Origin of the sequence: uncultured Hyphomicrobium sp., from assembly GCF_902826555.1 — a bacterium.
Lineage (GTDB): Bacteria > Pseudomonadota > Alphaproteobacteria > Rhizobiales > Hyphomicrobiaceae > Hyphomicrobium_C.
On the sequence record NZ_CADEFI010000015.1, the window covers coordinates 1 to 40576 of the forward strand.

Consider the following 40576-nt stretch of genomic DNA (forward strand, 5'->3'; position numbering starts at 1 on the left):
TGACCGACCCGGCGCCCGCCACCTCGTTCGCGCATTTGGACGCGACGACCGTGCTTTCGCGCGCGATCGCGGAAAAGGGCATCTATCCGGCCGTCGATCCGCTCGACTCGACGTCGCGCATGCTGGATCCCCGCATCGTCGGCGAGGAGCACTATGGCGTTGCGCGTCGCGTGCAGTCGATCCTGCAGCGCTACAAGGCACTGCAGGACATCATCGCAATTCTCGGCATGGACGAGCTCTCGGAAGAGGACAAGCTCACGGTCGCCCGCGCGCGCAAGATCGAGCGCTTCATGTCGCAGCCGTTCACGGTCGCCGAAGTGTTCACGGGCTCGCCGGGCAAGCTGGTCTCGCTCGCCGATACGATCAAAGGCTTCAAGGGTCTTTGCGACGGCGACTACGATCACCTGCCGGAGCCGGCCTTCTACATGGTGGGCTCGATCGACGAGGCCATCGCCAAGGCGGAGAAGCTCGCCGAAGCTGCGTAACACCGGCGTAGGTCGAACTAGACACCGATGTCATGAGGTCTTTCCGGCAAAGCCGGGGGGCCCGGGAGATAAGATGGCAGGGACATTCGGCTCGTGCTGCACTGAGCTTACCGACGCCATGAGCGGCGAGGAGTTCGAGCCGCTCATCACGGTCGGCGACGACGGGGTGCTCTACATGTCGGTCGGGCTCGTCGAGCTCGAGGACGAGGAGCCGGGGATGGTCGATCATCCGGTCTTCTTCTGCCCGTTCTGCGGCAAGGGCCTGCAGACGCCGGAAGAGGTTCGCGAGAAGACCGGCGACGACGACGAAGACGAGGGTAACGCGTAGCGATCCGCGGAAGCGGACTCACGCAGGGCCGATGGTCCAGGATCGAGGATAGGAAGCCGATGGCTCAGACGTTCACATTCGAGCTGGTCAGCCCGGAAAAGGTCGTTCTCTCGGGTGAGGCGGAGCAGGTGCTGCTGCCGGGCTCCGAGGGTGACATGACGGTTCTTCCGGGGCATGCGCCGTTGATCTCGACGCTGCGGCCCGGCGTGGTCGATGTGGTGCTCGGAGGCGCCAAGTCGCGCGTGTTCGTGCGTCAGGCGTTCGCGCAGGTGGATCCGGAGCGCGTCACGGTTCTCGCCGAGAAGGCCTACGACGTTGCGGAACTGACGGGCGCGACGCTTGCGGCCGAGCTTTCCAAGGCGGAAGGGGACCTTGCCGCTGCGAAGGACGACGAGGCGCGCCGCGTCGCGCATCAGGCAATCGACTCGCTGTCGCGTCTCAAAGCGTAACGATTTCGCCGCCATTCTGAAAAATGAAAAGCGCCCGGCTTGCGGGCGCTTTTTTGTTTCGGATCTTCCGATCGGCGCTTCAGCGCTATTTCTGCTCGGCCATGTCGAGCTTGCGGCCCATGCGGCGCAGCAGCTGGCCGACGTTGGCGATCAGGTTGTGCTCGATGGCGAAGTAGATGCGCTCGCCCTTGAACTTCTTTTTGATGGGATCCCACGGAAACAGGAGCGCGACGTCGAACTCGATGGGCTGGCCGGTCGACGGGAGCCCGAGCAGGTCGCCATTGTGTACGCCGTTGAAGTGGGCTTCCTCGACGACGCCCTGCGGTCCGATGAAGACGTTGGTGACGGAGAAGCAATTCTCGGGAAAGCCGTTGAGGAATCCTTCGTAGAACTTGGCCGCGCCTTCGTGGCCGTGCCAGACCTTGCCGTTGTTCAGCATCGTGTAGACGCAGTCCTCGGTCAGGGTCGCGAGCAGGCCCGGAATGTCGCCGCGATGCTCGGCGGCGATGTGGTCCAACCAAAGTTCCTTGATGCGGTTGTACTCCTCCATATCGAACGGCTGGCCGGACTGGTAGTCGGCGCCGTCGTTGAACGGGGGAAGCGTTCTCGTCAGGGTATGGGTGGACATTCAGGGAACTCTGCTACTGGCGGGTTGCCCGCAACTCATTTCAGCTTTGGGCGAGATAAGCAAATCTCTCTACGACCGTTTGGTAAATCGGCCGCTTGAAGGGAACGATCAGGTCGGGCAGCTCGCTCATGTCGCGCCAACGCCAGCGGTCGAACTCGGCCTTGCCGCTGCGCGGCTGGATGTCGATCTCGCTATCATCCCCCCAAAAACGCATGGCGAACCAACGCTGACGCTGGCCGCGGTACTTGCCCTTGAGGGCCACTCCCAAGAGGGGTTCCGGGAGGTCGTATGTCAGCCACTGGGCGATTTCGGCAATGACCTCGGCGCTGCTGATGCCGGTCTCCTCGCGCAGCTCGCGATAGGCGGCCTCGATCGGCTCCTCGCCTTTCGAAATGCCGCCCTGGGGCATCTGCCAAACGTGAGCGGACTTATCTCCTGTCCATTTGGCGAGCCGGCGGCCGGTCCAAACCCGGCCGTCCTTGTTCAGCAGCATGATGCCGACGCAGGGTCGATAGGGGAGGTCGCGGGGTGTTGTGCTCGTGCTCAGTATTCTGTCGGCCATGGTGTGCGAAATAATCCGTCTTCGTGGTTGGTTAGGCAAGCCTGCAGTTCAGCCGGCCGAATCACCCCAATCTTGCGCAGAAAAATAACGGCTTTTTGTCGTGCCGTCTGTATCGTGAGGAATATGCCCTGGTGCTGGCTGTGCGGTCACGCCTGCCTGAGCAGCGGCTGGAAGACGCGCAGGATCTCCAGGTAAACGTCACGCTTGAACGGCACGATATGGGCGGCCAGCTCGTCGGCGGCACACCAGCGCCACGTAATGAATTCGGCGTTGGGCGTACCGGGCTCGCCGAGATCGATCTCGGCCTCGTCGCCAAGAAAGCGGACAGCGAACCATTTCTGGCGTTGGCCGCGGTAGCGGCCGCCCCAGGCTTTGCCAATCAGGTGGGGCGGCAGGTCATAGGTCAGCCAATCCGGCGTTTCTCCAATGACTTCAACGGTTTTCATGGCCGTCTCCTCCTGCAGCTCGCGCAGGGCGGCGGTGCGGGGGTCCTCGTGCGGGTCGATGCCACCCTGGGGCATCTGCCACCAGGTGCCGCGTCCCTCGGCATCGCCGGGAGCATCGGCGCGCTGGCCAACCCAGATCTGCCGCGAGGCGTTCAGGACCATGATTCCGACGCAGGGCCGGTAAGGAAGGGCGGTGCCGTCCATGGGCGCAATGACCTCGTCTGGGGTGCGTAGGGGTGCATAAAACGACGATGGGCGCCGATCAGCGCCCATCGCAAGCCATTCTATATGTGTCGGTTCGGAGCGCGTCCTTAATTGGGGACGGTGCTCTTCTCCTGGGTCGAGGGTGCATTGGGCGCCGGCGGCTCGGTCGGCTGCTTCGCCAACGTCTCGCCGGTTGCCTCGCCGCGCAGGAACTTCAGCGCGTACTGCAGCTGGGTGTCCTTCTCGGGCTCTTTCGGCACATAGGCGGACGAACCCGATTCCTCTTTCGGCTCCTCTTTCGACTCGGCGCCGTCGGCCGGCTGCTCGCCTTCCTTGGTGGCGGGTGTCGCGGCTTCCGGCTTTTCGCCCTCGCCTCTCAGGTGGCCGCGCAAGCTCGCCTCTCCGCGGGGCTTCTCGGGCGTCTTGCCCTTCAGCTCCTCGGGAAGCTCCTGCTCGACAACGATATCGGGATCGATGCCTTTGGCCTGGATCGAGCGGTTGGACGGCGTGTAGTAGCGCGCCGTCGTCAGGCGGATGGCGCCGTTGGCTCCGAGCGGGATGATGGTCTGCACGGATCCTTTGCCGAAGGACCGCGTGCCGATGATGGTCGCGCGCTTGTGGTCCTTGAGGGCGCCGGCAACGATTTCGGAGGCGGACGCGGATCCGCCGTTGATCAGAACGACGATCGGCTTGCCCTCAGCGGTGTCGCCGGGCCGGGCCTGGGCGCGCTGCGTCTCCTCGTTGTTGCGGCCCTTGGTCAGCACGATCGCGCCGCGCTCCAGGAAGTCGTCGGAGACGGCGATCGCCTGATCGAGCAGGCCACCCGGGTTGTTGCGCAGATCGATAATGATGCCCTTGAGCTTCGGTCCGATTTCTTTCTTGAGCGCGTCCATCGCCTTCACGAGATTGGCGTGGGTCTGCTCGTTGAAAGTCGTGACCTTGAGGTAGGCGATGTCGCCTTCCGTGCGGGCCTTGACGGCGTTGATGCGAATGAAATCGCGGACGATCTTGACGTCGAACGGCTCGTCCTTGCCCTTGCGAACGATGGTGAGCGTGATCGGCGTATTGACGGGGCCGCGCATCTTCTCGACGGCCTGCTCCAGGGTGAGGCCGGAGATCTGATCATTGTCGAGATGGGTGATGAGGTCGTTGGCCTGAATGCCAGCTTTGGAAGCCGGAGTGTCGTCGATGGGGGAGACGACCTTGACGACGCCGTTCTCCATCGTCACCTCGATGCCGAGGCCGCCGAACTCGCCGCGCGTCTGCACCTGCATGTCGCGATAGTTCTTGGGGCTCATGTAGGAGGAGTGGGGATCGAGCGCCGCGAGCATGCCGTTGATCGCACTTTCGATCAGCATGGTGTCATCGGGCTTTTCGACATAGTCGGAACGAACACGCTCGAACACGTCGCCGAAGAGATCGAGCTGTCGATAGAGCTCGGAGTTCGGGGAATTGGCCGAGTACGTCTGCGTGACGTTCAGCACCGTCGTCGCGCCGGCGAGACCTGTCATCGTCAGAAATGTCCAGAACACGAAGTCGGTCTTGCGCATCATTCCTGTACCTTCTCATGAGGAGAGACCCACCAAGGATCGGAGTTTATGGGCTCTCCGTCCTTGCGGAATTCAATGTAGAGCACGGGCGCGCTGGGTTGCGGCTGCTGGCCCAAGCCCGTTCTTCCGGTCGCAAGCTGTGCCGTGCGTGGCGCACCACTCATGGTTCCAATCGGCTCGGCGGCCAATACGAACTGCCCTGGCCCGACGTCCATTTGCGACAGTCCGGCAATCAAAACATGATACCCGCCGCCGGCGTTGATGATCAAGAGTTGCCCGTAGCTGCGGAACTCTCCGGCGTAGACAACCCATCCGTCGCAGGGCGCGGTGACCCGGGCGCCGAAGCGGGTTTCGAGCACAATGCCCTTCGATGTGCCTCCATATTGGGTTTTATCGCCAAAACCCAAGGCCTTTCGACCGCGGGCTGGCATGGGAAGCTTACCCTTGGCGAGCTGGAACGGTACGGCGGGCGTAATGCGGTCCGGTTTTCCGGGGCTTAGCGCTGCGGCCGACGGCGCCAGCTCGACGACGGACGGGGGCGTCTGTGACGTGCCGCCGGCGGCGGGAGGCGTGAGCATCGCCACCTCCTCCTCGTGGCGAGGTGCCGCCTCGACCGGTGTCGTATCGATGGCCGTCTCGCGGGCAACGGCTCCAACCGCCGGCCCCGTGGTTGCCCCGGGTTCCGCCGCCGCGGACGGGAGAACGGCGACGACTTCCTCACCCTTGGCAGGCTTCTGCTCGTCGCTCAACGCCGGCGGCGCGGTCACCTGACGGCTCAGCTTGGAGATGAGGTCGCTCAGGTCGGTGACGTTCTTGGCGATTTCGGCTGTTGCCTCGCGAACCTGCTTCAGCTCCGCCTGGCGCTCCGCGAGCGTTTGCTTCTTGGTTTCGAGCAAGCTTGCGAGGCGTGTCTGCGTGGTGGTCAAGCGCTCGCGCTCGGCCCGCAGGTTGTTGCTTTCCTCGCGGATGCTCGTCATCACCGCGACCAGCTTGTTGAGCTTGACCGTGAGTTCCTTTGCTTGGTCGCGCAGCCCCGGGAAGGCGATGCCCAGCAGCATGGCGCTGCGGACCATCTGCAGCGCGTCCTCACGACGCGTAATGATGACCGGCGGCGGGTTGCGGCCCATGCGTTGAAGGGCGGCGAGGATGCCGGAGATCTTGCTGTTTTCCTTGGCGAGAGAGGCGCGGAGACCCTGCTCCTCTTTCTCGAAGGCCGCCAATCGGTCTTCGATGGCGGTCATCTGCTCTTCGCTCTTCTGCACCAAGGCGGCGGTATCGAGCAGGCGCTCATTCAACTCGCGGCGCTCGTCGACGATGCTGGACATGTCCTTCTGGAGCTCGCGTCCGCGCGACTCCTTGGCGACCAGCTCGCTCTTCTCGGTCTCGAGCTTCTTCTCGGCTTCCTCGGTTGTTTTAGGCGCCTGCGCGCGTGCCGTCATGACGGGGAGAGCTGCGCACACGGCAAGCACACTCGCCGCCGCCAAAAGGCGTGCGCGATGTCTTTTCACTGCTGCCGATGCAATGGTCCGGTTCACACCCTCGCCCATCTGGCCCGACCGACTAATCCTGGCGCTCTTTAGAGCACGATCGCACCATATCCAACCGATAGATCCATTCGATTTGGCGCAACACTCCCATAAGACCGACGATCCACCATTTCGGGCCGATCGGGCCCGAGGCGATCCTGTCTCCGCACAGCCTGACGACGGATCGCGTGTCCCGGCGCAACCCTCCGGGTACCACGCTCCGATAAGTGGTTAGAATTAGGGCATGAAGGTTTACCAAAGGTGGCGGGGCCAGATGCCGCGCCCGCTATGGTCGCCGATCCGTGTCGTTTATGGCATTCGGCGCGCCGAGATCGTATATCAAGGCCAGCGATCGCCAAATCGTCGAGGCCCATTCAAAAATGGAAACGCTGTTTTACTATCTGTCGACGGGCGCCATGTACGCCGTCGTTCTCGTGCTCCTCGCCGGTCTCTGGGTGATGATGCGCGGCACGAGCCCGAACCTCAGCCAGAAGCTGATGCGCTGGCGCGTGGGGCTGCAGTTCGTGGCCGTCGTCCTGCTCGTTGCCTACGCGTACGTGCAGCACCTCTGAGGGCGAGAACCTCCGCCCACCTGAAAACCGGTTTCCACTTTTCCGGAAGCACTTTAGTGTGTGCCCAAATCGGGGGCACGCAACGCGATGGTCAGGCTCAACAAGATCTACACCAGGACTGGCGACGCCGGGACGACGGGTCTCGGCTCGGGCGAACGCGTGCGCAAAGACGATCTCAGAATCGCGGCCTACGGCACCGTCGACGAGACGAATGCCACCATCGGCGTGGTGCGGATCCATCTCGCCGGTCATCAGGGCCTCGACCAGAAGCTCGGCCGTATCCAGAACGATCTGTTCGACCTGGGCGCCGATCTGTGCGTGCCCGACCGTGGCAAGAAGCCGGAGTTCGAGCCGCTGCGCATGTCCGACGATCAGGTGGCGCGGATCGAGGCTGAAATCGACGAAATGAATGCCGAGCTCAAGCCTTTGAAGTCTTTTGTTCTTCCGGGTGGATCCCCGGCTTCGGCGGCGCTGCATGTGGCGCGGACCGTATGCCGGCGGGCGGAGCGGGAGATGGTGGCGCTGGCCGCTCTGGAGGACGAGCCGGTCAGCGCGCAGGCGCTCAAGTATATCAATCGGCTATCGGATTTTCTCTTTGTTGCCGGGCGCTACGTGAACGACCGAGGCAAAAGCGATGTGCTCTGGGTACCAGGGCAGAACCGCTAGAGCGCGGTCGAGTTTGGAATCGGGCCGTGCTCTAGGGCGTTGAAGAGACCAACGATTTACGCTTCGGGGCCGGCAGGGCCGAAGCTGTCATGGTCTGAGGCCGGATCGGCCAGAGGTGGGGGCGTTTACGATGTTTGTTCCGCTGCACGACGAGAACCCTCTGAAATCGATCCGTTTTCAGTGGGTGACTATTGGCATCATCATCGCCAACATCATCGTCTACTTTTTCGAGACGGCGCGACTCGACGAAGTGGCGATCGCTGGATTTGCGATCGTTCCCAAAGAGCTTTTCGACACCAGCCTGCTGCCCATTCCCACCGAGGCGGTCGGTCCGGCGGTGCCTGAGCGACTGACGCTGCTCACCTACATGTTCTTCCACGGCGACATTCTTCATCTTGCAGGCAACATGTTGTTTTTGTGGGTTTTTGGCGACAACGTCGAAGACGCCATGGGGCACATCAGGTATCTTTTCTTCTATCTCGCGTGCGGCGTGCTGGGCGGTCTTTTGCATGCTTGGATCGACCCCGCTTCGGAAATTCCTCTGATCGGCGCCAGCGGGGCTGTCGCGGGCGTGATCGCGGCCTATCTTGTGCTCCATCCCAGGGTCCGGGTGTGGGTGCTGGCGCTGAAGGCGATCCCGCTCAGAATCTCGGCTGCCTTCGCGCTCGGCCTCTGGATCCTGATGCAGGTCGTGATGGTCCTCATTCCGCAGGTCGGACCGGTGGCCTGGTGGGCCCATATCGGGGGGCTGATCGCGGGAGCGGTGCTGGTCGTGTTTCTGCGCCGGCCGGGCGTGCCGCTGTTCGACAAGGGTCTGGGCGCGGGGGCATGATAACGGCGGATAGCCCTCTGTTGGCCGCATTGACTTAGCCCGAGACGGCTCGTAGTTTCCTTTTCTCGCACTTGCGAAGAGCCCGGAACGTCATAGGCCGAGGCGTTGGCTCAAGTGCCAGTAAACGGAGACCGGCGGCACGGTGGAGCCGCAATTCCAGTCTCCCGCGGGCAGATCTCGGGACGAAACAAAACCAGGACAGCAATGACAAGAACAAGGCAGTGCGCCGGGGAGCGCCGCGCATCATGAAGGTACTCGTCGCGGTGAAGCGCGTCGTCGATTATGCGGTCAAGATCCGCGTCAAATCGGATGGGTCAGGGATCGAGCTGGCCAACGTCAAAATGTCCATGAACCCCTTCGACGAAATTGCGGTCGAAGAGGCGGTGCGACTGAAAGAAAAAGGGACCGCGACCGAAGTCGTCGTTGTCTCCATCGGAACGGCGAAGTCGCAGGAGACGCTGCGCACTGCGCTCGCCATCGGCGCCGACCGGGCGATCCTCGTCGAGACAGCGGACGATACGGCGGTCGAGCCGCTGGCGGTTGCCAAGCTGCTGCGCGCGGTGGTCGAGGCGGAAAAGCCGGAGCTCGTCGTGCTCGGCAAGCAGGCGATCGACGACGACAGCAATCAGACGGGCCAGATGCTCGCTGCGTTGCTCGGCTGGCCCCAGGGCACGTTCGCTTCGAAGGTTGCTCCCGAAGCCGGAGCCATCGCGGTCACGCGCGAAGTCGACGGCGGTCTCGAGACCGTGAAGCTCAACTTGCCTGCCATCGTCACGACGGACTTGCGCCTGAACGAGCCGCGCTATCCGTCGCTGCCCAATATCATGAAGGCCAAGAAGAAGCCGCTCGACGTCAAGAAGCCGGCCGACCTCGGCGTCGATGTGGCGCCGCGTCTCAAAGTGCTCAAGACGGCCGAGCCGCCGGTGCGCAAAGGCGGTGTGAAAGTTGCCGACGTGGCGGAGCTCGTGCGCCGTCTCAAGACAGAGGCGGGGGTGATCTAGATGGCTGTTCTTCTCATCGCAGAGCATTCGAATTCCGCTCTCGGCAGCGCGACGGCAAAGGCCCTGACGGCTGCCATCGCCATCAACCCGGATGTGCACGTTCTCATCGCCGGTCACGCCAGTGCGCCGGCTGCGGAGGCCGCTTCGAAGCTGGCCGGCGTCAGGAAAGTGCTGGTTGCGGACGCGCCGCATCTCTCCGACGGACTGGCCGAGGAGGTTGCGGCGACGGTCGTTTCGCTCGCGGGCGGCTACGACACCATCGTCGCTCCGGCGACGGCGGCCGGAAAGAACGTGTTGCCGCGCGTGGCGGCGCTGCTCGACGTGATGCAGATCTCGGATATCACGAAAGTGATTTCGCCGGACACGTTCGAGCGTCCCATCTATGCGGGTAACGCGATCCAGACCGTGCAGTCGCCCGAAGCCAAACGCGTCATCACGGTGCGCACGGCGGCGTTTGCGGCTCAGGGCGAGGGTGGTCCGGCGCCGATCGAAAGCGTCACGGCCGCACCCGCGGTGGGGCTGTCGTCCTTTGTCGGCGCAGAGCTGACGAAGTCGGATCGTCCGGAGCTCACGGCTGCCAAGATCGTGATCTCGGGCGGGCGCGGCATGGGTAACGGCGAGAACTTCAAGAAATACATCGAGCCGATTGCGGAGCGTCTCGGTGCCGCCATGGGCGCCTCGCGCGCGGCTGTCGATGCCGGGTTCGTGCCCAACGACCTGCAGGTCGGCCAGACCGGCAAGGTGGTCGCTCCCGAGCTTTATGTCGCCGTGGGCATCTCGGGTGCGATCCAACATCTCGCGGGCATGAAGGATTCGAAGGTCATCGTCGCGATCAACAAGGATGCCGAGGCGCCGATTTTCCAAGTCGCCGACTACGGCCTTGTTGCAGATCTCTTCCAAGCGCTGCCGGAACTCGACGCGGAACTCGGCAAGGCCGGAAATTGAGGGCACAGATGCCGGGACAACAAGGACGCTCACCATGGATGTTGCTGTGAAAGCCGAAAGCAAGGCAAAGCCGGATGCCAGGCCGGTTCCGGACATCAAGCTGATCGGCGTCATCGGGGCCGGTCAGATGGGAAGCGGCATCGCGCACGTGATCGCGCTCGGCAAGTACGACGTGCTGATCAACGACGTGCGCAAGGAGGCCGTCGACAAGGCGCTGGCGACGATCGAGAAGAACATGGGGCGGCAGGTTGCCAAGGGCCTCGTCAAGGAGGCCGATGTGAAGTCGGCGCTCTCGCGCATCAAGTTCGCGCCCAACCTCGATGCCTTCAGCACTTGCGATATGGTGATCGAGGCGGCGACCGAGGACGAGTCGATCAAGCGCAAGATTTTCCAGGAGCTTTGTCCCAAGCTCAAGCCGTCGGCGTTGCTCGCCACCAACACGTCGTCGCTTTCGATCACGCGCCTCGCCTCGACCACGGATCGTCCCGAGCACTTCATCGGCATGCACTTCATGAATCCGGTGCCGCTGATGGAGCTCGTGGAGCTGATCCGCGGCATCGCCACCGAGGACGAGGTGTTCGGGGTCGCGAAGGTCTTTGTCGAGAGCCTTGGAAAGACGACGGCCGTCTCCGAGGATTTTCCGGCGTTCATCGTCAACCGCATCCTACTGCCGATGATCAACGAAGCCGTATATACGCTCTATGAGGGCGTCGGCACGGTGGAGGGCATCGACAAGGCCATGCGGCTTGGCGCGCATCATCCGATGGGTCCGCTCGAGCTTGCGGATTTCATCGGCCTCGATACCTGTCTCGCCGTCATGCAGGTGCTTTACGAGGGGCTTTCGGATTCGAAGTATCGCCCGTGCCCGCTCCTGGTGAAGTATGTCGAAGCGGGCTGGCTCGGCCGCAAGACGAACCGCGGCTTCTATGACTATCGGGGCGAGAAGCCGGTTCCGACGCGTTAGCGCCGTGCCGGGCTTTTGCAGAACGGCGCATAGAGCCGTCGGCCTCAAGATATGAGCCGGGCAAACAAAGTCGCACTCGTCACGGGGGCCGGCAGCGGCATCGGTCGCGCCGTTGCGGTGGCGCTCTTCGAGGCCGGCTTCGACGTGGTGCTGGCGGGGCGGCGGCAGGCGCCGCTCGACGAGACGGCGGCACGTTGCAGAACGCGTCCGGGGCGCGTGCTCGCGCTGGCGACCGACATCGCCGATGCGCCGGAGGTCTCACGTCTCTTTGAGACGACGAAGGCGACGCTGGGAGGCGTCGACGTTCTTTTCAACAATGCCGGCCTTTCCGCGCCAGCCGTCCCGTTCGAAGATCTCACACTCGAGCAATGGCAGGCGGTCGTGAACGTCAACCTGACGGGTGCCTTTCTGTGCGCGCAGGCGGCGTTCCGGATCATGAAGGCGCAGAGCCCGATGGGCGGAAGGATCATCAACAACGGGTCCATCTCGGCGACCGTGCCGCGCCCGTTCTCGGCGCCTTATACCGCGACCAAGCACGCCATTACGGGCCTCACGAAGTCGCTGTCTCTGGATGGGCGGCGCTACGATATCGCGTGCTCGCAAATCGATATCGGCAATGCGGCGACGGAGATGACGGAGCCGATGGCGGCCGGCGCCATCCAAGCCGACGGCAGCATCCGGCCAGAGCCGCGCATGGACGTCAGCCACGTGGCCGATGCGGTGGTCTCCATTGCGCTTTTGCCGCTGTCGGCAAATGTGCAGTTCATGACACTCATGGCCACGAAGATGCCGTTTATCGGTAGAGGATGACGGGGGGCCGGTTGCGTTCGCTGGGCCGCTCGCCTACATCTGGGCGAGATTATTGTCTTGCTTCAGCCTTCGGGGGGCTGAGCCCGATGTTTTCTGATCTTTCCAAGTGGTCTTATCGGCTTGCGCTTTGCAGCGTGTTCGCGCTTGGCGGTTGTGCCAGCATGATGGATTTCGCAGGCGTTCCCCGTGCGGGCTATCAAGCCAACGGGACCTATGTCGTTAGCGGCGAGGAGGAGAAGCTCGCTTGCCGGCAGATCAAGGACCGGCTCGAGATCCTGAGCCGCGAGCTTCAGACGTTGCCGCAACAAGCCGCCTATGAACGCGAGAATACGCCTGCAACGGTGGGGTCTGCGATCGGACGCATGTTTGGCGGACCCGACGCCGGCCTGGATGCGACCAAGGAATATCAACGGGCTCAGGCTGAAAGCGACGCGCTCAAGGGGCTGCTCGCCAGGAAGCAGTGTGTGTGAGCAAAAAAGGAGAGCGCACGAGCCCTGCGGCCGTGCGCTCTCAAGACATGCGGCTTTCAGTTTGGATCACTCGCGCTCGCGCTTGATGATATTGCCGCCGCGAATGTCGATGTCGTAGACGCCGCCGTTGGCGTGCCGTGCATCGTCGACCTCGAACTTGCGGTCGTCGCGATCGAATTCGATCCTCCTCCAGGAGGTATATCCGTTCGCTCTCAGGATGCTGCCGATCTCGGCGCGCTCGGCTGGCGTGGCCGGACGGTCATCGGCGGAAGCGCTCGTTGTGATGGCAGCGGCGGTGAAGGCCACGGCGAGGCCAATCATGATTTTTTGCATTGATCATCTCTCTATCTATTCGGATCGGAACACTTCGGAGCGGCGCGGCGGATGGCTTGGCTCCGATTGGCTCACTCTGGACGAGAGGCTCTGACGCGCCCCTGATGGGAGCTGTCAGTGAATTGTCAGGTTGGCCGGGCGCGCTGGCGCGCAACGCTGTCCGTCGGAAAGTGCAATGTGGCGACGAGCCCGGGATCGGCATTCGCAAGCGACAGCGCGCCGCCCCAGGATTCAGCGATCTCCGTCACGATGGCGAGCCCAAGTCCCGCGCCGGAGCCGCGTTCGTCGAGGCGTCCTCCGCGTCGGAGCGCCTCTGCGAGGAGTCCCTCGGGAATGCCCGGTCCATCGTCGGCAATGACGAGTGCGACGCCGGCGGCATCCTTGCGGCCGGTCACCGTTACGGTGTGCCGGGCATGGCGTGCGGCGTTCTCGATCAAATTGCCTGCGGCCTCGGAGAGGTCGTCCTGGTCCACGGGAGCCACGAGATCGGCAGGCACCTCGACAATCCAGTCGAGTCGCTCGCCTTCCGGAGTGCGTTGGACGACGCGCGTGATCTGATCGACCGCTGAAGCGACGTTGGCTTGCGAGTCGCGGTGAGGCGAAGAGAGCCGCACGCGGGCGAGCTCGCGCTCGACCGTGCGCTGCATGGTGCGGGTGACCGTGGACAGGTTGAGAGCGACGGCCGCCTGACCGTCTTTGGCCAAGCCTTCGATCTCGGACTGGAGGACCTGAAGCGGCGTGCGAAGCCCGTGTGCGAGATCTCCGGCGCGCGTCTTGGCGCGTGCGAGCTCCGCATCGCGCGCGTCGATCAGAGCATCTATCTCATGGACCAACGGACGAACCTCGTCCGGGAATTCGGAACCGAGCCGGCGGGTCTTGCCGGAGCGGACATCTGCGAGCCGGGTGCGGACCGCCGAGAGCGGACGCAGACCGATCGTGACCTGCACCCACGCGGCGGCCAGCAGCAGTGTCCCGAGAATCGTGAGGAGCGGCGTCAGATCGGCGGCGAAGTTGCGCACCGCGGTCGCGATCTCGGCCGTGTCCCAGGCGACGGCGATGCGTGCCGTGCCACCGCCCATACGCGCCGGCAGCTCAATACGCCGCTGCAAAAGGTAGAGCTCGGTCTTGGCGGGACCTGGGATGCGATGGTGGTGGATGGTGTCGTCCACACTGGCCTCGGCAGGCAAGGCAAGCTCGGAGTCCCAGAGCGAACGCGAGCGGAGCACGGCGCCGTTCTGCTCGTGGACGATCTGCCAGTAGAGGCCCGACAACGGCACGTCGAAGCGTGGGTCCGCCGGCGGCGTCGAGAGCGTGAGGCGGTTCTCTCCCGCCGGCTCGAGGTGGGCCGTGAGCTGGTTCAAGTGCACGGCGAGCTCGGTATCGATGCGGCGCTCGACGTGGCGCTCGAACAGGACGGTGAGACCGTAGCCCGCCAGGCCGAGCGCGATGGCCGTCGAAGCGGCGCCGGCGATCAGCAATCTCAGGCGCAGCGAGCTGAGGGTCATTCCTGGCCTACTGCTATGACGTAGCCGAACCCGCGCCGGGTCTGCACCACGTCGGCTCCGAGTTTCTTGCGCAAGCGCGTGACGACCGCTTCGAGTGCGTTGGCGTCTCGTGCGTCGTCGTCACCGTACAGGTGCTCGATCAGCTCGCCGGGCGAGACCACGCGTCCCTTGTGGTGCAGAAGATAGGCAACGAGACGGTATTCTAGAGGAGACACGGAGATGTTGGCGCCGTCGATCATGACGCGCATCTGGCGCGTGTCGACGGAAATCGGGCCGGCGGCGAGGATCGGTGACGCGTGTCCCGCGGCGCGGCGGATGAGGGCGCGAACACGAGCCAGCAGCTCCTCGATTTGAAACGGCTTGGAGAGATAATCGTCGGCGCCGGCATCGATCCCTTCGACGCGTTCCGGCCACGCGCCGCGAGCGGTAAGAATGAGCACGGGCACTTGGCGTCCGGCGCCGCGCCAGCGCTTCAACACGGTAAGGCCGTCGATCTTGGGCAAGCCAAGGTCCAGCACGACGAGGTCGAAGTCCTCGGTGTCGCCGAGAAACCAAGCCTCCTCGCCGTCGCCGGCAGTGCGGATCTGATAGCCGGCGGCTGTCAGAGCGGCCGCAATGGAGGACGCAATCGCCGGCTCATCCTCGACGATGAGAATGCGCATCAGTCGTCATCCTCGATCTTGAGTATCTCGGCCGTGGCGGCGTCGACGTCGACCTCTTTCAGCTTGCCGTTTTGGTCGACGACATCGAATTCGTAAATGAAACGTCCCTTTTCGATCTCGAGCTCGACGCCGAGAATTGTTCCGGGAAGCTTGGGTTTCACGATCTCGGTGATTTCGGCAAGGGACTTGATGCGCCCTTCGAGCAGGGCTCTGCGCGCCATTTCCTGATCACGGGCGTCGTCGTCGCCGGCGCGGACGGGTGCGTATGGCATCAGTGCGGCGGCTGCGATGACAAGGCAGCACATTGTCGAGGCGAGTTTTTTCATAGGGAAATAGGTGCACTTTCATGGCTGACAAACCGCTGACGCGCGTCATCAGGCTGCGATCAGCGGCTGGGGCGCAAAGATACGGCGTCCGGGCAATGGTCCGACGCCAATGCAACATAAATGGAGATGATCCGATGATGAAGCTACTTACAGCCGCTGCCCTATCGCTCGCCCTCGCCGCCCCGGCTTTTGCGGGCGACGACGACTATATCGGCCCCCTCAACGTGCCGCGTGATCAGTGGCTGTCGACGTCCGATATCGTCCAGAAGCTCGAATCCAAGGGATTCAAGGTGCGAGAGATCGAGGTCGACGACGGGGCTTACGAGTTCGAGGCGACCGACGCTGCCGGCGCCCGCATCGAAGGGCATGCGCATCCCGCGACGGGCGAGGTTCTCAGCACGCGTCCCGACAACGACTAAACCCGGCCGGCGCTGCGTTGTCGTGCAGCCTCGACAAACGCCGTGCGTCTGATGAGACCAATGTTTCACGCTTGGGACTCCCAAGGTCCCAGACGATCCTGGTCTAGGACGCACGGCGCTTGCGTGTGGCGGCGGCCTTGCGCGCAGAGGCCGAGCGCGCTGCCTTCGGCCGTGCGGCGGACGCCTTGCCGCCGAGCTTGCCACCCTTGTGGGCTGCCGGCCGCCCCGTCTTCTTACCCCGCCCGGAGCCGCCAGGCGCCTTGCCGCCACCGTCGTCCTTGTTGACGGTGGCCCATGCCCGGCGCTCGGCTTCTTTCTTGCCGACTCCCCGCTTCTCGTAGCCTTCGGCGATGTGGTCCGCCTTGCGCTCCTGCTTGGCGGTATACTTGCTCTTTTCTCCGCGCGGCATGTCGTCCTCCGTTATGATCAGGATGAGAGTCAACAGCCCGGCCAGCCTCGAGTTCCACGGAGCTCATCCGAAGCGAGACATGGTCTTTGGTCGGTGTGGCGAGTTTTGATATTGCCCTCAGCTTCGGACTCGCCAAAGTGGCGCCAACAGAAAGCGAGGCCGACTGATGACCGAGACCTTTCGCGTGCTTGTCGCGGACCCCATTCACGAGGACGGCTGCAAGCTGCTCGAGGCCAACAGTTCGCTCAAGGTCGATGTGGTGACCGGGCTCGATGAGGCGGCGCTCATTCAGCGAATCCCCGAGTACGATGCGCTCATCGTTCGATCGAAAACCAAGGTAACGGAGCCGGTGATCGCCGCGGCCTCAGCCCTCAAGGCCATCGGGCGCGCCGGAATCGGCGTCGACAACATCGATGTTCCGGCGGCGACAGAGCGCGGCATCGTCGTCTTCAACACCCCCGATGCCAACGCGACGACGACGGCCGAGCTGACGATCGCTCATCTGATGTCACTGTCGCGCCATCTCCCGCAGGCCGATCGTTCGGTGAGGAGCGGCGCTTGGACGCCTACGCGCTATGTCGGCGCGGAGCTTGCGGGCAAGACCATCGGCATTGTCGGGTTCGGCACCATTGGGCGGCTGGTCGCCGTGCGGTGCGCGGGGCTCAAGATGCGCGTTCTGGCGTACGATCCGTTCGTGGCGCCGGAGATGATGGCGCAATCTGCAGCGGAGCCCCGGGATCTCGATACGCTGATCGCGGAGGCGGATTACGTGACGCTGCATTGCCCGCTGATCGAAAAAACGCGCAATCTCATCGATGGGGAGCGGATCAAGCGCATGAAGCGCGGGGCGCGGCTCATCAATTGCGCGCGGGGCGGCCTGGTCGATGAGACGGCACTCGTGGAAGCGCTGAATAGCGGACATCTGGCGGGTGCGGCGCTCGATGTGTTCATCAAGGAGCCGCCCAAGGATTCGCCGCTGCTCGCGCTCGAGAACGTCGTGCTGACACCCCATCTCGGTGCGTCGACCGAGGAGGCACAGCAGGCGGTCAGCGTGCAGATTGCGGAGGACGTCGCCCGCTTCCTCAGCACCGGCGCGGCGGAGGCGGCGGTCAACCTGCCGCGCATATCGAGCGAGCAGCTCGGTCGCGCGCGGCCCTACCAGGACCTGGCGCGCGCTCTCGGCAGCCTGGTCGGCGGTTTGCGTGACGAGCCGATCAAGGAGCTGGTCGTGCGGCTGTTCGGCGCCGTTGCAGAGCTTGATTCTCGCCCCATCACGTCGGAAGCGCTGGTCGGGTTGTTGAGCAAGCGGCTCGCGGGGCCGGTCAATCGCGTCAACGCCGCACATCTTGCGCGTGCACAGGGCATCGAGGTGCGCGAATCCCGCTCCGAAAATGCCCGGGACTACGTGTCTCTGATCGAGGTCAGTGCGGTGACGGAGCGAGCGACCACCGTCGTTGCCGGCACGCTGCTCGGCGGGAGGCTGCCGCGGCTCGTGCGTATCGACGCCTATGACGTCGAAGCGGTGCCGAAAGGGCATTTCATCTTCACGCGCCACCGCGACGAGCCAGGCGTGGTTGGCGCGCTCGGCGGGCTGCTCGCGCGCGAGCGAATCAATATTTCCCGCATGCATGTCGGGATTGACGGCAACGGCAATGGAGGAGATGGCCATGCCATTGCGCTGATCAGCATTTCGGCGCCGCTGCCGGAGGCAGTTCTGTCGGAAATTCGTGCGCTGTCTGCGATTGCGCAGGCGGTGACTTTCGAGTTGTGATGGTCGTACCAACCGCCTTTCAACCGATCTGGAATTCCTACCCATGACGTTGCCTCAAAAGCCTGCGCACCGGCCGTCCAACGCGCGGTTCTCGTCCGGTCCCTGCGCCAAGCGACCCGGATGGTCGCCGGAGGCGCTCGGCGGCGCGTTTCTCGGCCGCTCGCATCGCGCGAAAGAGGGGAAGGCGCGTCTCAAGCTCGCGATCACGAAGACGCGGGCGCTGCTCGGTTTACCGGATGGGTTTCACGTCGGGATCATGCCGGGATCCGATACCGGTGCGTTCGAGGGGGCGCTCTGGTCGCTGCTCGGCGCGCGCGGTGTCGACGTGTTGGCGTGGGAGAGCTTCGGCAAGGGTTGGGTGACGGACATCGTCAAGCAGCTCCGACTGCCGGACGTGCGCGTGCACGAGGCCGATTACGGTGTTTTGCCGGATCTTTCTCTCGTGGATTTCTCGCGCGACGTGGTTTTTACGTGGAACGGCACGACGTCCGGCGTTCGGGTGCCGGACGGGCGCTGGATTGCGGACGATCGCGAGGGACTGACACTGATCGATGCGACAAGCGCCATCTTTGCCCAGCCGATCGACTGGGCGAAGGCAGACGTGGTGACCTACTCGTGGCAGAAGGTGCTCGGCGGCGAGGGCGCGCACGGGATGCTGATTCTCTCGCCGCGTGCGGTGGCGCGGCTTGAATCACATGTTCCGGCGTGGCCGATGCCGAAGCTGTTCCGGCTGACCAAGAAGGGCAAGCTCGACGCGGCAATCTTCGAAGGCGAAACAATCAACACACCGTCGATGCTGGCGCTGGAAGACTATCTCGACGCACTCGATTGGGCGGAGAGCGTCGGCGGGCTCAGGGGCCTCATGGCGCGGGCGGACCGTAACGCGCAAGTGCTGTTCGACTGGATCGCGGGCGCGGACTGGGTGGCCAATCTGGCGGCCGATGCGGCAACGCGCTCGAATACGTCGGTGTGTCTTAAGATCGTCGATGCGGATGTGATGGCGTTGCCGGTTGCGGACCAAGCCGCGTTCGTCAAGGGAATCGTGTCGCGGCTCGAGGCGGAAGGTGTGGCGCTCGACATCGGGTCCTATCGCGATGCGCCGGCGGGATTGCGCATCTGGACGGGAGCGACGGTGGAGACGGCCGACCTCGAGGCGCTGACGCCGTGGCTCGACTGGGCGTTCGCCGCCGGCAAGGCCGCGCTCTAGGGTCGTTCCGGTTTTGGTGCACTCGGGGAACGACCCTAGGTTTTCGTCTATCGCGCTTCTTATCGGAAAGCCAGTTCCTACTTTTCCGGAAGCGCTCTAGGGCGCGGCGGGCGTGCGGATGGCGAGAATGAAAGCAGCCGTGGCCGCTAGAGACGCTGCCGTGCGCACAGAGTTCCACCACGTCCAATCGACGAGATAGCGCGACCAGACGGCGGCGCCCTCGCTGCCTGCCGGATCAACGGCTGCGAGTTCATCGTTGAGCGGGACATTGCGGACGATGGTGAGAACAAACGTGCCGACGACGTAGAGGGCCGCGCCGATCAGCCAATAGGGGATGCGGGGATCATCCCAACGCAGCCCGGCCAGCAGGGCCAGCGCAGTACATGCGATCGCCGTACCAACGAACACGGCGATGAAGCCCGAGCGCACTACGACAAGATTGATCTCCTGCATGGCGGCGATGCCTTCTGCCGGGGGGCGGCGGCCGAGCGCCGTCATAACGAAGGTCGAGAAGCCAAAGAAAACGCCGGCGATCAATGCGGCACCAAGCGCCGAGATCCATGTCATGGCGACGAGAAGCTGTTCCATGGGCGGCCTCCGTGCGGCTTGCGGCGGCATGTTAGTGCAAGTTCGTCCGCGGCGGAAATCGGGCTCGGATTATCCGCGGGCGACAGTGGCAACGTGGATCGGAAACTCAGGTGTCGCCATCAGCGCCTTGCAACGCTCGAAGCGGCCGGTGGCGTAGGCCCAAAAATCGTCGGCCGGATTTTGGTTGGCGTGCTGGATCAAACCCCAGAGGGTCCACAACAGGTCGCACATGGCTTTGTAGATGACGACGCGACCGTGCTCGGCGGGGCTCGGCGGACCGCCGAAATAGGCGGCGATGAACTCGGCTTCCTTGTCGGGGGCGAGCTTCGCCTCGACGATCACGTCGCCGAGGTCCCAGAGCGGATCGTTCATGCCCGAGTACTCCCAATCGACGAGCCACATGCGGCCGCCGGCATCGATGAAGTTCTCGGACAGCGGGTCGCAATGGCAGGGGGCTAGCGGCAGAGGATGCGCGTTCAGGGCCTGGCGCACAGCCTCGGCGGATTTGAGCACGTCGTGGTAGCCCTCGGGAAGGTCCACCGTCTTGCCGGAAAGGATCTTCAAGTAGTCGTCGATCATGGCGAACAGCTCGAAGCGGAAGTCAAACGTCTCGCCGCTGGTGTGCAGCTTGCGCAGGACATTGGCTGCGCGGGTCGGTGCACCCGGGATGGTCGCGAAGCCCTCGGGCGACAACGTGACGGCGTTCGGAATGGCGGCCATCAGCATCAGGCCATCGCCGGTGGTGGCAAGCACCTCGGGGCTCACGCCCGCGCGTGCGGCTGCGCGTGCGGCGACGGCTTCGACTTTGCGGTTGATGTATTCCTCGGTGCCCTTGCCGGGGATGCGTAGCACATAATCGCGATGGGGGTTGCCAATCAGATAGACCCGGTTCGTCAGGCCGCCAAGGCGAGTGACGGTCGCTTCGCTGCCCTCGACGGCATTGCGGATGCCGAGCCGGTCGAGCGCGGCGCCGATGTCGCTGAGGTCCTGGTCGATGACGCCCATTGTCCCACTCCCTCACTGTTGCCGCTAGGAGAGTAGTCTTTCGTTGGCCGGGTCGTAAATCGTGCGTGCGACGCGTGTTGCGGGATAGGTGACGCCGAACGCCTCGATCGAGAAGCCTTGAGCGTCGGCAAGCTCTGTCGGCAGCCAACCGAAGGCGATGGTCTTGCCGACCGTGTGACCGAAGCTCGTGCTTGCGGTCTGGCCGACGACGCGGCCATCATGCAGGATCGTCTCGCCGCCATGGAAGGGTGCGAAGCCGTCGACTGTGAAGGAGCAGAGCAGGCGCTTGGATCCCGTGGTGTGGATCGCTTCGATGGCGGAGCGGCCGATGAAGTCTTTGGTCATATCTACCGTGCCTTCGAGGCCGGCGGAGATGGGATCGTTGTCGGGACCGATCTCGGCGGACCAGTAGACGTAGCCCTTTTCGAGGCGACAGGTCTCGATGGCCCGATAGCCGATATCCCTTATGCCGAAGGCGGCACCGGCGGCCTTGAGCGCCTCGTAGAGCGCGGGCGCGTATTCGGCCGGCGCATGCAGCTCGTAGCCGAGCTCGCCGACGTAGCCGACGCGGACGGCGCGCACCGGAACGTGTCCGACCTCGATGTCGCGCACGGCCAGGAACGGGAATGCCGCGTTCGAGAGGTCGTTGTCGGAGAGCGCCTGTAGCACGTCGCGTGAGCGCGGGCCGCAGAGATTGAGCACGGCCCAGGCAGAGGTGACGTCACGGATGGCGACGGAGCCGTTTGCCGGAAGATTGCGGCGCACCCAGCTCGAATCGCGCACGCCGAATGCCGATCCCGAGATCATCATGAAGCGCTCCGGTCCGAGATGCAGCAGCGTGACCTCGGCCTCGATGCCGCCCTTGGCGTTGAGAAGGGTCGTGTAGATGCAGCGGCCGGGGTCGCCTGCAATGCGGTTGGCCGCAATTCTTTCGAGGGCAGCCGTCGCGCCCGCTCCATCGATTTCGAATTTCGAGAACGAGGTCTGGTCGATGAGGGCGGCGGATTGGCGGATGTGGCGATGCTCGGCACCGACGGCGTCGAACCAACTCGGCTTTTCCTCGAAGCTCGATGTCTCGTCGCGGGAGGTCCCGGGCGCGGCGAACCACAGCGGGCGCTCCCAGCCGAAACGGGCACCGAAGACGGCGCCTGACTGTTCGAGATGGGCGTGCACGGCCGACCGGCGCAGGCCGCGTCCCGCGACCGTTTCCTCGGCGGGCCAGTGTATTTTGTAGTAACTGCCGTAAGCCTCGATGGCACGATCTTCGAGGTAGCGCCCGGTGGCATGGGGGGTGCCGAAACGGCGCACGTCGAATGCCCAGAGGTCCATGCCGGGGTCGCCATAAAGGATCCAGTTGGCCATGGCCTCGCCGGCGCCGCCCGAGGCTGCAATGCCGGCGGTGAATCCGCAGGCGACATAGAAATTGTCGAGCTCAGGGGCGAGGCCCATGATCGGCTCGCCATCGGCAGAGACGGGAATGGGGCCGTTGATGATGGTCTGGATGCCGATCGTGTTGAGCACCGGCAGGCGCTCGGCGCACGGAAGCGCGAACAGCTCCAGACGCTCCAAGTTCTCGGCAAACAGCTCGCGCCCGAAGGCAAACGGTGGGCGTGAGCGCCAGCAGCCCTTGGTGCCATCCTCCCAGCCGCCGATGGCGAAGGCGCCGACATCCGGCTTCAGGTAGAAATTTTTGTCGGGATCGCGCAGCGTGGGCAGTGTCCTTGGCAGGTCGAGTTTCTTCTCGGTCAAGAAGTACTGATGCTCGACGACGCCTGCCGCAAGCGCGACGCCAGCGAGCTCGCCGAGACGCTTGGCCCACAGCCCTGCGCAATTGACGAGGATCTCGCAGCCGATGGTGCCGTGATCGGTGGCGACGCCGGTGACGCGGCGGCCTTCCGTCAGGATCTCCGTGACGCAGACGCCTTCCTGGATCGTGACGCCGGACTTGCGGGCGGCAGCGGCATAGGCGTGCGTCAGCGCGTAGGGATCGACGTAGCCGTCGGAGGGAATGAACGCCGCGCCGACGACGCCGTCGGGTTCGATGTAGGGGAAGAGATCCTTGGCTTCGGACGCGGAGAGCGCGTGGCATTCGAAGCCGAAGCTCTTGGCCAGCGTCATGGAGCGGCGGATCTCGCTCCACCTCTCCGGCGACGATGCAAGGCGCAGCGAGCCGACTTTGCGCCAGTCGATGGGAAGGCCCGATTCCGCTTCGAGGCGGTCGAACACGGCGACGGAGTTCTGCATCAGCCGGGTGAGGTTGCGCCGCCCGCGAAGCTGGCCGACGAGGCCGGCGGCGTGCCAGGTGCAGCCGTCGGTGATGTGTGATTTCTCGAGAACGAGCACGTCGCGCTCGCCGCGGCGGCCGAGATGATAAGCGAGCGAACAGCCGATGGCGCCGCCGCCGACGATCACGATGCGGGCGTGCCTGTCGAACGGTTGCGGCATGAGGTGTCCTGTCTCGGGGCTTCGATCAATTCGGCTCGGCGGAATGGGAAAGCGCGGCGACGAGGGTTTGAGTGCCCGCCGCTTCGAGCTTCTCGCGCAGCGCGGCGGGTGGCGCCTCGTCCGTCACGAGTGTCGCAATCGGCTCGAAGCCGCATACGCGCACGCGTGCCTTGGCAGTGAACTTCCAAGCGTCGGCGGCAACGATCGTGCGGTCCGCCCGATCGATCATGGCGCGTGCGACGCGGGCCTCGTCGATGTCGAAATCCATGTAGCCGTCCTTGGCGTCGATGGCACCCATGGAGAGAATGGCGAGATCGGCGCGGAACTCATTGATCAGCTCGATGGCCTCCTGTCCAGCGGCAGCGCCGATGTCGGCGCGGAGTGCGCCGCCAGCGAGCTGCACGGCGCAGTCGCTGCGGCCGAGCAGCATGCGGGCGATCTCAATGGAATTGGTGACGACGGTAAGACCGCTTCTCTGCTGCAAGGCCTCGGCGACGTAGGTGGTGGTGGAACCGGAGTCGATGAGCAGCGTCATGCCATCGGAAACCAGTGCTGCCACGGATTTGGCGATGGCACGCTTGGCGGTGATCCGCTCCTTGATGCGGCGGGAGAACGGCGGCTCGGCAAGAGCGCCGGCCAGCACGACGCCGCCGTGCACGCGATGAACGGTCCCCTGCTCCACAAGATCCTTCACGTGACGGCGCACGGTCTCGTCGGAGACGTTGAGGCGCTCAGCGAGCGAGGTGATCGACTCGCGGCCGGTGACGCGCAGCGCATCGAGGATGGCGCTTTGCCATCGTGTCGGAACATTCATGGGCCGCGTCTCCCGGCAATTTGCTTGAGAGTCGGGCAAAGAACCACAAAAAGCAACAAGGATGTGGAATGTTTATTGACATTCTGTGGGATCGTGGGACGCTGAGCGTGCGCTTGCAGGCAGCCTCTAACTCGAAGTTTGCAGCGGCCGCCCGTCCTGCGCAGGGAGTTTGTCGGTCCTCACAACGCAAAATCGGGTGAAAAATGGTGATGCTTCGCTCCTCGGCCGCGCTGGCGGCTCTTGCGCTCGCCTCCGTCCTGCCGCCACCGGCTCTGGCGGAGGACTCCAAAGACCCTATCAAGATCACGCTTCACGATTGGACGGGCCAGCTCGTCAGCGCCCACATCATGGGTGAGGTGCTGAAGAAGGCCGGGCTCAACATCGAATACGTGCAGGCCGACTACTTGGCGCAGTTCGCGGGACTGAAGACCGGCGACGTGCACTTGGCGATGGAGATCTGGGCCACGACCGGCAAGGACGCGCTCGAAGAGGCGGTCGGCACCAAGCAGGTCGAGAACCTCGGCGAGACGGGAATGCTCGCCATCGAGGAGTGGTGGTTTCCCGAGTACATGAAAGAGAAGTGTCCCGAACTTCCGAAGTGGGAAGCGCTCAAGACCTGTGCCGAGGCCTTCAGCACGCCGGAGACCGCGCCCAAGGGGCGCTATGTCGGCGGCCCGGTAACGTGGGGCGGCTTCGACGAGGAGCGCGTGGCGGCGCTCGATTTGCCGTTCGAGGTGGTGCACGCCGGCACGGACGCCGCTCTGTTCGCCGAGCTCGAGTCAGCCTACCAGCGCAAGGCGCCGGTCATCCTGTGGGTCTACGCGCCGCATTGGGCGCCGATCAAGTACAAGGGCGAGTGGATCGAATTCCCGAAGTACGAGCCGGCCTGCTACACCGATCCCGCCTGGGGCATCAACAAAGAGAAGACCCACGATTGCGGCAAGCCGCGCGGGCCGATCTGGAAGGCCGCATGGGCGGGTCTCAAGGATAAGTGGCCGTCGGCCTACACGGCCATCAAGGGCTTCAACATCACCAACGACGAAATGGGCAAGCTGGTCGGTGACATCGACCTGGATGCCAAGAAGCTCGACGACGTGGTCGCCGAGTGGATCAAGGCCAATGAGGCCCGCTGGAAAAAGTGGATCTCGGGCTAATCTGCTCCGCCGGGCTCCGGGCTGTGGGCTCGCGCCGATTTCGAGGTGCGAGCCTTCATTCAGGGCGTCGTGATCCAAATCCATCTCGCGCCGGACATCGTGCATGACCAACGCCGCTCTTGTTTGCCGGAACCTCTGGAAGCTCTACGGGCCGGATCCGAAGGGCTTTCTGAGCCAGCACGCGTCGCAGCCCAGCGATGCCGCCATCAAGGCGGCGGGCTACGTGGCGGCGGTCGCGGATGCGTCCATCGAGGTGGAGCGCGGCGAGATCTTCGTCATCATGGGGCTCTCGGGCTCCGGCAAGTCCACGCTCGTGCGTTGCCTGTCGCGGCTCATCGAGCCGACCGGCGGCTCCGTCGCATTCGACGGAGTCGATCTTCTGGCCGCGACGCCGGAGGATCTGATCGAGCTGCGGCGGCACAAGATGGGCATGGTGTTTCAGCACTTCGCGCTGTTGCCCCATCTTTCGGTGCTCGACAACGTCGCATTTCCACTCGAGATCCGCGGGCTCGGACGGCGCGAGCGCGAAAAGCCGGCGCGCGAGATGATCGAGCTCGTGGGGCTTGCGGGCCGCGAGCATAACCTTCCGCACCAGCTATCCGGCGGGCAGCAGCAGCGTGTCGGCATCGCGCGATCTCTGATCACCAATCCCGATATCTGGTTTCTCGACGAGCCGTTCTCGGCGCTCGATCCGCTGATCCGGCGCGAGATGCAGAACGAGTTCATGCGGCTGCAGGACACGCTGCACAAGACCATCGTCTTTATCACGCATGATTTCGACGAGGCCGTGCGGGTCGGCGACCGAATTGCCATCATGCGCGACGGGCGCGTGGTGCAGGTCGGCACGCCGGAAGATCTCGTGCGCGCGCCGGCCGATGCCTACGTTGCCGAGTTCACGCGGGAAGCGCCGCGAAGCAAGATTCTCTCCGCGCGTGCCATCATGCGCGACGTGAAGGCCGGCGAGGCCGTTGCCGGAACGATCGGCGCGGGGATGAAGGTTGGGGAGTTCGCGGCGCGCGTCGAGGCCTCCGACTTGCCGTTCGGTGTGGCGGACGAAGCTGGGCGGCAGATCGGCGTCGTCGATCGGCAGACCGTCATGCGCGTGCTCGTCGGCGCCGAGGAGCGCCAATGACGGCCGCGGCGGTGGAGAGCAAGCCGGCCGGTACGGAGGTGCGGTTCAGTCCGACCGCCCCGGTGTTCGGCGCGTTCGTCGCGCTGGCGTTCCTCGCGTTCTTGTTCACGGATCGCCTTCCCGGCTGGATGAGCGAGCTTCCTCAAGCCTGGCGGCTCGGGCTCGATAGCGGCATTTCGAACGCCATGAAGTGGCTCGTCGAGCAGGCGAGCTTCGGCCTGTTCACGTTCAAGGACATGACGCGCGCGATTGCGGACGTGCTCAACATTCCGCTGGATGTTGCGACTTCCATTTTCTCCACCGGCCTGCAGCAAGGCCGCGGGTCAGCGGCCGTGCGGCTCGCGCCGCCCCTGCCGTGGGTGGCCGTGATCGGTATCGTCGCGGCCCTCGGATACCGTTTCGGCGGCCGGCGGCTCGCGCTGCTTGCCGGCGGCGCATTCCTCTATCTCGCGGTTTTCGGGCAGTGGGCGAGCGCAATGACCACGCTGTCGTCAATCGTGGTGGCGGCGCCGCTCGGTATTCTCGTCGGCGTGGTCACGGGCGTGATCGGCTATCGCGTGCCGCTGTTCAAGCGGATCATTGGGCCGGTTCTCGATCTCATGCAGACGGTGCCGACCTTCGCCTATCTTATTCCAATCCTGTTCCTGTTCGGGTTCGGACCGGTGGCTGCGATGATCGCCACCATGATTTACGCGGCGCCGCCGATGGTGAGGGTGACGATGGCGGCGCTCGACGGCGTGCCGCGCGAGATCGTCGAGTATGGCACCATGGCGGGGACGACGCCGCGCCAGATGATCCTCAAGGTGATGCTGCCCGCGGCGCGACCTCAGCTTCTCGTTGGCGTCAATCAGGTGATCATGCTGTCGCTCAACATGGTGATCATCGCCTCGATGATCGGTGCGGGCGGTCTCGGCTTCGATGTCCTGACCAGCCTCAGGAGGCTCGATATCGGGCGCGGGCTCGAGGCCGGGCTTGCGATCGTGATGCTCGCCATCGCGCTCGACCGCCTGAGCCAAGCCTATGCGGAGGGCGCGCGCCTGCGAGATGCGCAAGGCGGAGGGCGGCGCTTTTTCCTGGGGCTCGCTGCATTTGTCGTGGCGGCCTATGTGCTCGGGCTTTTTCTGCCGTTCGTCGCGACCTATCCAGAAGCACTGCAATTCTCCACGGCGCCGTTCTGGTCCGCGGCCGTGCAATGGATCAACGTGCATTTCTTCGACTTCTTCGACGCCATAAAAACGTTCCTGCTCCTGAACCTCCTGCTTCCGGTCAAGCGGTTCATGCTGGCCCAGCCGTGGCCTCTGGTGATCGCGGCGCTTGCCACAGCAGGCTGGTGGCTTAGCGGCTGGCGGCTGGCCTCGCTCGTTTCGGCGCTGGCGCTGTTCGTCGTCCTCAACGGGCAGTGGGAGTTTGCGATGGTGAGCGTGTATCTGTGCGCCGTTGCAGTCTTTTTCGCGGCTTTGATCGGCGTTCCGCTCGGCATCTATTCGGGCCTCAATCCGAAGGCGTGGCGCATCGTCGAGCCGGTCATCGACACACTGCAGACGCTGCCGAGCTTCGTCTATCTCATTCCGGCCGTGATGCTGTTCCGCGTCGGCGACTTCACGGCCATTCTTGCCATCGTGCTCTACGCGTTGGCGCCGGCAGTGCGCTTCTCGGCGCACGGGATCCGGCAGGTCCCGGAAATGCTCACCGAAGCCGGGACCTCGATGGGATGCACGTCGCGGCAAATCCTGCGGCGAATCCAGCTTCCGGTTGCGCTACCGACCATCCTCCTGGGACTCAATCAGACGGTGATGCTGGCGCTTTCCATGCTGGTGATCACCGCGTTGGTCGGGACGCGGGATCTCGGGCAGCAGGTCTACATGGCGCTGACGAAGGCCGATACGGGGAAGGGTCTCGTGGCCGGGTTGTGCGTTGCGGCCATCGCCATCGTGGCGGACCGCTTGATCCAGGGCGGAGCGAGCCGCCTAGCCGCGCAGCGCAGGGGAGCCGGCGATGCAGCCTGATCTGGCAATCGATCCGTTGGTGGAACGGGTGACGCGTCTCGACATCTGGTTCGGACGCGTCGATCCCGAGCCGCTGCTCGGCGGGATCACGAACAAGAACTTTGTCGTTTGCGACCGCGGCAAGAAGTATGTGGTGCGCACCGGTGGCGACATTCTCGTGCATGGCGTCGTGCGGGCCAATGAGCTGGCAGCGACGCGGGCGGCGCATGCGGCGGGGATCAGCCCCGCGGTCCTCCATGCGGAGCCCGGCATCATGGTCATCGACTTCATCGAAGGGCGCACGTTCACGCCTGACGATGTGCGCAATGCCGCGAATTTCGATCGGCTGGTGGATCTCGTTCGGCGTTGCCATCGCGACGTGGCGCTTCACCTGCGCGGACCGGCGCCGATGTTCTGGCCGTTCCATGTCATTCGCGACTATGCGCATACGCTGCGCGAGGGCGGAAGCCGCCACCATGCGCTGCTTCCGGATCTGCTCGCGCGGGCGCAGGCTTTGGAAGTGGCGGTCGGGCCGATCGATGTCGTGTTCGGCCATAACGACCTTCTGGCGGCGAACATTCTCGACGACGGCACCAAGCTGTGGCTGCTCGACTGGGAGTATGCCGGTTTCAACTCGCCTCTGTTCGATCTCGGGGGGCTGGCGTCGAACAGTGAGATGCCGGCGGAGATGGCGGAAACGCTGGTCTCCGCTTATTTCCAGCGACCGGTCGATGACGCTCTGCGTCGTCAGGCGGCTGCCATGACGTCGGCCTCGCTTCTCCGCGAAACGCTGTGGGCGATGGTGTCGGAGATCCATTCCACCGTCGATTTCGACTACGCGGCTTATACGGCCGAGAATCTCGCGCGCTTCGACGCGTCCTATGCCCGATACAAGACCATGGAGAGAACATGAGCGAGCTGCCAACGTCGGCCAAGTTCGTCATCATCGGTGGCGGAATCGTCGGATGCTCGACGGCCTATCATCTCGGCAAGATGGGGTTCAAGGATGTGCTGCTGCTCGAGCGCGGTCAGCTCACATCGGGTTCGACGTGGCATGCAGCCGGGCTCGTCGGCCAGCTCCGGTCGAGCGCGAACATCACGCAACTGCTCGGGTATTCTGTAGCCTTGTACGACCGGCTAGAGGCAGAGACCGGCCTGGCCACGGGTTGGAAGCGGAATGGAGGTTTGCGGCTTGCCTGTAATGCGGAACGCTGGACGGAGGTGAAGCGGCAGGCCACGACCGCCAAGTCGTTCGGCCTCGACATGCAGCTCCTCACGCCCAAGGAAGCGCAGGCGCTATGGCCGCTGATGCAGGTGGACGACGTCGTCGGTGCGGCCTTCCTGCCGACCGATGGGCAGGCGTCACCATCCGACATCACGATGTCGCTGGCGCGGGGGGCGCGGCAAGGCGGCGTGACCATCAAGGAAGGCGTGAGCGTCACCAGCATCGAGGTCGAGGGCGGCGTCGTGCGCGCGGTGGTGACCGACAAGGGGCGTGTTGCCTGCGAGAAGCTCGTGATCTGCGGCGGGCAGTGGTCGCGCCAGATCGGCCAGCTGGCAGGGGTCAACATTCCGCTGGTGTCGATGCAGCATCAGTACCTGATCACGGAAAAGATCGACGGCGTGACGCCGGGATTGCCGACCCTGCGCGATCCGGATCGCCTCACGTACTGGAAGGAAGAGGTTGGCGGTCTCGTCATGGGCGGCTACGAGCCCAATCCGAAGCCGTGGTCGGAAACGAAGCTTGGCGAGCCGTTCGCGTTTCAACTTCTGGACAATGACCTCGAGCACTTCGAGCCACTGCTCGAGCTGGCCGCCGGGCGCGTCCCGGCCATGCAGACGGCCGGTATCCGCCAGTTCATCAACGGTCCCGAGAGCTTCACACCCGACGGCAATTTCATCCTGGGCGAGGCCCCGGAGGTACGGAACATCTTTGTCGGCGCCGGTTTCAACGCGTTCGGTATCGCGGCCGGCGGCGGGGCCGGCATGGCGCTCGCCGAGTGGGTTGCCAAGGGCGAGCCGCCGTATGACCTGTGGCCGGTCGATATCCGCCGTTTCGGGCGCAATCACGTCGACACGAATTGGGTGCGTACGCGCACGATGGAAGCCTACGCCAAACACTACACGATGGCGTGGCCGCACGAGGAGCATCACTCCGGCCGGCCGCTTCGCCGTTCGCCTCTCTATGACCGATTGCTCGCGCAGGGGGCCGTGTTCGGCGAGAAGCTCGGCTGGGAGCGACCCAACTGGTTTGCCGACGTCAAGGCGGGCGAGGCGGCGCAGGACACCTACAGCTACGCCCGGCAGAACTGGTTCGAGGCTGTGAAGCGCGAGCATACCGCTGCGCGCGAGCGTGTTGCGGTATTCGACCAGACCTCGTTCGCCAAGTTCATGCTGGTGGGGCGCGACGCGGAGCAAGCGCTGTCCTGGATTGCCGCCAACGACGTCTCCAAGGAGCCGGGCCGCCTCGTCTATACGCAGATGTTGAATACAAAGGGCGGCATCGAGTGCGACCTGACGGTCGGCCGGCTGGCGGCGGACACCTACTACATCGTCACCGGGACGGGGTTCGCCACGCACGACTTCGATTGGATCAGCCGCTCTATCCCGGCAGGACTCGACGCGCGGCTCGTCGACCTGACCTCGGCCTACGGCGTCTTGGCGGTGATGGGGCCGCGCACGCGCGATGTGTTGTCGGCGCTCTCGTCGGATGATCTTTCCAATGCGGGCTTTCCGTTCGGACGAATCCGCCGCATCACCCTCGCCGGGGCGCCGGTGATTGCGCTCAGGGTGACCTATGTCGGCGAACTCGGCTGGGAGCTGCACATCCCGGTGGAGTTCATGACCGCCGTGTACGAGGCGTTGATGGCGGAAGGTGCCAAGCACGGCATCGCCAACGCGGGGTACCGGGCCATCGAGTCGCTCAGGCTCGAGAAGGGCTATCGCGCCTGGGGATCGGAGATCGGGCCGGACCATTCTCCGTTGGTGGCGGGACTTGGCTGGGCCGTGAAGTTGAAATCGAACACGCCATTCCAGGGTCGCGAGGCGATTGCTGCGCAGGCGGCCAAGCCGTTGCCGCGGCTGCTCACCTGTTTCACGACAGATCCGTCCGTGGTGCTGCTGGGCCGCGAAACGATTTATCGCAACGGTGAGCGTGTCGGCTGGCTTGCGAGCGGCGGCTTCGGCTATACGGTCGGCCGTTCGGTCGGCTATGGCTATGTGCGACGGCCGGAGCTGGGTGTGGACGCGGATTTCGTGCTCTCGGGGTCCTATGAGCTCGAGGTGGCGACAGAGCGCATTCCGGCGGCGGTCTCGCTCGAACCTCTCTACGATCCGGCGAATGCCAGGATCCGCGGCTAGGTCCGAGCGTTTGTGGTCAATGTGCAGTCGTGGCGACGACCAAAACGCATCGCCTGTGCGAGACGTCTTTGAGGGTAGCTTTGGGACGTTTGGCGCGCGGCGCTTCCGGATGCTTTAAAATTCGCGATCCCGCCAATCTTGGGAGCGCGTGAAGAGTAGCCGGTGCGAGCTTAGTTTTAGCCTCGGCCCCAGCCCCGACCATGCTTGGCATGGATGCTCGCGCGCGGCGTGTTCAAGCGGTTGCGTTCTGCAGAATGCGTGTGCCGAGCTTGCCGCTCGCGTTTCGCGTTCGAACCTTGACCAATCGGCCTTTCCAGGCATTTTCGCGCAGCGTCTTCACCATGGCCTTGAGGATGCGGTTGTCGCCTACGACATCGACGATCCAGATGATGTTGCCGCTTTTCCAATCCTCGGATTTAAGAGTGGTGGTTGCGCTGCTGGACAAGCGCCGATCGACATTCTCGGATACGCTGGCCCATAGGACGGCTGCGACGGGGGTGGCGAGGCCATCTTTCGTATGTGTCGCCTCGGCCAACGAGAACTGGCCGCTCAGCACGGCCGGTGCAACCTTCTCCTCAATCTCCGCAAGCGTCTTTCCGCGGTGGGACTTTGATCGGCAGCAGACCGCCATCACTGCGCCGAAGGCCTGGATGACACCGCGCGAATAAGCCTTCGCCTCTCCGAGAGCTTTCTTCGATGGTGCGGATGCGGTTGTGCCGTCCGGACGCGGTGACGCTGCCGTCACGGCCTGCTCTTTGACGGAGTCGCGCGCTATCGCGGCGCCATTCGCGGTTTCTTTGGGTTTATTCGTTTTCGATCTGAAAAACATGATGCAACGCTCCTTTTTCTTAAAATCTGGATGCCGATTTGTGCCGTTGAAAAGCCTGCATCGAGTTATGTCGTGAACGTCTTTGTGTTTGCCATTTGTTGTGTTCGGTTGTCGGTTCGCGTCTTGTGTTTCGGATTCATCGGCCGCGGCAGCTGTCTGTAAGTGCCTATCCGGCAGCGTTTATCAATGGTCGACCGGGCCGTAGGGGCACGTAAATCGCACCTGCAGATTTTCCGTTTCGCCATGCCTTCACGTGAATGGCCAAAGGAAATGAAGCGCGACCTTTCCACGTGTCTTGCCAAGATCTATTTTCGTTATCCGGGCCGGGTCCGAAGTATTGAATTTTGAAATTTGAAACCCCGGCATCGATCGTTCGTTGCTGTGACGGAGCCGTTCCTTTGCGCCGGTTCGGAGCATGCGGCGTCATCCGCAACGCCAATCCCTTGGTCGTGACGAGGCGGCCGAGTTCCACGCGGTAGAGTCCGCCTGGCATCTCGCCGTCTTCGACGGCAGCCAGGAACGCTACGTGCTCGGGTTCTCCGACAAAATGGATGTTGGCCTGGTTGCCGATGCGCTGTTCGTACAGCGGTTGCGCGTCGGCCAGGCGCTGCTCGACGAACCGCATCGATGTTGCGAATGTGATGTCGCCATCTTGGGCGATGACGCGTCGCAGTGCGTGCCGTGATGCGTTGAGCGCCGTCGATGTCAATGCCAGGACGATGGACAGAAGCGCGAGGGCGGCAATTGCTTCGATGACGCTGAAGCCGGCCTGCCGAGACGCCATCGCCTGCGCGTTATCGGTCATTGGCGCCGTCCATCTTCAGAGTCATCAGTCGCCTCGGCGGGCGGCCACGTGCGTGGGCTTCAACCGCGACCCAGTAGGCGCGTGGCTTGCGAAATGCGCCGAATGCATCGGCTCCCGCGTGGTGGGGACTGATCGACAGCGTCCAATCTATGCCGCCGTTACGGCCGGATTGCGTGCCTTCGACCAACGGCGTTTCCACGCCTGCTCTCGCGAGCTCTGTCTTCGCGACCTCGAGCATGCGGGCTTCGACATCGCTTATTCGTATGCCACGTGTGCCCAATGCCAGGCCGCGGTACGCGGCGGCCATGAGCAAGGCGCTGATGGTCAGTGCGACCAGGACTTCGATGAGGGAAAAGCCGGCTTCATCGGTATCCATTTCCTACCCCATCCGCCTGATGCGCACGGTCCCGGTCAACCAGTCGACTGCGATGGAAACGGCGGATCGGCTTTTTCTGAGGACGATGGCGCCGCCGGTCGCCGTCCCGTCCGGTTTGAATCGAACACGGATCCGCCCGCTGCCCGGCTCGGTAGCGAATCCGCTCGCCGACACGGCGATGCCTGCCTCGAGCTGTCTCAATGCCTTGTCCTGATCGGCGCCATAGCTACGCCGCGCCGGGTTCAAGACGAAATCACGTGGTAACGAACTTGAAATGCTGCCGGCCCGTGTCCGCGCGAGGGCTGAGGCAAGCCGGTATGCCGCGGCATCCAGAGCGACCGCGTCGCGGCTTGCAGAGACGCGCGGTCCGACGATCGCTGCGGAGGCGGCGATCACGACGAGTACGATCAGCAGTTCGAGGATGCTGTATCCGGCGTCGGTTGCGAATAATCGGTCATTGCCCGGCTTCATTGGAGCACCAGCGCGTTCATCGCCAGGACGGCGCTCAGAACGGAAACGACGATGACGCCGACGATACCTCCGATCACTAAGGTTAGAATCGGCGTAGCCATCGCTGTGAGGCGGTCGACGCGCCGCTGGAATGCGCCTTCATAAATTTCGGCGGCGCGCTGCGTGAGCGCGCCGAGCTGGCCGGTCTGCTCGCCGACCGAGACGAGCCGGAGAAGCAGGGGTGGTACACGGCTGGAACGCGCCAGTGCCGTCGCCAGGGATTCGCCCTCCTTGAGGCGGTGTCCGGCTTCGGCAATCGCGTCGCGAAACACGGCGCTCGATAGCGTGTCACCGGAAATCCGCAACGCGTCCAACATCGGCACGTCGTTGGCGAGCAGCATCGAGAGAGCGCGCGCGAAGCGGCCGGATTCGCGCTCCACGACAAGGGGTCCCACGAGCGGAAACCCGAGAATGGCGTGGTCGAGACGTTGGCGAACTGGCCGATTGGTGGCGGCCAACACGCCGATGCCGAGAAAGGCCGCAATGAGCGCGATCCAGGTCGTCATCTCGATCGCGCCGAGCCCCGAAAGCGTGCGGATGATGAATGGCGGATCGGTGCCGGCGTCGGCGAAGATCGGCAGAACGGCGGGGACGAGAACCACGGCGAGCACGCCGATGACGACAAGCGCCGCCACAAATATGAGCGCGGGATAGGCCAGCGATGCCACGATGCGGGTCCGGCTTTCCGCGCTGCGCTCCAGATAGTCAGCTAACTGCTCGAGGGTTGCCGGTAATGCGCCGCTCATCTCGCCCGCCGCCACCAGACGGGAATAGAACTCGGGAAATATCCGATCGCTGGCGATTGCCGCCGAAAGCTGCTCGCCTTCCGACACGCGGCGGAGCAGCTCATGGGTGGCCTGCCGCAGACGGGCGCGGATTTGAGGCTGCATCGAGAGGATGCGCAGCGTCTCGTCGACGGGAAGGGATGCCTTGACGAGGCTCGACAGCTCGCGCGTGAAGCTCGCGAGCTGCGATGTGGACAGCTTGTCCTGGCCGATTTCGCGCTGCCACCACGGAATCGTCTTTGCGCCGGGCTCGTCCAAATGGACGACGGTTTGGGCGCGCCGGGACAAGGTTTCAAGCGCGCTTCCCCGCGTGTCGGCCGAGATCTCTCCCGTGCGAAGGTTTCCATTCGCGTCGTACGCCTTGAAGCTATATCGCGGCATCGTCCGCTCTCGTCACGCGCAAGACCTCTTCGACGGTCGTCTCGCCCGCCAACGCCTTGGCGAGGCCATTGGCGAGCATGGGAACCATCCCGGCCGCAGTCGCCGTCGCTTCAAGCTGGCGTTCGCCCTGCCGTTTCACGATTCCGTCGCGAACATCGTCAGTTACCGAGAGAAGTTCGTAGACCGCTGTGCGGCCGGAAAAGCCGGTGCCTCGGCATTTGGAGCAGCCCACGGCCTTGAACAGGCCCTTACTGGACGGCGCCCGTTTTGCCAGGGCAGGTTCGGCAACCCGGATCAGCCGATCGATGTAGGCGCTCCCGGCTTCGGACGGCGCGCGACAACTTGGACACAGCCGGCGCACCAGCCGTTGCGCGAGGACGCCGACCAACGTCGAACCGAGCAAGTAGTCCTCGACACCCATGTCCAGCATCCGGGTGATGCTGGCCGTCGCGCTGTTCGTGTGCAGGGTCGACAGCACGAGATGCCCGGTGAGGGAAGCGCGGATTGCGATCTCCGCCGTCTCGAGATCGCGGATCTCGCCGATCATGATCACATCGGGATCCTGCCGGAGGATCGACCGCAACGCTTTGGAGAACGTTAGACCGATGCGGGGGGCAACCTGAACCTGGTTGATGCCGCCCATGTGATATTCGACGGGATCCTCGACGCTGAACAGCTTCCTTTCGCTGTCGTTCAGGCGATCAAGAGCCGTATAGAGCGTCGTCGTTTTTCCGCTGCCGGTCGGGCCGGTGACCAGCAGCATGCCGTTCGGCTCGGACAGCATGCGCTTGAGATCGACAAGGTCGCTTTCCGAGAAGCCGAGGTGCGAAAAATCGAGCGCGACGCTCGACCGGTTGAGGATGCGCAATACGACGTTCTCGCCCCAGATGGTCGGGATCGTCGCCACGCGCAGATCGACGTTGCGTCCTGCGACGATGCTGTTGATGCGTCCATCCTGCGGCAATCGCCGCTCGGCAATGTCGAGCCGCGCCATGATCTTTATGCGGGACGCGATGGCCGCGTGGGACTCTTTCGGAAGCCGGTCGTACATCTGCAAGACGCCGTCGATCCGGAGGCGAATGTTCAGGCAATCTTCCCACGGCTCGACGTGGATGTCGGAAGCTTGGGCCTCGACCGCGCGGGCAATCAGCTCGTTGACCAGCTTGATGACGGGCGCGTCGCTCGCGAGGTCCTCCAGCCGGCGAATATCTTCGTCAGCCGATTGTTGGGCGCCGCCGCTTTGCTGCGCGAGCCCCGCGACGCGCCCGGGGCCTTTCGAATCATAGAGCCGCTCGATCGCTCGCTCGACGTCACCGACGGTTGCAATCGCCGCGTCGATCGGGTGACCCAAGAGGAATGCAAGGGAGCTCAGGGCATCGGTGTTGAATGGGTCGCCCATTGCGACCGTGACGCGCCCTTCGGCGTGCGCAACGGGGATCATCTGCGCGGTGCGCAGGAACTCGGGAGGCAAGTCGACGTCGACGGCGCGCGATTCCGGGAAGTCGGAGGCCGATAGGCGGGGGAGCTCAAGCAACGCAGACAGGGCTTCAACAATGGACGCTTCATCCACCAAGCCCAGTCGAGTCAGGATCAGATCCAGGCGCTCGCCGCTTTGCGCCTGCACCTTTTCCGCCCGTTTCGCGGACAGCGGATCGATCAGGCCGCGGGCTGCAAGGTGAGCCAACAGGCTTTCCGAGAACCCGGCGGATCTGGGGTTCGGACGCGCAGACCGTGGTGCAGAGCTTACAATCTGCATGACGCCAACACAGTGAATTGGGTGCTTTTCTTGGGGAAGAGCACCGGGACAAACATCGATAAATGGATTATAAATCAGATCCAGGAACGAGCGCCACAAAAACCGGTGTGCTCGCGCTTCTTTTGATCGCGTATTATGCAAGCTTTCACAGGCACCTTCGGGATCTATTCAAGGCGTGCGCTTGAATGGTGGACGGGCGAGCTTCTCGGCCTGTTTCCCCATTCCGTCCGCTCTGCTTTTTCTGAGGATCCGGACGGCCTCACGCTTTACGATGACGATGGCCAGCTTCGCGTCGTTCCGCGCGGCCGTGCATCGGAAGGCGGCGGGGCGAGCGTCGCGAGTGAAGCGGTGCATTGGCCGGATTTTGTCCAGCGTGGAGATGGCGCTATTTCCGGCGTTGCCGCCGTCTGGTTGCCGTATTCAGCATGCCTTGAACGGACCTTTACGATTCCGGCTGCGGCCGCTCAGGACCTGGAACGTATTAACCGACTGGAGCTCGAGCGGGCCACGCCATTTAAATCGGCGGATGTATTGTTTTCATACATGGCCAGCCCGTCCCCGGAAAATCGTGGCGCCCTTTCGATCAGGCAATTCATTATCAAGCGGCAGACGCTCGCGGCGCTGCAAACACGGCTGAAAAATGCTGGAGTCGATGCGGGAACGATCACCTGTCTGGACAAAAACGGGCAAAAGCCGCTTCCCATTAATTTCTTGGCGGGCAACAAGACGGGGCAGGGTCGCAAATTCGAGATGCTTCCGGTGCTTGCCGCGATTGTCTTTTTATTGCTCGCGACGGCGACGGCAATTGCCGTGATCCGGTCGGAGCGCGTCCTATCCAGCCTTGTCGCGCGAACGGACCAAGCTCGCGCTGAGTGGCAGAAGCGGCAGGCTTCAGCCATGCCGGCGCTTGCGAAACGTGATGAGGCCAACGCCATTTCGGCGCTCAAGTCCAGGTATGTTCCGAGTGTGTTGCTTCTGAATGAGCTGACGCATCTGCTGCCGGATGACGTGCACCTTTCCGACCTCAAAATCGTCGGACAAGGCGTTGTGATCAGCGGGCTTGGGCGGGACACATCTCGTCTCATTCCCCTGCTCGAGGGGAGCGGTTTTTTCACGGACGTTCAACTTGCGGCACCGGTTACGATCGACCCGGCGACGGATGGCGAGCGCTTCAGTATTCGATTTTCACTTCGCGGCGGGGCTTCGGCCATTCGCGAGACCGCCGGGGAGGAGCCGCTATGAGGCTCATGTCGCCCCTGTTGAGCAAGCTCGCGGCGATCGCGCTGACCTTGATCCTTGCGTTGGCGATTTACGTCGCGCTTGTCGCCCCGGTGGCGCATCGGCTCGCCTCGGCGGACGAGCGGATTGACGAGCAGCGCCGGTTGCTCGGCAGGTTTGTGGATCTGCTCGAGACGACGAATGTCAGTCCAGAGGGTGACGAAGCGGCTCTCAAGAGCCTCAACTTTGTTCTTCTCAGCGGGCACAGCGAGCAGATCAAGGCGGCTTCGTTGCAAGCACGCGTCACAAAGACGGCCGACGACGTCGGCATTCGTCTCGCCAGTCTGGCGGTCGTTCCCGCTCGTACGGAGGACGGCGTACGCGTCGTCGGCGTCGACGTGCAGTTTCAAACCGATCTGCAGCGGCTTCAAGCACTGTTGCTGAACCTCGAAACGAAGCGGCCGTTCGTCCTCGTGGATGCGCTTCAGGTCTCCCGAGCGCCGGACGCCAGCGAACGTCCAGGACGAGAACTCGATGTCCGGATCACGGCGCTGGGACTCGTCGGCAAGGCGGAGGCGGCGCCATGAACTCGGCCTTGAGACGCGCCGTCACCATCGGGTTCGCGGTCGCAATCGCGCTATTGATCGGCGCCAACGCATATGTGCTCACGCGTGATATCGATACATCTCCCGTTCGCGGGGCGACGCCTAACGGCGCATCGCCGTCCGGTGCAGCGACAGTCATATCGGATGCCGATATTTCTCCGAGTTCCGTAGCCGAGAGTCTGGAGCGGCCGTTATTCAACGCGGGGCGTCGGCCTGCTCCGCTCCCGGTGTCCGCATCTCAGGACGCGGACAAAACCACTGTGTCTCAACCGGACGCCCTTACTTTCGTCGGAACGATGCGTTGGGGGAGCTCGCATCTGGCGCTGATCAGGGCGGCGTCGGATCCGCTTGCGAGATGGATCAGCATCGGTGGCACGGTGGACGGTTGGACGCTCAAAGGGATCGAGCGGGATTTCATCGTCGTCAAGCGCGCAAGCCGAGAGGTTCAAATTCCCATCCTGCAGAAGCAGGCGCCGCAAAGCGCAGGCACGGCAGATTGAGGGACCTACTTTCCTTCCGGACCATTGCCTGCGGCGGCGCCGATCACATCCTGATCGCCTGTCTTTCCGGCGTTCGTTTCGATGTATGTGATGACGTCTTCGGCATCCTTTTCGGTGAGACCCAGCTCCGGCATTCTCAACCCGCGATACTCCGCGAGGAGGGCAAGCGCGGTGGGATCGCCTTCCCCGATCATTTTTCCGGGCGAGACGATGAAACGGACGAGCCAGTCGCGGGGGCGCCGGGCCGTCACGCCCGCAAGATCGGGACCAATGTGTTTGCCGTCGCCGATCTTATGACATGCGGCACACGCCTTTACGAATAGCGCGCGGCCCGGAACATGGCCGAGTGAACGCGGCGCTCCGCCGGTGATGGCGCCCGCTACTTTCATGGTCGGAGTGTCGCGCTCGCGACGGTCCATGCGCACAATGTTATGGGCGAGGTGCTCGGCATCGGCGAAAATCGAATCGCGGCCCCATTCGCCAGTGGCGTCGTTGCCGAGAAGAACATCATTGCGGTGATCGCCGAGAGACTTGCTGCGCTCGCCGAGCTTTTGGCGAATGGTAGAAATATTCTCAGGCGTTCCGGTCAGGAACAGCCAACCGGGACCGGTGTGGAAATTGGCGGCGTACTTTTTCAGGACCTCCGGACCATCCAACGCCGGATCGAGCGTGATCGAATAAAAGAAGATGTCGCGCCCGACGCGGTCGCCAAGCATTTCACGCACCTGCGCGAGCCGCGCCGTTGCGAGTGAGCAGACGTCGCGGCAACTCGTATAGATGAAGTTGACGACAACGATCTTGCCTTTGATCAGATCTTCGTAGAAGCGAAATTCCTTGCCGTCATGCGTGACAACGGGGGTGTTCGTGAAGTAGTCGGCGCTCCACATGCGTTGCGGGAAACGACTTTCCTCTCTCGGTGAGAGGCTTGAAATCGAGAACGGATCGCAGAAGGCAAGCGCAAGGCCTGCTCCAATGCTCAAGGAGCCGATCAGGACTGATATCAATCGCACCATACTCAACCGAGCGTTTCGATCGTCTAGCTGCTACGTTTTTTGCGTGGATCTCCTTCCGGCAGAATCTCAGGCGTCATGAACGTTACGCCGTCTTCCGTAGGGATGGGTGTCGGAGAAATTGCCAACTGGGCCTCGCCGTTGTCGGCTATCAGCTGGTAGCGCAGGAGCATGGCGAAATCCTCGTGCACCGTGTTGTGACAGTGCTGCACGTAGGCTCCGCCGAACTCGCCGAACTGAACCTGGAA

At 63.7% G+C, this 40576-nt stretch carries 43 protein-coding genes and 1 pseudogene; 22 read left to right on the top strand and 22 right to left on the bottom strand.

All coding sequences use genetic code 11. The annotated features are described in order from the left end of the window. The 3 genes and pseudogenes from QZV93_RS08450 to QZV93_RS08460 all read left to right on the top strand — a co-directional run. Window positions 1-485: pseudogene (locus QZV93_RS08450) on the top strand (F0F1 ATP synthase subunit beta); the annotation flags it as partial. Between the two features lie 73 nt (window positions 486-558). After that, window positions 559-813: a hypothetical protein gene (locus QZV93_RS08455; protein ID WP_295557581.1), complete on the top strand. Its 255-nt coding sequence runs from the start codon at window positions 559-561 to the stop codon at window positions 811-813. Between the two features lie 59 nt (window positions 814-872). Further along, window positions 873-1262, top strand: coding sequence for a F0F1 ATP synthase subunit epsilon (locus tag QZV93_RS08460; protein ID WP_295557582.1), 390 nt, complete (start codon window positions 873-875; stop codon window positions 1260-1262). Window positions 1263-1347: 85 nt separating this feature from the next. On the opposite strand, the gene QZV93_RS08465 is transcribed toward QZV93_RS08460, so the two are convergent. The 5 genes from QZV93_RS08465 to QZV93_RS08485 form a co-directional block, all read right to left on the bottom strand. Next, window positions 1348-1890 (bottom strand): ester cyclase, encoded by a 543-nt coding sequence (locus tag QZV93_RS08465; RefSeq protein WP_295557583.1) that lies wholly within the window; start codon window positions 1888-1890, stop codon window positions 1348-1350. A 40-nt stretch (window positions 1891-1930) separates the two neighbouring features. Next, complete coding sequence (locus tag QZV93_RS08470; RefSeq protein WP_295557692.1) at window positions 1931-2452, bottom strand: RNA pyrophosphohydrolase; 522 nt, start codon at window positions 2450-2452, stop codon at window positions 1931-1933. Window positions 2453-2598: 146 nt separating this feature from the next. Continuing rightward, a complete protein-coding gene (locus tag QZV93_RS08475) occupies window positions 2599-3102 on the bottom strand; it encodes an RNA pyrophosphohydrolase (protein ID WP_295557584.1) in 504 nt (167 codons plus the stop codon). Between the two features lie 107 nt (window positions 3103-3209). Continuing rightward, entirely contained in the window at window positions 3210-4652 is a 1443-nt protein-coding gene (locus QZV93_RS08480; protein ID WP_295557694.1) for a S41 family peptidase, read from the bottom strand. After that, window positions 4652-6091, bottom strand: coding sequence for a peptidoglycan DD-metalloendopeptidase family protein (locus QZV93_RS08485; protein WP_295557586.1), 1440 nt, complete (start codon window positions 6089-6091; stop codon window positions 4652-4654). The genes QZV93_RS08480 and QZV93_RS08485 overlap by 1 nt, the downstream gene beginning before the upstream one ends. Window positions 6092-6558: 467 nt before the next feature. On the opposite strand from QZV93_RS08485, the gene QZV93_RS08490 reads away from it, so the two are divergent. The 8 genes from QZV93_RS08490 to QZV93_RS08525 all read left to right on the top strand — a co-directional run bounded on the left by QZV93_RS08490 (window position 6559) and on the right by QZV93_RS08525 (window position 12438). Next, on the top strand, window positions 6559-6750 hold the full coding sequence (locus QZV93_RS08490; RefSeq protein WP_295557587.1) for a twin transmembrane helix small protein: 192 nt from the start codon (window positions 6559-6561) through the stop codon (window positions 6748-6750). An 87-nt stretch (window positions 6751-6837) separates the two neighbouring features. Next, window positions 6838-7416, top strand: a complete 579-nt coding sequence (locus tag QZV93_RS08495) for a cob(I)yrinic acid a,c-diamide adenosyltransferase (protein ID WP_295557589.1) — start codon at window positions 6838-6840, stop codon at window positions 7414-7416. 130 nt (window positions 7417-7546) lie between these two features. Beyond that, window positions 7547-8248 carry a rhomboid family intramembrane serine protease gene (locus tag QZV93_RS08500; protein WP_295557591.1) on the top strand — a complete coding sequence of 234 codons (702 nt, stop codon included), beginning with the start codon at window positions 7547-7549 and terminating at the stop codon, window positions 8246-8248. Between the two features lie 245 nt (window positions 8249-8493). Continuing rightward, on the top strand, window positions 8494-9249 hold the full coding sequence (locus tag QZV93_RS08505) for an electron transfer flavoprotein subunit beta/FixA family protein (RefSeq protein ID WP_295557593.1): 756 nt from the start codon (window positions 8494-8496) through the stop codon (window positions 9247-9249). Next, on the top strand, window positions 9250-10194 hold the full coding sequence (locus QZV93_RS08510; RefSeq protein WP_295557595.1) for an FAD-binding protein: 945 nt from the start codon (window positions 9250-9252) through the stop codon (window positions 10192-10194). It abuts the gene before it with no gap. 34 nt (window positions 10195-10228) lie between these two features. Further along, the gene (locus QZV93_RS08515; protein WP_295557597.1) at window positions 10229-11158 is read left to right on the top strand and encodes a 3-hydroxybutyryl-CoA dehydrogenase; all 930 of its coding nucleotides are present in this window, start codon (window positions 10229-10231) and stop codon (window positions 11156-11158) included. A 51-nt stretch (window positions 11159-11209) separates the two neighbouring features. Beyond that, window positions 11210-11968: an SDR family oxidoreductase gene (locus QZV93_RS08520; protein ID WP_295557599.1), complete on the top strand. Its 759-nt coding sequence runs from the start codon at window positions 11210-11212 to the stop codon at window positions 11966-11968. 161 nt (window positions 11969-12129) lie between these two features. Continuing rightward, window positions 12130-12438 carry a hypothetical protein gene (locus QZV93_RS08525; protein ID WP_295557600.1) on the top strand — a complete coding sequence of 103 codons (309 nt, stop codon included), beginning with the start codon at window positions 12130-12132 and terminating at the stop codon, window positions 12436-12438. A 66-nt stretch (window positions 12439-12504) separates the two neighbouring features. Here the strand turns inward: QZV93_RS08525 and QZV93_RS08530 are convergent, their stop codons facing one another. The 4 genes from QZV93_RS08530 to QZV93_RS08545 form a co-directional block, all read right to left on the bottom strand. After that, window positions 12505-12771 carry a PepSY domain-containing protein gene (locus tag QZV93_RS08530; RefSeq protein ID WP_295557602.1) on the bottom strand — a complete coding sequence of 89 codons (267 nt, stop codon included), beginning with the start codon at window positions 12769-12771 and terminating at the stop codon, window positions 12505-12507. A gap of 125 nt (window positions 12772-12896) precedes the next feature. Beyond that, window positions 12897-14276, bottom strand: coding sequence for a HAMP domain-containing sensor histidine kinase (locus QZV93_RS08535; RefSeq protein WP_295557604.1), 1380 nt, complete (start codon window positions 14274-14276; stop codon window positions 12897-12899). Then, entirely contained in the window at window positions 14273-14938 is a 666-nt protein-coding gene (locus QZV93_RS08540; RefSeq protein WP_295557606.1) for a response regulator transcription factor, read from the bottom strand. The genes QZV93_RS08535 and QZV93_RS08540 overlap by 4 nt, the downstream gene beginning before the upstream one ends. Further along, window positions 14938-15210: a PepSY domain-containing protein gene (locus QZV93_RS08545; protein ID WP_295557608.1), complete on the bottom strand. Its 273-nt coding sequence runs from the start codon at window positions 15208-15210 to the stop codon at window positions 14938-14940. The genes QZV93_RS08540 and QZV93_RS08545 overlap by 1 nt, the downstream gene beginning before the upstream one ends. 188 nt (window positions 15211-15398) lie before the next feature. Between QZV93_RS08545 and QZV93_RS08550 the strand changes: the two genes are divergently transcribed. Next, on the top strand, window positions 15399-15683 hold the full coding sequence (locus QZV93_RS08550; protein ID WP_295557610.1) for a PepSY domain-containing protein: 285 nt from the start codon (window positions 15399-15401) through the stop codon (window positions 15681-15683). A 103-nt stretch (window positions 15684-15786) separates the two neighbouring features. Here QZV93_RS08550 and QZV93_RS08555 read toward each other — a convergent pair whose 3' ends face one another. Beyond that, a complete protein-coding gene (locus QZV93_RS08555) occupies window positions 15787-16092 on the bottom strand; it encodes a plasmid stabilization protein (RefSeq protein ID WP_295557612.1) in 306 nt (101 codons plus the stop codon). Window positions 16093-16258: 166 nt separating this feature from the next. On the opposite strand from QZV93_RS08555, the gene serA reads away from it, so the two are divergent. Continuing rightward, window positions 16259-17863 carry a phosphoglycerate dehydrogenase gene (gene serA / locus QZV93_RS08560; protein ID WP_295557614.1) on the top strand — a complete coding sequence of 535 codons (1605 nt, stop codon included), beginning with the start codon at window positions 16259-16261 and terminating at the stop codon, window positions 17861-17863. A 43-nt stretch (window positions 17864-17906) separates the two neighbouring features. Then, a complete protein-coding gene (locus QZV93_RS08565; protein WP_295557616.1) occupies window positions 17907-19070 on the top strand; it encodes a phosphoserine transaminase in 1164 nt (387 codons plus the stop codon). Between the two features lie 96 nt (window positions 19071-19166). Here the strand turns inward: QZV93_RS08565 and QZV93_RS08570 are convergent, their stop codons facing one another. From QZV93_RS08570 to QZV93_RS08585, 4 genes are all read right to left on the bottom strand, one after another. Continuing rightward, on the bottom strand, window positions 19167-19658 hold the full coding sequence (locus tag QZV93_RS08570; protein WP_295557618.1) for an anthrone oxygenase family protein: 492 nt from the start codon (window positions 19656-19658) through the stop codon (window positions 19167-19169). 69 nt (window positions 19659-19727) lie between these two features. Then, the gene (locus tag QZV93_RS08575) at window positions 19728-20654 is read right to left on the bottom strand and encodes a choline/ethanolamine kinase family protein (protein ID WP_295557696.1); all 927 of its coding nucleotides are present in this window, start codon (window positions 20652-20654) and stop codon (window positions 19728-19730) included. A 33-nt stretch (window positions 20655-20687) separates the two neighbouring features. Then, window positions 20688-23108: an FAD-dependent oxidoreductase gene (locus tag QZV93_RS08580; RefSeq protein ID WP_295557620.1), complete on the bottom strand. Its 2421-nt coding sequence runs from the start codon at window positions 23106-23108 to the stop codon at window positions 20688-20690. Between the two features lie 25 nt (window positions 23109-23133). Then, the gene (locus QZV93_RS08585; protein WP_295557621.1) at window positions 23134-23922 is read right to left on the bottom strand and encodes a DeoR/GlpR family DNA-binding transcription regulator; all 789 of its coding nucleotides are present in this window, start codon (window positions 23920-23922) and stop codon (window positions 23134-23136) included. Window positions 23923-24125: 203 nt separating this feature from the next. Between QZV93_RS08585 and QZV93_RS08590 the strand changes: the two genes are divergently transcribed. From QZV93_RS08590 to QZV93_RS08610, 5 genes are all read left to right on the top strand, one after another. Next, window positions 24126-25076, top strand: coding sequence for an ABC transporter substrate-binding protein (locus QZV93_RS08590; RefSeq protein WP_295557623.1), 951 nt, complete (start codon window positions 24126-24128; stop codon window positions 25074-25076). Between the two features lie 103 nt (window positions 25077-25179). Next, window positions 25180-26208: a betaine/proline/choline family ABC transporter ATP-binding protein gene (locus QZV93_RS08595; protein ID WP_295557625.1), complete on the top strand. Its 1029-nt coding sequence runs from the start codon at window positions 25180-25182 to the stop codon at window positions 26206-26208. Then, a complete protein-coding gene (locus QZV93_RS08600; RefSeq protein ID WP_295557626.1) occupies window positions 26205-28214 on the top strand; it encodes an ABC transporter permease subunit in 2010 nt (669 codons plus the stop codon). Before QZV93_RS08595 ends, QZV93_RS08600 begins: the two co-directional genes overlap by 4 nt. Further along, complete coding sequence (locus QZV93_RS08605; protein ID WP_295557628.1) at window positions 28204-29106, top strand: phosphotransferase; 903 nt, start codon at window positions 28204-28206, stop codon at window positions 29104-29106. Before QZV93_RS08600 ends, QZV93_RS08605 begins: the two co-directional genes overlap by 11 nt. Next, on the top strand, window positions 29103-31553 hold the full coding sequence (locus QZV93_RS08610; RefSeq protein WP_295557630.1) for an FAD-dependent oxidoreductase: 2451 nt from the start codon (window positions 29103-29105) through the stop codon (window positions 31551-31553). The genes QZV93_RS08605 and QZV93_RS08610 overlap by 4 nt, the downstream gene beginning before the upstream one ends. 232 nt (window positions 31554-31785) lie before the next feature. Here QZV93_RS08610 and QZV93_RS08615 read toward each other — a convergent pair whose 3' ends face one another. From QZV93_RS08615 to QZV93_RS08640, 6 genes are all read right to left on the bottom strand, one after another. Next, window positions 31786-32382 carry a toxin-activating lysine-acyltransferase gene (locus QZV93_RS08615; protein WP_295557632.1) on the bottom strand — a complete coding sequence of 199 codons (597 nt, stop codon included), beginning with the start codon at window positions 32380-32382 and terminating at the stop codon, window positions 31786-31788. Between the two features lie 166 nt (window positions 32383-32548). After that, window positions 32549-33187: a prepilin-type N-terminal cleavage/methylation domain-containing protein gene (locus QZV93_RS08620; protein WP_295557634.1), complete on the bottom strand. Its 639-nt coding sequence runs from the start codon at window positions 33185-33187 to the stop codon at window positions 32549-32551. Beyond that, on the bottom strand, window positions 33177-33563 hold the full coding sequence (locus QZV93_RS08625; protein ID WP_295557636.1) for a prepilin-type N-terminal cleavage/methylation domain-containing protein: 387 nt from the start codon (window positions 33561-33563) through the stop codon (window positions 33177-33179). The genes QZV93_RS08620 and QZV93_RS08625 overlap by 11 nt, the downstream gene beginning before the upstream one ends. A gap of 3 nt (window positions 33564-33566) precedes the next feature. Beyond that, window positions 33567-34034, bottom strand: coding sequence for a prepilin-type N-terminal cleavage/methylation domain-containing protein (locus QZV93_RS08630; RefSeq protein ID WP_295557637.1), 468 nt, complete (start codon window positions 34032-34034; stop codon window positions 33567-33569). After that, on the bottom strand, window positions 34031-35239 hold the full coding sequence (locus QZV93_RS08635) for a type II secretion system F family protein (protein WP_295557638.1): 1209 nt from the start codon (window positions 35237-35239) through the stop codon (window positions 34031-34033). The genes QZV93_RS08630 and QZV93_RS08635 overlap by 4 nt, the downstream gene beginning before the upstream one ends. After that, the gene (locus tag QZV93_RS08640; protein ID WP_295557639.1) at window positions 35226-37094 is read right to left on the bottom strand and encodes a GspE/PulE family protein; all 1869 of its coding nucleotides are present in this window, start codon (window positions 37092-37094) and stop codon (window positions 35226-35228) included. The genes QZV93_RS08635 and QZV93_RS08640 overlap by 14 nt, the downstream gene beginning before the upstream one ends. 36 nt (window positions 37095-37130) lie before the next feature. Here QZV93_RS08640 and QZV93_RS08645 point away from each other — a divergent pair, with 36 nt between their 5' ends. The 3 genes from QZV93_RS08645 (at window position 37131) to QZV93_RS08655 (ending at window position 39318) form a co-directional block, all read left to right on the top strand. Further along, a complete protein-coding gene (locus QZV93_RS08645; protein ID WP_295557641.1) occupies window positions 37131-38237 on the top strand; it encodes a PilN domain-containing protein in 1107 nt (368 codons plus the stop codon). Next, complete coding sequence (gene gspM / locus QZV93_RS08650) at window positions 38234-38800, top strand: type II secretion system protein GspM (protein WP_295557643.1); 567 nt, start codon at window positions 38234-38236, stop codon at window positions 38798-38800. The genes QZV93_RS08645 and gspM overlap by 4 nt, the downstream gene beginning before the upstream one ends. A gap of 314 nt (window positions 38801-39114) precedes the next feature. Beyond that, window positions 39115-39318, top strand: a complete 204-nt coding sequence (locus tag QZV93_RS08655) for a hypothetical protein (protein ID WP_295557645.1) — start codon at window positions 39115-39117, stop codon at window positions 39316-39318. A gap of 5 nt (window positions 39319-39323) precedes the next feature. Here QZV93_RS08655 and QZV93_RS08660 read toward each other — a convergent pair whose 3' ends face one another. Together QZV93_RS08660 and QZV93_RS08665 are read right to left on the bottom strand one after the other, a co-directional pair. Beyond that, a complete protein-coding gene (locus tag QZV93_RS08660) occupies window positions 39324-40298 on the bottom strand; it encodes an SCO family protein (RefSeq protein WP_295557646.1) in 975 nt (324 codons plus the stop codon). Window positions 40299-40354: 56 nt separating this feature from the next. Further along, window positions 40355-40576, bottom strand: a 222-nt coding sequence (locus QZV93_RS08665) for a hypothetical protein (protein WP_295557648.1), incomplete at its 5' end; no start/stop codon positions are given.

Coding starts and splice junctions, on each gene's coding strand:
- QZV93_RS08455 (WP_295557581.1), top strand. CDS start 559: ATGGCAGGGACATTCGGCTCGTGCTGCACTGAGCTTACCGACGCCATG.
- QZV93_RS08460 (WP_295557582.1), top strand. CDS start 873: ATGGCTCAGACGTTCACATTCGAGCTGGTCAGCCCGGAAAAGGTCGTT.
- QZV93_RS08465 (WP_295557583.1), bottom strand. CDS start 1,890: ATGTCCACCCATACCCTGACGAGAACGCTTCCCCCGTTCAACGACGGC.
- QZV93_RS08470 (WP_295557692.1), bottom strand. CDS start 2,452: ATGGCCGACAGAATACTGAGCACGAGCACAACACCCCGCGACCTCCCC.
- QZV93_RS08475 (WP_295557584.1), bottom strand. CDS start 3,102: ATGGACGGCACCGCCCTTCCTTACCGGCCCTGCGTCGGAATCATGGTC.
- QZV93_RS08480 (WP_295557694.1), bottom strand. CDS start 4,652: ATGCGCAAGACCGACTTCGTGTTCTGGACATTTCTGACGATGACAGGT.
- QZV93_RS08485 (WP_295557586.1), bottom strand. CDS start 6,091: ATGACGGCACGCGCGCAGGCGCCTAAAACAACCGAGGAAGCCGAGAAG.
- QZV93_RS08490 (WP_295557587.1), top strand. CDS start 6,559: ATGGAAACGCTGTTTTACTATCTGTCGACGGGCGCCATGTACGCCGTC.
- QZV93_RS08495 (WP_295557589.1), top strand. CDS start 6,838: ATGGTCAGGCTCAACAAGATCTACACCAGGACTGGCGACGCCGGGACG.
- QZV93_RS08500 (WP_295557591.1), top strand. CDS start 7,547: ATGTTTGTTCCGCTGCACGACGAGAACCCTCTGAAATCGATCCGTTTT.
- QZV93_RS08505 (WP_295557593.1), top strand. CDS start 8,494: ATGAAGGTACTCGTCGCGGTGAAGCGCGTCGTCGATTATGCGGTCAAG.
- QZV93_RS08510 (WP_295557595.1), top strand. CDS start 9,250: ATGGCTGTTCTTCTCATCGCAGAGCATTCGAATTCCGCTCTCGGCAGC.
- QZV93_RS08515 (WP_295557597.1), top strand. CDS start 10,229: ATGGATGTTGCTGTGAAAGCCGAAAGCAAGGCAAAGCCGGATGCCAGG.
- QZV93_RS08520 (WP_295557599.1), top strand. CDS start 11,210: ATGAGCCGGGCAAACAAAGTCGCACTCGTCACGGGGGCCGGCAGCGGC.
- QZV93_RS08525 (WP_295557600.1), top strand. CDS start 12,130: ATGATGGATTTCGCAGGCGTTCCCCGTGCGGGCTATCAAGCCAACGGG.
- QZV93_RS08530 (WP_295557602.1), bottom strand. CDS start 12,771: ATGCAAAAAATCATGATTGGCCTCGCCGTGGCCTTCACCGCCGCTGCC.
- QZV93_RS08535 (WP_295557604.1), bottom strand. CDS start 14,276: ATGACCCTCAGCTCGCTGCGCCTGAGATTGCTGATCGCCGGCGCCGCT.
- QZV93_RS08540 (WP_295557606.1), bottom strand. CDS start 14,938: ATGCGCATTCTCATCGTCGAGGATGAGCCGGCGATTGCGTCCTCCATT.
- QZV93_RS08545 (WP_295557608.1), bottom strand. CDS start 15,210: ATGCCATACGCACCCGTCCGCGCCGGCGACGACGACGCCCGTGATCAG.
- QZV93_RS08550 (WP_295557610.1), top strand. CDS start 15,399: ATGATGAAGCTACTTACAGCCGCTGCCCTATCGCTCGCCCTCGCCGCC.
- QZV93_RS08555 (WP_295557612.1), bottom strand. CDS start 16,092: ATGCCGCGCGGAGAAAAGAGCAAGTATACCGCCAAGCAGGAGCGCAAG.
- serA (WP_295557614.1), top strand. CDS start 16,259: ATGACCGAGACCTTTCGCGTGCTTGTCGCGGACCCCATTCACGAGGAC.
- QZV93_RS08565 (WP_295557616.1), top strand. CDS start 17,907: ATGACGTTGCCTCAAAAGCCTGCGCACCGGCCGTCCAACGCGCGGTTC.
- QZV93_RS08570 (WP_295557618.1), bottom strand. CDS start 19,658: ATGGAACAGCTTCTCGTCGCCATGACATGGATCTCGGCGCTTGGTGCC.
- QZV93_RS08580 (WP_295557620.1), bottom strand. CDS start 23,108: ATGCCGCAACCGTTCGACAGGCACGCCCGCATCGTGATCGTCGGCGGC.
- QZV93_RS08585 (WP_295557621.1), bottom strand. CDS start 23,922: ATGAATGTTCCGACACGATGGCAAAGCGCCATCCTCGATGCGCTGCGC.
- QZV93_RS08590 (WP_295557623.1), top strand. CDS start 24,126: ATGGTGATGCTTCGCTCCTCGGCCGCGCTGGCGGCTCTTGCGCTCGCC.
- QZV93_RS08595 (WP_295557625.1), top strand. CDS start 25,180: ATGACCAACGCCGCTCTTGTTTGCCGGAACCTCTGGAAGCTCTACGGG.
- QZV93_RS08600 (WP_295557626.1), top strand. CDS start 26,205: ATGACGGCCGCGGCGGTGGAGAGCAAGCCGGCCGGTACGGAGGTGCGG.
- QZV93_RS08605 (WP_295557628.1), top strand. CDS start 28,204: ATGCAGCCTGATCTGGCAATCGATCCGTTGGTGGAACGGGTGACGCGT.
- QZV93_RS08610 (WP_295557630.1), top strand. CDS start 29,103: ATGAGCGAGCTGCCAACGTCGGCCAAGTTCGTCATCATCGGTGGCGGA.
- QZV93_RS08615 (WP_295557632.1), bottom strand. CDS start 32,382: ATGTTTTTCAGATCGAAAACGAATAAACCCAAAGAAACCGCGAATGGC.
- QZV93_RS08620 (WP_295557634.1), bottom strand. CDS start 33,187: ATGACCGATAACGCGCAGGCGATGGCGTCTCGGCAGGCCGGCTTCAGC.
- QZV93_RS08625 (WP_295557636.1), bottom strand. CDS start 33,563: ATGGATACCGATGAAGCCGGCTTTTCCCTCATCGAAGTCCTGGTCGCA.
- QZV93_RS08630 (WP_295557637.1), bottom strand. CDS start 34,034: ATGAAGCCGGGCAATGACCGATTATTCGCAACCGACGCCGGATACAGC.
- QZV93_RS08635 (WP_295557638.1), bottom strand. CDS start 35,239: ATGCCGCGATATAGCTTCAAGGCGTACGACGCGAATGGAAACCTTCGC.
- QZV93_RS08645 (WP_295557641.1), top strand. CDS start 37,131: ATGCAAGCTTTCACAGGCACCTTCGGGATCTATTCAAGGCGTGCGCTT.
- gspM (WP_295557643.1), top strand. CDS start 38,234: ATGAGGCTCATGTCGCCCCTGTTGAGCAAGCTCGCGGCGATCGCGCTG.
- QZV93_RS08655 (WP_295557645.1), top strand. CDS start 39,115: ATGCGTTGGGGGAGCTCGCATCTGGCGCTGATCAGGGCGGCGTCGGAT.